We start from the raw sequence: 57,671 nt of genomic DNA, 5'->3' as shown, positions 1-57,671 counted from the left end.
AAGGAAAGCTATATATGTTATTAAAAACATCTTTCCTAGAAAATATGTTACTTAAACTCATGAACCAATTTCTTATCATTAGCGTTTTAACAATTATTTTAACAACAATTTCTGTCTTTGTTTTTTCACGCGTTATTACAGAACCACTTGTAAAAATGAAGAGAGCGACAGAAAAAATGTCAAAATTAAACAAGCCAATTCAATTAGGTATTAAACGAAATGATGAACTCGGAAGTTTAGCAAAAACAATTGAAGATTTATCGAGTGAACTTACGTATATGAAAAAAGAGCGCAATGAATTTCTCGCTAGTGTCGCTCATGAACTATTAACTCCATTGACCTATATGAAAGGTTATGCGAAGGTAGCAAAGAGAGACTCTTTAACAAAAGAGGAGCGAGAAGAATACTTACAAATTATTGAGGATGAAACGGATAGTGTAACCGATCTCGTCCAAGATTTATTTATGCTTGTACAATTAGAACAACACCAATTTGTTATAAAAAAACAAAAAGTGCTTCTTCAGCCATTTTTAGAACGAATGGTAGAAAAAACAAAAACAACATTAACAAATAAGCAAATGCAACTTCATGTATATTGCAAAGATGATTTAGAAGTTTGTATAGACGAAAGACGTATGGAACAAGTTATGTTAAATTTATTACACAACGCTTATCAACATTCGCCAGAAAACACAGCCATTACGATACGTGTACTCATGGAAACAGATTCTTTTACAATAAGTGTACAAGATGAAGGTGAAGGTATTCCTGAAGAAGATATCCCGCATATATTTGACCGTTTTTATCGTGTCGATAAATCTAGAACACGAGCTACAGGCGGAAAAGGTATCGGGCTAGCTGTTGCAAAGGAAATTGTAGAATTGCATAACGGTTCTATTCTAGTAACAAGCCAATTAGGAGCGGGAACAAACTTTATAATCGAGCTACCTTTTGAATAATATGCGTGTGAAAACACCAGTAGCAGTAAACACTACTGGTGTTATTTTGTTCATAAAAACAGCTCATATAAGCTAAGCTTTTGAAATTATTCTTATTTCAATATAAAATAAAGGTACATTTGCAAAGATTTGGAGGGTGATATAATTGGATATCCATGTATTAACAAAAGACGAAGCAGAAATTTACTTAGAACTTCGCGTAGAAGGATTAAAGCAAAACCCTGAAGCATTCAGCTCTTCTTATGAAGATATTATTAATAAAGAGTGTGCGATTGAATATAAAGCACAAAAATTAGCACAAGATGAAAACTATACGCTAGGTGCATTTAAAGATGGAAAATTAATCGGGGTTGCAACACTGGAAACGAAACCATATGTAAAACAAGAACATAAAGCTAAAATCGGTTCTGTATATGTATCTCCAAAAGCGCGCGGACTTGGAGCAGGAAAAGCACTTATTAAAGAATGTCTTGAGCTTGCTAAATCTTTAGAAGTAGAACAAGTTATGCTTGATGTTGTTGTTGGCAACGATGGAGCGAAAAAACTTTATGAATCATTAGGTTTTAAAACATTCGGTGTACAAGAACGTTCATTAAAATATAACGGACAATATTGGGACGAAGAGCATATGGTCTTATTCTTAGATGAAAATAAATAATAAAAAACATCCTCATGTTTGGAGGATGTTTTTTACTTTCTTGTAAACCATGCCGTGTGTAATAATTGAATCGCTTTCGCAATTTCTTCCTCTGATAATATCGCAAACCCAAGTAAAACTACATTTTCAGGTGCAGTATCGTCTTTATAGTACGTAGACACAGGATATATTTTGATACTATGTTTCGCAGCTTCTTGAATTAATTCTTCTTCCCGCATTCCATTATGCACTTTTAATAAAATGTGTAATCCTGAATCTTCTCCTATCACTTCAACACGATTAGAGAAATACTTCTCTATTTCAAAAACAAGTCGATCTCTCTTCTTTCGGTAGACGACACGCATTTTATGAATATGTTTTTCCCAATAGCCTTCATTTAAAAATCTTCTAATCACTTCTTGGTCCATTCTTGAAACACTTTGTGTATAAAATAAATATTGCTGTTGATACTTTTTAATTAATTTCTTCGGCAACACCATATAGCTCATCCGTAGCGATGGTAATAATGCTTTAGATAGCGTCCCCATATAAATAACTTTCCCCTCTGTATCTAACCCTTGCAGCGCCGGTATAGGCTTTCCAGAATAGCGAAATTCACTATCATAATCATCTTCAATAATATACCTGCTCTCTTTTTTCTTGGCCCATTGTAAAAGTTGCATCCTTCTCGTAATAGGCATAATCATTCCATACGGAAACTGATGGGAAGGTGTAACAAATACAACATTCGCATTGCTATTTTCTAAATCTGCAATACAAATTCCATCTCTATCTAAAGATAACATTTGGACTCTTGCTTCTCCCTGTTCAAAAACAACCATCTTTCTATGATACCCTGGGTTTTCAACTGCATAATTGCTTCCCTTTAACAATTGAAACAACAGTTTCACTAATATTTGTGTTCCCGCTCCTAATACAATTTGACTAGCTGAACAACGTACACCTCTAGATTCATACAAATAATTCGTAATCTCTTCTCTTAAGCTCGCTTCTCCTTGAGGGTGTCCTAGAAAGAGAAGTTCGTTATTATGCGGCTGCCATATTTCATTTACAATTTTCCGATACATATTGAATGGAAAAGCATTTATATCAATTCCTGTTTGTGTAAAATCAAATTTATAACTCTTCTCCTGAAACGGTACTTCTTCTATTCTATCTCCGCTATCCTCTATATGAACCATTTGCTCAATCTTGCATACAAAATAACCTTTTCTCGATATCGACTCAATATAACCTTCTGCAAGTAATTGTTCGTACGCTGCCTCTACTGTATTTTTACTTACTTGTAAATGTATCGCTAACTTTCGCTTAGCCGGTAATTTCGTAAAAGGGACAATCGATCCATCTTTAATTTCTTTTTTTATATACTCATACAATTGCACATACAATGCCTTTTTACTATTCATATTTAAATTAGGCGTTAATTCTAACATAATATCTGACCCCTTAATAAAACTAAAATCTGATACTTTTTACAGTACCAGAAGTTATATATAATTCCTTTTATCATGTCACACATAAAAAATCAAATACTGGAGAGGAGAAACATGATAATGAACAATGGTAGACGTATCGGACTCATTATGATTATTACAGGGGCTACATTATGGGGATTATCTGGTCCAATGATTCAGTGGCTATTTCAACATACTAATGTATCCTCAATTGATTTTTTAACAATTCGATTGTTGCTTGCAGGAATATTTATTTTGTCTTTCTTACTTATAAAGAAACAAAACATATTTCAAATTTGGAAACACCCTAGATATTCTATACAACTTATTATTTTCTCTATTCTCGGCATGCTCGGTGCGCAATACGCCTTTATCGAAACGGTTCATATTAGTAATGCAGTCACAGCAACGCTATTTCAATTTCTAGGTCCTGTTCTTATTACCATGTATGTTGCATTTGAACAAAGAAAATTCCCTGCTTCCATGCAACTATTCGCAATTATAGCCGCGCTAATAGGAACATACTTTATTATTACAAATGGCTCAATTGAAAATATTGTTTTATCCAAAGATGCTATTATTTTTGGACTATTAACAGCAATCGGATTTGCATTTTATACCCTTCATCCGGCTTCTCTCATTAAAGAATGCGGGACAACTGTAGTAATTGGTTGGGGGATGTTAATCGGAGGAATTGCACTACTTATTTATAATCGTTCATTCGGGTGGAATCAATTTTCACAAACCCTTACACTAAAAACTTTTTCTATGCTTATTCTTATCATTATTAGTGGTACCCTTTCTTTCCTTCTATATATCGGTAGTCTTAAATATTTAGCAGCAACAGAAACAAGCATTTTATCTAGCATTGAACCCCTTGTAGCTGCCATCGTTTCAATCATTTGGCTAAATGAATCTTTTGGAACATATCAATTATTAGGCGGCGTATGTATCGTTCTGTCCGTTATTTTTTTGACGATGCCTCAAAAAGAAACCGAACCAACCTATACAACGGAACAAATATAAAATGAAACTTTAATTAGTGGGGACTATCTCCCACTAATTATTAACCTACACCAATCGGGCTTTTACGGGATAAAAATGTCAAAAGAGGTCGTACAAAACTTACGACCTCTTTTTATACTTTAAAGGAATTGTCCCGCCTTCTAGCAAATACAATTACACTAACAATAAAAACTAGGAGTGTGGCACCATGAAAAAAATCGGAACTATGCTACTTCTCTCCTTCCTCATCACTGGATGCACACAAACGCAACCGGATTCAAAAGAACCAAAAAAAGACGTAATAGCAACGTCATCCACTCAAGTGAACGCACCTTCCTTCTTTCACCTTAGTGTTTTAAAAGATGTAAATTGGGAAGAAACACCTTCTTTCGTAGAAGGAAAAATGCCTTTAAAAGGCATCGAAGGTAAAGTCGCAATGGCTGATAGTCCTATTATCGCAAATGAACAAAATGAAATAATGTGGCACTTTCTAGATTCTGAAATACCAACTGGAAAATTGTCTATTATTGCGCTAAAACAAGGATCTGTAACTCCGACACAAGTACTCTTTCAAAAAGAAACTTCCAAACAAACTTGGACTACTTCAAATACAATCGATTCTACTACAAACGAACTCCCTCTCACTATGTCACTACCTTCATCTGGATTATGGTTATTAAATATATATGTGAATGAAAAATATTATGATCAGTTTGTAATCACTGCTGAGTAAAGTGACAAAAATAAACCACTTTCTTACAACAATGTAATTTCTACGTCATGTACTTCGATAGTTGAATTATCTCTCTTCTCTTATACTTAAAGTAAGAAATGAAACGAGGAGAGATGAGAGATGAAAAAAATGATAGAAGTGATAGTAGCAGTAACTGAGGTTTTAGTGAATGGTAAACAAGTTGCAATGGAATTAAATAAATAGTGAAGAAACATAAATAATTCTACACTTCTTCATTATTTTGATTTCTTATCTCAAAAAAGCAGTGCCTTTTAGGCACTGCTTTTCGCTATTAATAACGTGGTATTTTCGTAATTTGTGCCACGCCTGAATCAATAGCTGCTTTCGCTACTGCTTCTGCAACACTTGGAACAACTCTTTTATCTAATGGATTCGGGATTACATAATTCGCATTACGTTCTTCATCAGTAATGATGTTAGCGATCCCATATGCTGCCGCTAATTTCATCTCTTCTGTAATATCAGTTGCGCGCACATCTAACGCACCGCGGAATATTCCGGGAAACGCCAATACATTATTTACTTGATTCGCATAATCCGAGCGTCCAGTTCCTACTACAGCTGCCCCAGCCTCTAATGCATCCTCAGGGAAGATTTCTGGAATTGGATTCGCCATTGCAAACACAATTGCTTTCTCATTCATCGTCTGTACAAGTTCTTTCGTTAATACGTTAGGAGCAGATACGCCAATAAAAATATCAGCTTGGTGAATTGCTTCTTTTAACGTTCCACGCACATGTTCACGATTTGTCTTTTTTGAAACTTCAATTTGTGCTTCGTTCATCCATGTTTCACCTTCACAAACAATACCTTCTAGGCTAACTAGCGTAATGTGCTTTGCACCAGCCTTTAATAATAATTTTCCAATTGCAATTCCTGCCGAACCCGCACCGTTAATAACGATTTTCACATTATCCATTTGTTTGCTAACAACTTTTAATGCATTAATAACAGCTGCTAAAACGACAATAGCTGTTCCATGTTGATCATCATGGAATACAGGAATATTCGTTTCTTCTTTTAATCGTTTTTCAATTTCAAAACAACGCGGTGCTGCAATATCTTCTAAATTAATCCCTGCAAATGTAGGCTCTAAATTTTTTACAAGGGTAACGATTTCATCTACATCCGTTGTGCCTAAACATAATGGGAAAGCATCTACATTCGCAAACTTCTTAAACAAAATACTTTTTCCTTCCATAACAGGCATAGCGGCTTTCGGTCCAATGTTTCCTAAACCGAGTACCGCTGTTCCATCTGAAACAACTGCCACCATATTGCCACGTGCTGTATAGTCATACACTGTTTCTTCATCTGCCGCAATCGCTTTACACGACTCCGCTACACCTGGTGTATACGTCAGGCTTAAATCATCCGCTGAATTTACCTCCACTTTACTTGTAATTTCAATTTTCCCTACTAATTCTTTATGCAATAACAATGATCTTTCATTAATTTGATTTGCTAACATACTTATAATCTCCCCTTAATTTGACAAGCTAGCTATACGAATATAGCTAGCTTGTTTGATCATGAAAACATTTTTAATAATATTGTCGCCGTTACAACCATTGCCGCCCCGCCTAAACGAGTTGAAATTTGCGCGAACGGCATTAATTCCATACGATTTGAAGCCGATAAAATAGCAACATCTCCAGTTCCGCCTAAACCGCTATGACATCCAGTTACAATCGCCGATTCAACTGGATACATCTTCATCACTTTCCCTACAAGAAAACCTGATGCTACCATTGTAAGAACAACCGATGCGCACACAACAACATATCCTACTGAAAGAACTGCTGCTACGTCTTTTAACGGAATATATAGCAATCCTAATCCAACCATTAAAGGCCAAGTTAAATTCTTCGAAATAAATTTATATAAATGGAATGCTCCTTGCTCCATTTTTGCTGGCATTAATTTAAAGTATTTCACAAGTGCTGCTGAAAAAATCATAATGATTGCCCCAGGAATACCGATGAACTTAGAAGCAAATCCTCCAAAGATGAAGAACGTACACGCAATTAATAAACCTGCTCCCATTAATGAGAAGTCAATTGGCTTCTCTGTATTTTGTTCTTTTAATAATTCTGCTTGATTGTCTGTTTTCACTAATACACCGTTACCACTAAGCTCCGGTTTCTTCTCACCTAAACGCTTCATATACCCTGCACTTACAATTGCGAACATATTTCCAATAATAGCTGCTGGAATAAGCTGTGATACAAACGTCGCTGATGATTCATTTAAAATATCACTATAAGCTAGCGACAATGGTAAAATCCCTTCCCCGATACCACCACTCACAATTGGTACGATGATAAAGAAGAATGTGTGCTTCATTTCAAATCCAAATAATGAACCGACCAATAACCCTACTGCTACAGAAGCTAACGTCCCTACTACTAAAGGAATAAACATGCGAACGAAACCTTGTACTAACACTTTACGGTTCATTCCTAAAATACTTCCGACTACTAAACAAGAAATATATAAATATAAAAAGTTCGATTTTTTCATTAACATAGTCGCAGCTTCCATTGAAGCTGGATTCATCCAGTTAAAAAATACAAGTAATGATGGAATAAATAACGAAAGTATTGCTGGACCGCCGATATTTTTTAAAATTGGAATTCTCATCCCAATATCGCCTAAGAAAATCCCCATGATCATAATAACTGCAAATCCACCAATCATATCTGCTGGCAATTTATTATATACAGATGCCCCATAAATAATAGCAGCCAATACTACATATAACGGTAAAGGTATAACACCGATTTTTACATTCATAATTTTAGAAGCGAAAGATTCTCTTTGTACTTCATTTCCTTCAGAAAATGATACCGCTTCCACATTCTTTTGAATTCCCATATGGCACCCCCTCGTTTTCTTAATAACAATATTAAAACGCTTTCAATAGTAAAAATAGTTTTTGTAAGTTTTGTAATTGATTTTGTAATTAAAAAAAGTATAAGCGACTTATATTAAGTCGCTTATACGTAAAACTCTATTTTCTTTTGATCAACACATCTTAATTTACTTACAGGTCTGCCCACATGTTGGTACATCATTTCGTTTTCTAACACTCCAATGTCAGTCAAAAACATTACATATTTTCGAATAGAAACTCTTGAAATTCCAACTAATTGTGCCATTTCATCTGTTGTAAACACTCTTCCATTCAACGACTCGATCTTCTGCCAAATTAATTGCAACGTTTGCTTCGTTAACCCTTTCGGAAGCTCTTTCGTGACAGTAGGCTCCCTTTTTTCTTTTTGTAAAATTAACGAATCTAATTCCGATTGACTAATTTTTTGTTGTTCTTTCATGAAAGTAAGTTTTTCTCGATATATAGTTAATGCCTCTTTAAATCGTTCAAATGTAAATGGTTTAATTAAATAATCTACTACACCATATTGTAATGCTTTTTTAATACTTCCCATATCATGTACAGCTGAAATCATTATAATATCAATTTCTTTTTCTTGGTTCCGGATATACATTAAAAGCTCAAAACCAGTCTCTTCAGGCATAAAAATATCAAGTAATACTAAATCTACTCGTGATCTCTCTAATATTTCGATCGCCGACTTTACTGAGTTAACTGCTTGAACAAGTTCAAATCCTCCTACTTGCTCTAAATAATGCGTATTTAGCATTGCTACCATCGGGTCATCTTCTACAATTAAAACTTTAATCATATTTGCCTCTCATCCCTACCTTTAAGTATTTCAATTGTTATCGTTGTTCCCTTACCTACTAATGAATGCATATGAATTTCCCCATTTATTCGCTGTATACTTTCTTTTACAAGATACAAACCATAACCGCGGTTATCTCCCTTTGTGGAATAACCTTTCGTAAATAATTGCTCTATTTCTTTTTCTTGTATACCTTTTCCCGTATCTTGTACTGTAATAGTTAGTATATCCCCATGTTGTATCTTAACTTCAACTCGCTTCTTTTCACAATTCGTAACTGCCTCTAATGCATTATCAATTAAATTTCCGACAATCGTAATAAGTTCATGAGTAATACTTTCATCATCTATTTCCGGCATATAAGAATCTTCACTTATAATTAATTTTATATTTTTCTCTCTAGCATAGCTGAGCTTACCTAGTAAAAAACCAGCAAATACTGGACTTTTTATTCTTTTCATAACTCCACCAATTTCATATTGATGCTCTGATACCATGCCGCTTATATACTTCTGTAATTCTTCATACTGCTTCATATGTGTAAGCCCTAATACGACATGCATCTTATTCATAAACTCATGAGATTGTGCCCGTAATGCTTCTGCATATAGTCTAATACCAGTTAGTTCCTCTGCTAGTTTTCTAATCTCTGTTTTATCACGAAATGTTGCAATTGCACCAACTATTTCTCCTTTTACATATAAAGGAACTCGATTCGTCACAATCGTAATTCCATAAATATTTTGTTCTTCGTTTAATTGTACTTCTCCCGTTTGCAATACTTCTTTTATACGTGAATTTGGCATATACAACTCAACATCTTTACCGATAAAATCTTCTTCAAGTCCGCTTTTTTTAAATAGACGTTTCGCTTCATTATTAATTAATGTTACTCTAGCCTCTTTATCTACAGCAATAATACCTTCCTTTACAGATTGTAGCATCGTATTTCTTTCTTCAAGAATTTTTGCTATCCTGTGCGGCTCAAGACCGAATAAACTTTTCTTTATATGTCTAGCTAGCAATATTGCTCCTATAATTCCGACTAATACACCAACTCCGACACCAATATAAATGATATGTCTACTTTCCTTAACTCTCTCTTTTACATTATCTGCTGAAATACCAACAGCCACAGCTCCAAGTTGTTCACCTGTTTCAGAAAATATTGGTACAAACACTCGCATGGAAATACCTAAAGTTCCTTCTGCTAACGATACATGTTCTTTTCCTTTCAATGCAGGCCCTTCATCTCCCCCAATAAAATGATGCCCTATTTTTTGAGGATTTGGATGTGACTTTCTTATTCCATTCATGTCCATAACTACAATAAACTGAACACCTGTGTTTTGTAATATTCTATTTGTATACGTTTGGATTGCAGAGGTATCTGCTTTCCCAACCAAACCATCGATTACAATCGAATCATTCGCCACAATGTGTGCAATTGTTTTTGCCTTCTCTGCTTGGCTATCCTCCGTCGTCCGTTCTACATTATGACTAATTAATATATCTGTCACAAGTAAAGAAAAAATTACAACTGTACAAACCAACAATGTAATCGTTTTCCATAAATTCCATAGTCTTCTTCTTTTTTTCATCCCGTTAATGACTCCCCTAATTGCTGAATAGAAAAATAAGTAAGGTGATATTATTTTCACCTTACTTATCTGCTGTTATTATACTTTAAATTTACTAGTCATCGCTTGTAGTTCTTCTGCCATCTCAGCTAAGTTTTGCGAAGCTGAACTAATTTCCTCCATGGAATTAACCTGTTCTTCTGTTGAAGCTGCAACACTTTGCATACTAGCTGTATTTTCTTCTGCAGCAGCTGCAATTTCATCAATAGCATTTGTCACTTCATTTGCATCTCCAGCAATTCTCTTCGTTGTTTCTACCATTTGATTAACTTGAGAAACAATATGTGTAGTAGAACTTAAAATTTCCGTAAAACTTACTTTCGTTTTTGTTACAACATCAAGGCCTTGTTGAACTTCTCCATTCACATTATCCATTGCCTTAACAGTATGTTCAATATCCGCCTTAATTTCTGCAATTAAATTTGCAATCTCTCCAGATGACTCTCCTGATTGCTCTGCTAATTTTCTAACCTCATCTGCTACAATAGCAAATCCTCGTCCCTGTTCACCTGCTCTTGCTGCTTCAATAGCCGCATTTAAAGCTAATAAGTTTGTTTGAGTTGCGATGTTTTGAATTGCTTCAGAAATAGCTCCTACTTGCTTTGATTTCTCATCAAGAAGTTTAATAATAGCATCTGACTCGGATACCGACCTAGAAATAGACTGCATTTGTTTTGCAGTTTGTTCAACTAAATCTTCTCCCTCTTCAGCTCTTTCTCGCGCATGTAATGAAGAAATAGAAATTGACTCTGCGCTTCCAGTTACATCTTGAATTGCTGTATTTACTTGTTGCAATGTAGCCGCACCTTCTTCAACACCTCGACTTTGTGATTCAGCCCCACCTGATACTTGTTCCATTGCAATTGTAATTTGATCTGTCGCATCATTTGCTTGCTGTACGCTCGCTGTTAACTCTTCTGCCGATGCTGCAACATGTTCTGCTGAAAAGCTAATTTGGGTAATAACATCTTGTAAAGACGTAGACATTTCATTAAATGAATTCCCTAATTTCCCTATGTCATCCTTGGAATGGATTGTAATTTTCTCTGTTAAATCTCCCTTACTAATTTTATATGCCGATTCGGCTATTTTTCGTAATGGCCTTGTAATAGACTTTGTAATGAAATAAATTAATACACTACCAAATGCAATAGCGATAGCAATAACAATAAAAGTCTTGTAAAACACTGGACTGGCAGCTTGGGTAATTTCTTCATCAAACATAACTCCAACTACTTTCCAGCCCGTTTTCTCATTTGTTGCAAAGATTAAATTCTTTTTATCATCTTGTTCTGTATAAGACACATTTCCTTGTTTATCTTCATAAATTGGTTTAATCCAAGGATCAGTAACTTTTGCACCTGGTTTTCTAGATGGATGACTAACAATTTGCTTATTTTGATCTAAAATAACTGCATAACCTTTTTCACCAATGTTAATCATTTTGGAAATTTTTAAGATGTTATCTAAATTTAAATTAATTCCTATAACACCTTTACCATCTTTTACTTCTTTCGCAATCGTCACTACCATATTTTTTGTAGATGCTGACTGATATGGCGCAGTAACAATTACTTTCCCTTTATTTTCATGTGCTTCTTTATACCAAGATCTATCTGTTGGATTATACCCATCAGCCATTTGAATAAATGGTTCTCTTATAAACTTTCCCGTCTCTGTTCCAATATAAATACCTTCTACTTCTGGATGAAGCTTTATATATTGTGCTAACTTCGTTCTTACTATTTCTTCTTGTCCATTTAGATATGTATCCTCTGTTAAGATGTCTGCAAAGTACGTCGCATCAACAAATTTCTCTTCTATATTTTGAGAAATAACAGTATTTAAAATCGAAATATTCTCCTTTGCTTTATCTGTCATTTGATGCTCAAAATTTGTTTTGGCAGTTTGATATGAAACACCACCGATAATAATTCCTGGTATAGTTAAAATAATAAAAAATGAAATGATTAATTTTTTATTGATACTCATACATTTAACCCAGTTAAATATTTTTTGCATAATAAGCCTCCTTTATGTAATGTGGATACTTGTGTCATTTTATACAATTAACATATATAAAACAATATATAATGATAACATGTAATTTTTTCGTCAATTATGCATTTTTGCATATTCACTCCTTATACGTATTTTAATCATAAAAATAAGAGAACTTTAGCATTATATATACTAAAGTTCTCTCATTTCTTAACAGCTTCTACTCTACAAAACTTCTCTTATAATCCTCAAATCTTTACCCTTCGCCTTATAGTCATATTACTAAAACTCTTCGTCCTAATTTATTTGGCGCTCTTTACATAACTAATTGCCTGACTTCCCATTTGTACCCATGCCTGTTCAAAGGTTTCTCTCGGTACTTTTACATCTAAGCTATCCTCAAGTGGATCTCGAATATATACAGATTCCTGATCATATCCAATAAGTACAACACAATGTTCATTATACGTAATAGAAACATCTCCACTATTTGTTTCCCATGTAGTAAATTCATCTGCATCTAATGGTGCAAATGTTGCATTTGTGATCATGACTACAGGTTGCCCTGCTTTTATACTCTTATAAATTTCTTCTATATTCTTCCCTGTTAAGTCTACAGCTTTATTAGGTAAATATTTTTCCGCTAACTGAAAAAGTGGCCCATGATATACACCATATCCCGATTCAGAAAATGTATAAATATTACCTACAAATCCTTCATTCGGATTCCCGCGCACACCATCGTCTATAAAATCAACTTTTTTTATTTCATTTGCTAATGTCATCTTATCCACTGAAACACCAGCGTATTGTAACATCATCGCTAAGCTCGTCACTTCACAGCCTCTATCCAATTCTGGTAACTGCTGAATTAAGGGAACATTTGATAAGATGACTTTTTCATCGTTATTACTAAACTCCATTTCTTTTCCTCTTTGTATATTTGAGAATGTTAACTTCTCTACATACTTTGGAATTCCATTTGTATATACACTCCATATTGCTGCACCTAGTAAAGCTGTACATATATACCACTTCAATTTTCTTATCGCTTTCACACCCTTATTAATTCGTTAAATAAGAATAAAATGCGTCAGCATCCGTTCGTACCATCGGTACAAAATTTAGTTCTTTTCCTTTTTCAGGCTGATCTTTTTTTATCTTTTCCGCTAAATCTTGAATATTCATATTCATTTTATCCATATTAAGCTCATCTGCCATTTGTAGCACCTTTTGTTCATTAATTTCTCTTAATATTTGATATATATCTTTACCATACAAATCAATATGATGTTTTTTTGCTTCTTCTTGTACTTTTTGTTCGTACACTTCTTGTGCTAACTCTTCAATTTCTTTTCCTTTTTGAGAAATATCTAACTTTCCTGCTTCTTCTCTTACTTTCTTTCCGTAGATTTCTTCCGCGATGTCTTCGATTTCTTTTCCATCTGTCGAAATACCTAATTTATCTGCTTCATCTTTAATTTTAATCGCATTAATTTGAGTAATTAAATCTACAATTGATATATTCTCTATAGATATACCTAGCTTTAACGCTTCTTGCTTTACTTTTGTTTCATAGATTTCTTCTGACAGCATCCCAACATCTTTTCCTTCAATCGATATGCCTAACTGCTCTGCTTCCCTTCCTACTTCTGTTTCATGAATTTCTTTTTCTAGTGTAATTTGTTCTTTTCCTTCCGTTTCAATACCTAGTTTCTCTGCTTTTTCTTCTGTATGCACTGCATGTATCTTACCATTGTTCAATTGTTCTTTACTGCGCTGCGTGTAATCTGTCTTTCCTTTTTGTGTTTCAGAAGGAGAGGCACCCCCTAATATACTTAAACTCATTACTCCAATAGTGAATACCGTCATCATTTTCTTTTTCAAAATTAATTCCTCCCTCTTATACTTTCTTTCCCATCATTCCCCTAGTTTTTTTAATACTATACATACATCTCATCGCTGCTTGAGATAACATTATGATTGATAAACCCCACTCACATACACCTAATCTCTTCTTCATGTAACGAACTTTCTTTATGCCATACATAATATAAATAGTTTCTTAACTTTCCCTTAAAAAAAGACGACCTTGTAAAAACAAGGTCGTCTTCTTACTTATATTTTTTGATTTTTAGGGAAAATCACTTCAAAACAAGTGCCATCTCCCCATTTGCTCTCTACTGATATTTTTCCGTAATGCTTTTCTACAATCCAATTTGCGATTGAAAGACCTAATCCAGCTCCTTCTGACGTACTTCTTGCTTTATCCCCTTGATAAAAACGATCAAATAATTTCGGAATATCTTCTCCTTTCACTCCTATCCCGTCATCTTTCACCTGTATGCGAATTGAACTACTCGTTTGCGTGCAATCAATTTGAATATGCCCACCTTCGTTTGTATACTTCATCGCATTATCTAACAGTATGACCATCATTTGATGAATCCGCTCTCTATCCCCCATAAAAGATACACCACGTTCTACTTTTAGCATCATTTCTTTTTCTTGATAAGAAGCAATCTCTTTATATGGAGCTACTATTTCTTCTAACAATTTATCAAGTTCAAATGTTTTCTTATCCATCTCAATTTGATTAGAATCAGAACGTGCTAGCAATAATAAATTACTAACGAGTTTCGATAACCGCCTACATTCTTTTGAAATTGTAGAAATATCCATCGCTTTTTCTTCTATCGTAGCGGATGGTGACTGGAATAAAACATCCGTTTTTGATTGAATAACTGCAAGTGGTGTCCTGAGTTCATGTGATGCATCAGAAACGAATTGTTGCTGTTTCTCCCATGAACTTTGAATAGGTACAAGTGCTCTACCAGCTAGGAAAAAGCCAATACCTATCGCACAGAGGCTTCCTATGCTACAACCTATAACGAGAATTAAAAATAAAGTATTTAACATTCCTTCTTCCGCTGTTATATCTCGCACGATTTGAACTATTTCTCCATCTTTTTGAAGCGAAAATGCTCTAAAATATCGTCCTTGTACTTCAATATCTTGTAACTCCTCTAATTTTTCGGGAGAAAAACTTTCCAAATTCTCTTCAAAAATAGAACGGAATTTACGGTTATCGCCCTCTATTTTCACTATTTTCCCATTCCAAGTTATTCTAGTTACTCGCGGATCTCCAATTTGGATATTCTCCATGCGTTTTCTTGGTGGTACTTTAACATCTAATTTTTCTCTATACTGAGCTATCATTTTTATAGATTGATCTACTTCACTATAAATACGCTTGTATGTGTACGAATAAGTAATACTGCCTAATACGCCTATCAAAATGATAAATACTAACGAATTTATTATAGTCAATCGAATGCGCGTCTTCTGAAACATGCTTCCCTTTTTCATTGTTCTTTTAATATGTATCCAATACCTCGAACGGTTTGAATATCTTTCTGATAACCGAATGGCTCTAATTTTTTACGTAAATGATGTACATACACTTCTACAATCGCTACTGTCGTATCTGAATCAAATCCCCAGACGCGATCAAAAATTTGTTCACGCATTAAAATCTTTCCGCTATTTTGAACAAGGTACTCTAGAAGCTCATATTGTTTTAATGATAACTTCATACCTTTTCCATCTACTTGAACATCTTTATCTTTTCCGAACAATTCAATGCCTTTATAGCGAATCGTTTGCTGCGTTGTTAAACTACCACTTCTGCGTAGTAAAGCACGAATTCTCGCTTTTAATTCAGGGGCCTGAAATGGCTTAACAATATAGTCATCTCCACCAAAGTCCAATCCCTTCACCCGATCTTCTAAAGAATCTCTCGCTGTCAAAAACAGGACTGGTGTTTCAATCTTTTCATCTCGTATTTTTTGAATCACTTCAAATCCGTCCATCCCTGGCATCATCACATCCAGCAAAATTGCATCATATATATTTTGAAGAGCTAAAAACAATCCATCTTCTCCATTTATTGCCGTATCTACTTCAAATTCATCACGTAAAATTTGTAAGATAGACTCTAATAACGAAGCATTATCTTCTACTACAAGTAAACGCATGCTCTCACCTTCCATCAAATAGTTCAATTCTATTTATTATTACATTTCTTCTCTTCATAACAAAAGAATGTAGTTACATTACGTAATTTCATTTTTAACTATTTCCTTCTAAAATTTTGAAGTTTTATTATAAAAACTTTGTCTTAAATTTAGCTTAATAAAAAATTGAAAGAAATAAGCTTCCTCTTATCTCTTTCAATTTTTTATTACATATACCTTTTTACTCGGCAACTCTAAACAATTTAGCTGACCGCCATACACAGCCCCGCCATCAATCCCAATAATACGATTACTACCAAAATACACTCCGCAATCCTCACTACCATGAAGCGTTTTTGTTTCCGTATGCCCAAATACAACAACCTTTTCACCGCTATATCCATTATGAAATTCATTACGGATCCACATTAATGTATATGGTTCAGATTCAGAAACTCGTTTCATCGGTTCAACCCCAGCATGTACAAATATATACTCTTCTGTTTCAATGTAATGATCTAATTCTTGAATAAACTTTATATGTTCCTCTAATACACGAGAGTGTAAAATCGGTTTTTTGAAGTCTTTCTCATTAACCGCAATATCTTCTTCTACAAATCCATAGCTATATAATGTCTTATCTCCACCATTTCTTTTTACCCAATGGTTCCATGAACGTTCCTCATTTGTCGTTAACGCCTTAATCATCATATCTTCATGATTTCCTTTTAAAATGAGTGCTCCCTCTTTTTTCAATTCTCTTACCTTTTCAATTACAGCACGCGCATTTGGACCACGATCTACATAATCTCCCAGTAAGATTAATTGATCCTGTTTCGCATCATATTGAGCTTCTTCCAATAACTGTTCGAACTTTTCTATCTCTCCATGAATATCACTAATAACAAGAATTCTTTTCATATTATCCCCCCTCTTTCTAATTATAGTTCAAAACGACAGAAAGTTCAGAATTGAAATCCCGCATTAACGGGCAGTAAGCCCCCCCACTGATTACGGTTTCACTTTATTACAAACTAAACTATTATCCTTACAACAATGTAAGTCTCTTGTCATCCAATTCGATAGTTGTAATTACTGTATTTCCTTATACTGAGAGTAAGAAATGAAACAAAAAATAAGGAGAGATGAGAGATGAAAAAAGTAATGGAAGTTGTAGTAGCGGTAGTAGAGGTTTTCGTAAATGGTAAACAAGTCGCAATGGAGTTAAATAAATAATGAAAAGGACAACATTCACTCTAGACCCTTTACTCATATAAAAGAGATAAGACTTCATCATTTCTTTGATCCCTTATCTCCCTATAAAGAAAGCCGTATCCCTTTTAAGGATACGGCTTTCTCTTATTTTTGACTCGTACGAGCTGAAATGCTAATTGCTCTATCTGTTGCTTTGGCAGCTTCATCTAACGCTTCTTTACTATTCTTCCCATCATACATCGCTTCTAATGCTTTTACAACTGCATCTCGTGATTCTGGGAATACACTAATTAAAGCCCCTTGTGTTGCTGGAGATTGCTTCGTCGCTTGCAATTGATCTACTGTTACTTTCAACTGTGGATATTTTTCATATTGCTCTTTTACTAATGGCTCATTATATGCATCTGGATTAATTGAGAAATAACCTGTTGCAGTATGCCATTTTGCTTGTACGTCTGGCTTCGTTAAATATTTCATAAAGTCCCAAGCACCTTGTTGCGTTTCTTCTGAAACCATATTCGTCATCCATAATGATGCTCCACCAATAACAACACCATTTTGTTTCGAATCCTCTGGATACGGAATATATGAAACACCTACATTAAACTTAGATGCATCAATTAAATCACGAACACCTGCTGAAGAATCTAAATACATAGCAACTTGTCCAGACTGGAACGCGGCACGAATATCATCCCAACTTGCTCCATACTTTCCAAGTGCGCCAGCTTTATTTAAATCATCTAACATTCCAAATACTTTCTGTCCTTCTTTACCGTTAAATACCGCCTTCTTTGCAGCATCCTTACGACCGTTTTCGTTATCTACATATAAAGCACCTTGTGTCGCTAACAATTCTTCAAAGAACCAACCGTAGTTAAGCATGGAGAATCCATATTGTTTTACATTTCCGCCTTCTTTAATCGTTAACTTTTTCGCTGCTTCTTGTAATTCCGCATATGTTTTTGGAGCTTTCTCTGGATCTAAGCCCGCCTTTGCGAAAGCATCTTTATTATAAATTAATACTGATGTAGATGAATTAAATGGCATAGAATACATTTTTCCATCAACTGAATAATAATTTGTAATTGCTTTTTCTAATTTTGACGTATCGTACTTATCTTTTTTTATCCAGCTATCAATTGGTGTGATTTTTTTACTATCAATCATATATTTCGTTGTAATTTCACTCGATTGAACAAGAGCTGGCGCTTCTTTCGTTGCAGACATTGTTCTAAATTTCGTTAAAGACTCTTCATATGTCCCTTGGAACTCTGCCTTTATCTCATATTTATTTTGCGACTTATTATAGTCTGCAACAAGACCATCTAATACTCCTTGTGTTTTTCCACCCATCGCATGCCAGAAGCGAATTACAGTTTTATCACCATTTTTTTCAACTGGTGCTACTTTTGCCTGTGCTTCAGGTTTTCCCTCTGTTTTACTATTTGAACAAGCTGCACTAGATAATGCCATTGTTGCTACCATTAATAGAGCAGCACCTTTTTTAACTAGACTCATTTAAATCTCACCTTCTCTTAGTTATTTAATTGCACCTTTTGTTAATCCTTGTTGTAATTGCTTTTGCCCTAAAAATAGTAAAATCAATGTTGGAATAACGATAACCGTAACACCGGCCATTACGCTTCCCCAATCAGTTGCAACTTCTTGAGACTGAAGCTGCTTTACACCGATTTGCACTGTTCTTACTTTTTCATCAGTGGTCACTAAAAGTGGCCATAAATACATATTCCATGTTGTTAAAAAGCTATATACTCCAAGCGTAATAAAACTCGTTTTACAATACGGTATTACAACGCTGAATAAAAATCTTATATTTCCAATCCCTTCAATAAAAGCAGCTTCTTTCAGTTCATTCGGGAGTGTCATAAAATGTTGACGTAACAAGAAAATACCGAAAGCTGTTGCAAAAAACGGCACTGTCATCCCGGCGAAACTATTGATCCAGCCAAAGTTTTGAATCGTTAAAAAGTTAGGCACCATCGTTGCTTCCCACGGAATAAGCATCGTTGAAATAAACAGGAAGAAAATTAAGTTTCTCCCTTTAAACTGAAGAAAAACAAAAGCATAAGCTGCTAAACTTGATACGATAAGTTGTCCAATCATAACGACTGTCGATACAATTAAACTGTTATATAAGTATGTAAAAAGCGGTACTTTTTGAAAAATATTAATGAAATTATCAAAAGTAAACTGGGTCGGAAATAACCTTCTCATTTGAATATCGTCTGGTGTCATAAAGCTTATTAAAAATGCATACAGTACAGGAAAAAATACCATCACTGCACTAATAATGAGTAGCATGTATAATAGGAAATTTTGTTTCCACTGTTTAACAATCATTTATAATGCACCTTTCTCTCAGCAAACTTAAATTGAAGTAATGTAGCAACGAAAATGAAAACAAATAATACCATCGCTTGTGCACTTGCTGTTCCAAATTGATGATTCACAAACGCCTCTTTGTAAATCGAGTACACAATTAAATTCGTTGCATCATTTGGTCCACCGTGCGTTAAAATATCAATTTGTCCAAAGCTTTGGAACGCACTAATTAATGTTACTGTTACAATAAAGAATAAAGTTGGTGATAGCATCGGTAATGTAACACGGCGAAGCTTATATAAATAACTAGCGCCATCTATAGATGCACTCTCATATAAAGACGTATCAATATTTTGTAAACCACCTAATATAACTAAAAATGCAAAACCTGTATTCACCCAAACTGTTGTAACTGATACAGAGAATAGTGCCCAGTCCGGACTCGTTAACCATGCGATTGCAGGAAGGTTCATAGAGGCTAATATATTATTAAATAATCCTACACTTGGATGAAATAAAAATAGCCAAATCACTGCACTAGCAGCTACTGATATTCCCATCGTCGAAGAAAACAGAACTCGGAATAATCCAATACCTCTTACCTTTCCATTTGCAATCAATGCAAGAAACAAAGCAAATATAATACTCGTAGGAACTGTATATAAAACAAATAATAAAGTTGATTTTATACTTTTGTAGAAGGCTGGATCAGAGAATAAATATTGATAATTTTCTAAGCCAACGAAAAGATTAGCTTCTCCATGTATATCGGTTAAATAAAAACTATAATAAATCGTCCTAAACAATGGATAGAACAGAAAAATCGAAAATAGCAAAATAGATGGCGCCAAAAACAATAATCCTATTCTTAAATCTTTCGTTCTCTCCCATAATTTTTTCTTTTTTGACACCTTTGTTTGAACTGGTAACTTACTTACTTCGATCATTATTTCGCCACCACTTTCAACTCTTCTTCAGCTACCACTTTTAAGCGTTCATTCGTGTTTTCGTTAAAGAAGCATAACTTTTCTTGCGAGAATAATAATTTTACTTTGTCACCTTTGTTCAGGAGTAACTGTCCTATAACTTTCGCACTCCAAGTTGTTCCATTTACCGCAAAGTTCAATATAGATTCATTCCCTAATACTTCTACAGATTGCAACGTCACTTCTTGTCCCTCCTCAGACAGTGCAATATGCTCAGGGCGCATGCCTATGCGAATTGTTCCTTCTGGTAATTGCTTTAACTGTCTAATAGATAATGGAATTTGCAATTGTCCTATATGTAATACACCTTTTTCTTTATTTACTTCCCCATCATTTATATTCATAGAAGGAGAACCTATAAAGCTTGCAACAAATTCGTTTGCTGGTTCGTTATATATGTTAAGTGGTGTTCCAACTTGCTGTATACTTCCTTTATTTAAAACCATGATACGATCACCCATAGTCATCGCTTCTATTTGATCGTGGGTAACGTAAATCATCGTAATTCCTAATCGCTGCTGAATTTCTCTAATTTCAATTCTCATTTGCGCACGTAATTTCGCATCCAAATTCGAAAGTGGTTCATCCATTAAACAGATTGGCGCTTGACTCACAATTGCCCTGGCAAGTGCAACACGCTGTCTTTGTCCGCCTGATAATTGGCCTGGTTTCATTTTCACATACTCTTTCAGTCCTACCATTTCAATAGCTTCCATTAATCGCTTTTGTCGCTCTTCTTTTTGTACTTTTCTTACCTTAAGTCCAAATAAAATATTTTCTTCTACAGATAAGTGTGGATATAATGCATAATTTTGAAATACCATTGATAGATTACGGTCTTTCGGCTCTAGATCATTTGCAACACGTTCATTAATAATTAAATCTCCTGAAGAAATCTCTTCTAAGCCAGCGATCATTCGTAATAATGTGCTTTTCCCGCATCCCGAAGGTCCAACTAAAACAAAAAATTCACCCTTCTTAATATGAACCGATACGCCTTTAACCGCTGTCTCTTCTGCATTTTTATATACCTTTGAAACATTTTTCAATTCAATCACAAGGTTGCACTCCTTTTTTCTTCTTGTATCCATACTTCATAATGACTTGTTGAAATCGCACTTGCTCCTGCACGAATTGCAATTTCCGCATCTTCTCGCGTTTGAATCAGCCCTCCTGCAATAATAGGAAACTCTATTTCCTCTACTAGCTGCTTAATAATAGAAGGCATAATCCCCGGCATAATCTCTACTGCATTTGGTTTAGTCGTTTTACAATTTTCAATTGATTTAGTAAGAGATAAAGTATCTACAATAAAAATACGTTGAATTGTTTTCAATCCAATTTTATTAGCATTTCGAATTGTTGAACCCTTTGTTGAAATAATACCTTGTGCCCCGATAACATCTTGAATATACAAAAGCGCTTCCTCTGTATTCGTATTTAAGCCTTGTATAAAATCACAATGAAGAAATACATCATGTCCATGTTTCTGCAATTCATATACACTCTCTGGTAATTCCAGCATTGAACCAGTCATAAGAAAAACTGTTTTCGGCAATTTTTTGTATGCTTTGTATCCTTTCCAATCCTTTATCATCGCAATATAAGGTTCTTTAAACATTTATTCCACCTAACTGTTCTATTTTTATCCAAACTAAAAACACCTACTTACATAGAACGCCTTTCTCCTTATTTGAACTCTAGGGAATAGAGCACACCTAAGAAAGTGGCACATTATATGTAAGTGGGTGTTCTCAAATGTTCTCTACCCTAGTTATTTTGTTACCTTTACTATATTACGCATTTATTAAGTCAGTTTTGATAGATTGTTAATTAGGTGTTAATCGAATGTTAATATTCACCATATCATTATTTACATTAATCTAGATATTAAAATATAAATAAATAGAACGAAACAATACTTAAAATTCAATCAATATGTAAATTCATTCCATAGTTAATGATTTTTAGTTTGCTTGCCACTGCTTGCAAACTAAAGTTATCCCAAGCAGTACTATAAAGTGGAATGCGCCTTTTCTCTTGTATTGATATGGCCCAGGCTGTAACAACATCAGTACCATATCCGTTCCCTTGAAACTCCGCTAAAGTTTCCACACTTGCCTCAGCAGCTACGGGCGTACTTCTGGCACTGCAACAAACAGAAACTACTTTTTCATTTTTTACAATTGCCAAATAAGGTTGCCTCCTTATTTACTCCATTTACCATCCATTCATAATCTATTTTTCATGTTCAAAATAAAAATCCCATTCAAATACACATTACTGAATCCATCATACTAACTGATTTCTTCATTCTGTCTATCTAAATGGGATTATTTTTCGTTTTTTACTCTACTGGTTGTTGTGGCTGTACTACTTCATTCGCTCCAGCTACCCTCAACATATTTACAATATCTTTAAAACCTCTTTTTTCAGCGTATTGCAGTGGCGTCAGATGTTCCTTGTTAGCCATGTTTACATCTGCACCGTGATCAATAAGTAATTGAATTACTTTCTTATGATTTTCACTACCATTTCCTAATACAATTGCTTCTAATAACGCTGTTCCACCACGTTCATTTTTATAATTCACATCAATATCTGTATGCTCTAATAATTCTTTAACAACCTCTACATGGCCACGCTCAGATGCAGAAATAAGTGCTGTCCCACCTGACCTAGTCGTTTCTTTCGTATTAACTCCTGCATTAATTAATACTTTTACAATATCCGTATATCCTTCTCTACTTGCATAAAGAAGTGGATTACTTTTTTTCTCATCTTTAATTTCAATATTAGCACCTGCACCAATTAATGCTTTAACTGTCTCTACATGATTTTGGTACGTCGCTGCAAGGACAGGCGTTTCTCCGTTGTCACCTTCTACGTTTATATTCGCTCCATCCTGAATCAACTTCATAGCTGTCTCTGTGTCTCCAAGAGTAGCTGAAAGTAACAACTGTTTGTCCATTAAATTTATACTTTTCTCTTCTTTGGATTCTTCCTGTTCTTTATGCTTCTCTTTTTTCTTCTCATTTTTCACATGAACCGGTTTCGATTCTGGTTCTTCTTGCTTATCGCAAGCCACTACCGTCATTAAAAGTCCTAATAAAATACATAATAAAATTTTTTGTTTTCTCACAACTACAGCTCCTATGAAAGATAATGTTTTCTTAACCATTCCTCCATCACATACAATAACTCTTCTTGAGTACATTTATCCATAAGCCCTTTAGATTCCTTCTTTAATCGGATTATCTTAAGCTTATACTATGTTTCTCAACCTATTGAAATGATACGCCTGATGGCCCCATCATTAACATTATGAAGCAATTAGTTTAGCACGTTTTTACCGCATTTGTATACATTTCTAAAAAGTACATAAATGATTGCTTTAGGTTACTATATTCCATTGTAACCGTTCTGCTAAAAATTTTACACCTTTTCTATATTTGCACCTGAGTAATAATAGAAAAAGACAACTACATAGTTGTCTTTTTCTATTAATGATGTCCACCATGATTTCCTGCTTTCGGTTTCCCCATCATCTCTTTATTCATTTCCCATTTATGCTCTGCTAGCTCTTTATACGAAAGAACTTTCCCCTTATAGTTAGATACAAAGCTCTCTGCATCTTTTTTATTTTTAAATGAAATGACATTATAAGCCATCGGTGTCGTTATTGTTTTATCATATACGTAAGTAGCGTCTTCTAACGAAATCCAATCTTTCGAATCATAATCTCGGACAAATTTCTCTTTCGTCTTTTCATCTGAGTTGATCTCCATCCATTTATACATACAACCGATATCATCAAACTTTAACGCTTTTCCATTTTCTAAAATAATTTCTGTTGCAAATTGATTATCTGTTACCCCAATTTGGCAAATATCACATTTATCATGTTTCTCATCAATGGCAACAGCTGCTGTTTCCTTTTTCCCACACCCGACTACCGTAAATACGAAACATAAACATATAGCAAGTACGACATATTTTACTTTCATCAATATTCCTCCCTAGAAACCGTATACTCCACGAAAAGAATACCAAAAGGTTGTGTGAGATTTGTGAAAAAACAATGTGCTTTTTGTAATATAGGAAACAAAAAAAGATGTGTAGTTATTTCTACACATCTCTCATCACTCGCAACCTGTAATTAACAAATCATCTTCTAATTTAACTAATAATGTATCCGCACTAATTTCCTGTCCAACTTCTACATTTACCAATCTTATATTTCCACTAATCCCGACTGCAATTTTTTTAAGCTCACCGTCATTTTTTCGGATCATCAGTAATTTTTCCCATTCATATACGTAAGAAGATTCATTAATAAAAATCTCCTCTACTTTTCCTTCATAAGAGCTATAAATCTCTTCAATTCTCGTTTTCATATAACATCTACTCCCTATTTCACACTTCACTATTTTCATCTTATTCTACCATTCTTACGAGAAGCAGCTTACTTTTTAAAAATTCAAATTAACTACCGTGAACAAAATGAACAAAATAAAAATTATGCTTCTAATGATGTTATTTTTCAAATTATTTACCATTTGAATAGATGCTTTTATTATAAATAAAAAACCTTTTTCTGAATTTTTATTCTATTTTGAAAGCGCAATCATTCTTTTGAGGGGGAAATTACATGTTAGCACTACTTGGATTTGCGATGGTATTTGTCTTTATGTTTTTAATTATGACGAAACGTATGTCAGCGCTAGTAGCATTAATATTAATTCCGAGTGTTTTTGCATTAATTGGCGGATTCTATGCCGATATGGGGCCTATGATGTTAGAGGGGATCCAAAAATTAGCACCTACTGGTATTATGCTTATGTTCGCTATTTTATATTTTGGGATTATGATTGATAGCGGTTTATTCGATCCTGTCATTAGTAAGATTTTAAAATTTGTAAAAGGAGATCCTTTAAAAATCGTTGTCGGAACGGCTATATTAACTATTATCGTTTCTCTAGATGGTGATGGTACAACAACATACATGATTACAGTTTCCGCAATGTATCCACTATATAAGCGCCTTGGAATGAACCCCCTCATATTAGCTGGAGTTGTTATGTTAGGGGCAGGGGTAACAAATCTTACACCTTGGGGTGGACCCACAGCTCGTGTTATGAGCGCACTTGGGCTTGAGGCTTCCGAATTATTTACACCTCTTATTCCAGGAATGATTGCTGGTGCAATTTGGGTTGTTTTCGTTGCCTACTATCTTGGAAAAAAAGAAAGAAAACGTTTAGGAATTATGGATGTACAGTATTTACAACAAATGCAAACAATGGATGAGCAAGCTGCAACTGTCGAAGCAGCAGTGCATAAACGCCCTAAACTTCTATGGATTAACTTTTTATTAACCGCCACATTACTTGTCTGTCTCATACTAGAAGTTATGCCATTACCTGTTTTATTTACAGTCGCTTTTGCTATCGCTGTTATGATTAACTATCCAAACTTAGAGCAACAGAAAGAACGTATTGCTTCTCATGCTGGGAATGTATTAGCAGTTGTTTCTCTCGTATTTGCTGCCGGTATTTTCACTGGTATTTTATCTGGAACAAAAATGGTAGATGCAATGGCTAACAGTGTAGTAACTCTTATACCAGATGCACTTGGACCACAATTGCCAATTATTACAGCACTTCTCAGTATGCCATTCACATTTTTCATGTCTAATGATGCATTTTACTTCGGGGTATTACCTATTTTGACGAAAGCTGCTGCTACTTACGGAATTAGTGCAGCTGAAATGGGACGTGCTTCCTTACTTGGGCAACCCGTTCACTTATTAAGTCCTCTTGTCGCTTCCACTTATTTATTGGTCGGAATGGCAAAAGTTGATTTCGGTGAACATCAACGCTTCACTTTATTGTGGGCCGTTGGAACGACAATGGTTATGTTAATTACCGGAATTGTAATTGGGATTATTCCAATATAAGATGCAAAAAAAACAGTAGAAGGAATAAAAATCCTCTACTGTTTTTTATTATGAAGAAACAAGAAAATAACGTCTCTCGGGTCTCCCAACACTTCCATATATTAGCTCTGCGTGGACTTTCTTCCCAGATATCAAATACTCTAAATAACGCCTTGCCGTTGATCGGCTTACGCCTACCATTGAACTTAGCACCTCTGCTGTAATCCCTTCTTCATTAACTGTTAACATATGCTTTTTTATTTTCGCTAAAGTTAAAGGATCTATCCCTTTCGGGGCATATTCTATTTGATCTCCCTTCACCCCTCTTTGAGACCATAAATATTCAATTTGCTCCGTAGATAATTGATTATTTTTCTTTAACTGTATAATCTTTTTTTGATAGCCTTCCAGACTTGCTTTAAATCGGTCAAACATTAGTGGCTTTACGATATAATCTGTTACTCCGCCCCGCAGGGCGTGCCTCACTACATCTGTTTCCGATGCCGCTGTAATCATAATAATATCTGTATCGTGCAAATGATGCCTAATATATGTGACAAGTTCCGTTCCTTGCATATCAGGTAAGTACACATCTAATAAAACAAGCTGTGGCTTCACAAGCTCTAGCCATTCTTTCGCTTGTTCTCCAGTCGTTGCCGTTCCAATTACTTTAAATCCCTCAATTTTCTCAGTAAAACGACGATGAATGTCAGCAATCCGAATATCATCTTCTACAATTAATACTTCAATCTCCTCACCCATTACTATTCGCCTCTCTCTTTCGGTAGTGCAATAATAAATAACGCACCACCTAAATCCCCTTTTTCAATTGCAATACTTCCATTTAAATCTTCTACTAACTCTTTCACTTTTGCTAATCCATATCCTCGCTCTCCTCCTTCTTTCGTCGAAAAGCCTTTATAGAATATGCTAGTAATTATTTCATCATGAATCCCTTGCCCTGAATCTTCCACTTCAATTAATATTTCTTCTCCAATATCAGTTACAAACATCCTTACTTTCTTATCATTCTCTTCATTTTTTTCAATTGCTTCAAATGCATTCGTAATTAAATTTCCTAAAATAGAAACGACATAATTACTCTCAATATGTGGACTTAATTTTTCTAAACCACTTTCTCTATCTAGCATAAAATCAATCTTCAACTCTCGTGCTCTATTATAAAATCCAATTAAAATTCCACCTAGCCATGGATTTTGAATCCGCTTCATAATAAATTGAACAAAATCTTGATATACCGCTGTTTCCTTATGAATAAGCTCTAAAGCATCTTCGTATGATTCTAATTGAATAAGACCTGAAAGCGTATACAATAAATTGTTATATTCGTGCGCTTGCGCTCGTAATGCCTCTGTATATTGCTTCGTCTGAGATAATTCTGCTGTTAACTGATCCATTTCAGATTTCAAACGTAAGCTCGATACAACGCCAGTTACTTTATTCTTTACTTTAATAGGTAGACGGTTCGCAATAACAGCCTGTCCTTTTATATTTAATTGGCGATCAAACTGTTCTTCACCAGTTTGAATTACATCTAGTATCGTTGAATTAGGAATTACATTTAAAATAAATTCCCCAATAATATTTTGTTGTTTATCTAGCGAAAGAATATCATAAGCTGCTTGATTGACTAAACTAATCATGCCATTTTTATCGATTACAATAATCCCTTCACGTACAGATTGAATCACTGTACTATGCTCTTCATATAAAGATGAAATTTCTTCTGGTTCCATCCCGAACATCATTCTTTTTATACTTGCCGCTAAATATATAGAGCCGATTACTCCAATTAATAGCCCTATTATTGTAATCCAAAATACACGCTTTCCATACACTTCTACCGCTCCATGAATATCAGCCATTGAAAATCCAACAGACACCACACCAATGATTTCATTTTCCTGATTACGGATTGGAACTTTTCCGCGTAATGAAGGGCCTAATGATCCAGTTGCTTTCGAAACATATGATTTTCCTTCTAATAAAACGCCTTTATTATCTCCGCCAACCATTTTTTCTCCTATTTTATCTCGCTCAGGATGCGCATAACGAATCCCCTCTTTGTTTCCAACTACAATGAAGTCAGCCTCTGTATCCATTCGAATTTTTTCTGCGATTGGCTGAATAATAGAAGCTGGATTTTCTTTTTGAAAAGCTTCCTGAATTTCTGGTATCGCGGCAACTGTTTTCGCAACATGCAAAGCCCGTTTCCCAATTTGCTCTTCTACCGTTTCAGATAATATGTAATAAAATAAATAACTCGTTAGCAGAAGTACCACTAAAATAAGTGTACTAATAGTTAATGTAATTCTCGGTTGGAGTTTTAATTTTTTAAATTTCAAAACCATTCCCCTAACATGATTAAAGATAGAATTTAAAGAATATACAGTCTCTTTAATTATACTTAATCATAACACGGTTACTCTATATTTCTTTCTTTTTCTCTTCATAAAAAAAGAAACGAAGTAAAATTATTACCTCGTTTCTTAATATTTGTTATTACACTTTAAACTTACTAATCATCTCTTGTAATTCTTCTGCCATTTGTGATAAATGGACTGCTGCTGCATTTATTTCATCTACTGAAGCTAATTGTTCTTCTGAAGAACCAGCAATATTTTGAACGCTTGCTGCATTTTCTTCAATTGTAGCTGCAATTTCATTAATAGATGCACTTACTTGTTTTGCATCTACCGTCATTTGTTTTGCTACATCTACCATGCTATCAATTTGTACAACTGTATCATTTGTAGACTTCAATATTTCGGCAAAGCTTTGCTTCGTTTCATTTGCAACTACAAGTCCTGATTGTACTTCTGCTCCAACTTGATTCATAGAGCTTACTGTTTCTTTTATATCAAATTGAATCTCTTTCACTAGTTTCCCAATTTCCGTAGAAGACTGTCCTGATTGTTCTGCTAGCTTTCGCACTTCATCTGCTACAATTGCAAATCCTCTTCCTTGCTCTCCAGCTCTCGCAGCCTCAATTGCCGCATTTAACGCTAATAAATTTGTCTGTTCTGCAATATGTTGAATCACTTCAAGGATTGCTCCAATTTGTTTCGACTTATCGTCTAACAAACCAATGATTTTGTCTGACTGTGAAACAGACTCATGAATTAATTGCATTTGATTCACAGTTTGTTCAACTAACTTCCCACCATTTTCAGCTTTTTTCTTCGTATACATAGAGGCTGTAGATACTAATGAAGAACTATCTGCAACACGCTGAATTCCTTCTGTAACTTCTTCTAACAATGTTGCTCCTTCTTCAACTTCTTTCGTTTGTATTTCTGCACCACTTGATACTTGCTCTATCGCCTGTGTAATTTGTTCCGTTGCTTCGCTTGTCTGCTTCATACTAGCTGTTAATTCTTCTGAAGATGCCGCTACATGACTTGCTGAAGTGTTTATATTGGAAATGACACTTTGTAACGATGCAGCCATCTCGTTAAAACTTTCTCCTAGCTGTCCAATTTCATCTTTAGAATGAACTGTAATTGATTCTGTTAAATCACCTTCACTAATCTTCTTCGATGATATGACAAGTTGTTTTAACGGTTTAATAATAGACGCAATTATGAAGTAAATTACAATCCCACCGATTATTAGTGAAATTCCAAGAACAGTTACTGTTTTATAGAAAATAGGTTCAGCCGCTTCGATAATTTCTTTGGAAGGCATAATTCCTGCTATTTTCCACCCAGTTTTCTTATTCGTTTTAAAAGTGATATTGCGATCTTCACCATCTAATGAATAATGAAAATCCCCAGCTTCCTGTTTATACAATTCTTTACTAAGTTTCTCTTCTAATTTCTCTCCTGGCTTCATTTTCGGGTGCGCTACTACATTTTTATCTTGATCAAATATCGCTACATATCCTTCCTTACCAATATTAACCATCTTGGAAGTAGTAACAATATTATTAATGATTAAGTCAATCCCAAGAACTCCACTTTTATCCTCGTTTTGTTTTGCTAGTGTAATAACAATATTTCCTGTCGTTTTTGACTTATATGGAGCAGTTACAATTACTTCTCCACTTTTCTTCACGGCCTCTTTATACCAATCTCTTTCTGTAGGATTATATCCATCTGGCATCTGAATAGCTGGTGATTGAATGAACTGTCCATTACTAGATCCTGTATAGATTGCTTCCATTTCTGGATGCAGTTTATTGTATTCTTCTAGTTTATTTTGTATGTTTTGAATTTGATCTGCTTGGTAACTTGATTGTGTGAATAATTTCGTAAAATAAGTTGCATCTACTTTTTTACTATCCAATTCTTTATTAATTACATTATCCAAAATTTTTATATTATCTTTCGCCGAGTTTAAAATCGTTTCATTAAAATTCGTCTTCGCCTGTTGATAAGACGTCCAACCAATTACAATACTTGGAAGAATTAAAATAATAATAAATGATACAAGTAACTTTGTTTTTAAACTACTACTCCTTAATTTCCCTTGAAACATACTTCTACCCCTCCATACCGTTTTAAATGTAATTATTTAACATTTAATCTTTCTATAAAAATAATACGATTTAAATGTATCAATGAGACTCTCTATCTTTTTATACATCTAAAGAATTGATACATATCTTTTTCATTCTATATAAATTAAATAATTAAAACAATGTATAAAAATGTATATTATTCGAAATATTATAATTCATAGGAGAACCTCTAGTATTTCACTTACTAGAGGTTCTTTCCACCTTATTATTCTTTATCTTTTTCTACTTCTTTTTTCTTATCTTCTACTACAGATACAACAGGTTTATCACTTGATAATTGTTGCACTGCTCCTTTTCCTGCAAATCCTTCTAATAGCTCTTTTAAGTCAATTCCAGAAGAAGCCTTTAACGTTTCTTGCATCGTTGCCATTAAATCAGTCGCATAGCCCGCAACTTTTCCGGCCCCGCTATTTTTACCACCGCCGCCTGTATCGACAACTGTGATTCTATCAATATTACTAAGCGGACTTGCAACTTCCTTCGCATAACTTGGAAGCATTTTAAGAACCATATCCATAATTGCCGCTTGACCATATAATTCAAATGCTTCAGCAATTTTTTGTTTCGCTTCTGCTTCTGCTAAACCTTTTAATCTAATAACATCTGCTTCTGCTGTACCTTGCGCTTTTTGTACTTCCGCTTTCGCTTGACCTTGCGCTTTTTCGATTTCCGCCTTCGCTAAACCTTCCACACGTACTTCTTCCGCACGAGCTCTCGCTTCAGCTTCAATCTTATATTGATCCGCATCTGCCTTTTTAATTTGTTTTACTTTTTCTGCTTCTGCTGATTGCTCAACAGCATAACGATCTGCATCTGCTTTTTTCTTAACTTCTGCATCGTATTGCTTTTCACGACGCGCAATCTCTTTTTCTTCTAACTCGATTTGCTTTTCACGCTCAATGATTTTAACGCGCATTTGCTCTTCTGTAACACCTTGTTGTGCTTTCGCTTGTTGTAATTCGTAAGAAAGATCCGCATCTGCACGTGCTTGCTCTTGTTCTCTCTTATAGGACTGTACTTTTAATTCTTTATGTTTTTCAGCTTCAGCGATTTGTGCATCACGTTGATATTCTGCTTCTTTTGCCTCTTTTTCAGCACGTGCTTTTTCAATACGTGCTTCTTTTTCACGCTCTGCATTTGCAATTGTTGCATCACGCTTAACTGTCGCAATTTGCGGCTGACCAAGCGCATCTAAGTATCCGTTTTTATCCATTATTTCTTTAATTGTGAAAGAAACAATGCGAAGTCCCATCTTCTTTAAATCTGTAGAAGCTACTTCATGTACCTTTTGAGCAAATTGCTCTCTATTACTATACGCATCCTCTACTGTCATAGAAGATAAGATTGCACGTAAGTGACCTTCTAAAACCTCTTTTGCTTCTACTTTTAACTCTTCTGTTTCTTTTCCTAAATATTGCTCAGCTGCAGTAGATACTTCTTCAATTGTAGAACCTACTTTAATAATAGAAACACCATTTACTGTAACTGGAACACCTTGCTTCGTATACGTATCACGTGTACCAACTTCTAATTTGTAGTTTAATAGGCTTAAAGGCTCTGCTCTTTGCATAATTGGAACTACGAAAGTACCGCCCCCGCGGATAATCTTAATCTTCTTTCCATCATCAGTGGTAACAACATTCTTTCCTCCACCAAGCCAGTTCCCTGTAACAATTAACGCTTCATCTGGACCAACCGTACGATACTTCGTAATGAATACTAAAATGAGTAGAATTAAAATTGCCAGTAAAACTCCACCGATAATTAATGGAATCGTCATGTAAATTCCCCCTTATAATTTTGGTTTTTTTAAAGAATAAGCGATGTTTTGTACAAGTAAAACACCATCTTGGACTCCCTCGATAATAACCTCTGTTCCTTGCGAAATATCTTTTTTTCCAACAGTTTTAGCTGGGATTGCATTACTTCCAAATTGGGATAAAATTAATACTTCACCAAATCCTTCTGTAGGAATTGTCGTAATGACTTCTCCTTTGCAACCGATAAATTCATCCATACGTTGTACGGTATTTTGTTCTGCTTCTGCAATCGGTTTTAAAATTAGTATTTTCATGATGAAAACACCGATAAAAGATATAGCAAATGCAGCCCCGAAAATAGTAATACTATTAAAGGAAAATAAGTACTCTCCTATATAACTAAGCCCACATAACATGGCGAAGAAACTAAGTAATAAAGTAACAACGGATACAGATCCGCCCCCAAAACTAAATATCGATTCAAATATATCTCCAAAGAAGATATAAATAACAGTGAGTATAGTAGCAATAATAAATCCATATAAATAAATTGTTTCAAGTGGATAACCAAACAAGACCATTTCTTATCCCCCTTTCTTAAACAATCCCTTTTTTGTTATGTGTATGCCCCACCTCTTTCAAAGATTATTGTTCTTAATTTTCAGTTATTTATCTTTTAAATAAAAGCCTGTAAGACAGGCCTCTAAAAAAGAACAGGAGAAACCTATTGTGACAGGCTCCTCCTAGAAAATAACCGATATATTATATATCTATATAATATACTATTTTCCACAAAAAGTAAAGTTAAACATACATTGGAAAAGCACTTATTTTACTGACAATTCGTATGTTCCATCGCCATTATCATATTTATATACATACAAGTAATACTTACCTGGTTTTGCATTAAATTTTGCTTCTATATGATTCCCATTAGCTTGACCGTAAGCCGCATAATTTTGCATATCTGATTCATGGTGAAGTACCCATGTCATCCCAATTCCATACTCATTTAAAACAGAAATGTCGATATCTTTCGCTGATGCTACATTAAATGTATAAACATCAGTGTGGTCCCCGCCAATAAGACTACCTTTTATAGTACTATTTAGCCCGATACGATTTGCTTCCTCTGAACGATTATTTGGTTCTGATTCTGTTAAACTTCCATCTTTAATCGTAACAGTTGTTTCGCTTCTGCTCTCTTTTCCCTTATCATCTTTTACTCTTAACGATACTTTATAAGAACCTTCTCTTTCATATACATGTACTGGATTCACTTCTGCACTTGTGCTTCCATCTCCAAATTCCCATAAATAAGAAGCAATTTTTCCATCTTCATCGTTTGAGCCATCACTTTTAAATTGAATTCCCTCTTTTACAAGACCGCTATAAGGGCCATTTATATTAACCGTTGGAGCTTTATTTTCTCCATCATCTTTTGCGATTCCATGGAAGACTACATCATATTCAAATTCATTTGAGCTATTCACACGATAATTGACGAAGTATGCTGTAACAGTTTTGTAGCCACTCCATTCTTTTTGCGCCAATTGTTCTAAAGATTCATTTACTCTTTTACTCATTTCTTTCCAATCTTCTGATTCACCTTTTGTGACACTACCTGTATACGTACCTTCTAATGTAAATGTATTAAAGAATTGAGAATTATGTTTTGTCATTTTTGTATCTTTCATAGGCAACGTATCACTAATTTCTTTCTTCACCGCTGCTAATGACTTCGTTTCATGTTCAGCTAAATAATCATCAGCTACTTCTGGTACAGTGTATGTATCTTGATTATCAATTAACTGCTGCATATACTCTTGATACTCTTTATTTAACTTAGGATCTTTACTTAGATTTTCACGATATGCATCATAATTTTTCACGTCATTCGCACGAATCAAATCTTGAATTTTATCAAATGTTTCAAACTGATGCGTATATAAGTAAGACTGCAATGCGAACGAGTAATTATAGAAATCCCAAGAACCGTATTTAGCAAATAGTGTACGCTCTGCTGTATAACGGCTTGCAGGATCAGATGATAATCCGCTAATTATACTCTTTCTTGGTACAACGTTATTCGTACGAGTAGATCCTGCGAAAAACTCTGCATTTCCTTCTTGGAACCAAGTTAACCTTTCATTTTGATACATATCTCCTCTTCCAAATAGACCTGGTACTTCATATCTACCTTGCAGGTAATGAGTAAATTCATGACGGAATAACTCTTCTAAACTATAAATACTTTGCTCTGGTGTACGCTCATATGTAAAGAATGTACCTGTCTCTTCAATATAAATTCCACCGTTGTTTGTTTCATATCCATACAATTGTCTATTTAACTGATATTCATCTGGACTATTATAAATTACGATCGTTAATACATCATCCGCATTTCCTGGCTCTAACGCTTTGTCATTTCCAATTACACGGTGATACTGTGCCTTTACTTCCTTCGCAGCCCAATATAGTCTCTTAATTTTTTCTTCTGATACTTTATCTCCTGTTTTGAACACAATTGATCCATCGTCGAATGTATACGTTTTTGGTAAGTATTGCTCTTTTCCTTCTTTACGTATTTTCTCTAAATCTACTGTATTCCCGCTATAATCTTTACCATTATAATTTGTTGTAATTTGTTCTACCGCAACAAAATACGGTTCACTTAAGCGCGGGTACATATGCATCGCTTGTGTAACAACCTCTAATCCTTTATTTGGATTGCTATGAAACTTCCCTAAACGGCTAGCAAAATAAATGCCATTATTAACGAGCCATTTATTTTCTGGCGTTACTTCATTTAGAAGAGCAATACGATTTATTTCATTAATAAACCCATCTACTTTTCCATACCACATCGTTTCATTCGCTTCTTTACGAGCCTCAGTTAAGTACGACTGCATATCATAGTCAATACCTTGCATAATATCGTATATTGCTTGTCCCTTCATTCGATCATTTACATAAGTAGTATAATTATCATTGTATTGCTTTAAAATATTCGATGCATATTGAACCGTTTCAACATCGCTTGAAGCATTACTAATTAATTTACCGTACGCAGATACGACTGTATCTTGTTCAACTGTACCAAGCTTAAAGTTTGGATTTTTTGCGATTGCTTTTAAAGCAGGTAAACATTTATCCTGGAAGCTTCTTTCATTTAAGTCGCTTAATTCACTATTATAAAATGCAAGATAAAAAGCTGAACGCAGCACTTCAGTAAACGTTTGAATTCCTTTTGAATCATCTTTCGTAAATGTACTACCTCTATGAGCTAATTCATCTATAATGACTTGCATTTTTCCTTTATCTTTATAAAAAGCCTTTGCATCTTCATTAAACTGGAATAAGTCTGTAATTTGGTGCCATTTAATACTGCCTAACGTTTCAACTAATTCTTGGTCATTCATTTTGTTTAAATCAGCCATTGAATAGCTTTCTTTAACCTGCTTTACTGCAGTTTTCTTCGTAATAGATGCTGGTCGCTGTGAAAAATCTCCTACTTTTAAACGTTCTTGAAATGATAAAGTTTCATCAACTTTTGAAATATGTCCAACTTCATCTACCGACTTTTCAATTCCAACCGGTTTCGTTTTTAACACGTTATACGGTACTTTTTCTTCCGCTGCTGCATGAGTTTGAAGTGCGCCTAACGATAAAGCCATTGTACTAATGCTAAGCATCACTTTATTGATCTTTGATTTCTTGTTCATATCCTGACCCCCTATTTTAATATTCCATTCAAGAATTTAACATAAAATCTGGATGTAACAATATAAAATGCAATATTTCATATTATTTCTTCCTATAATTTGTACATATCGTGAACGCATTGCTCTTTACCTCCCTAAAACAAATTGCATCCTTTCACATTATAAAAAGGGAATTTTTTGACAATTAAAAACTTAATTGTTATGATTATTATAATTGTTAACTTTATTAAATAAGGGTGGGATTCTATGATAAAAAAAGAAAACAGTGTATTTTATATCTCCTTCTTGCTAACAACATTATTCATTATATGGGGAATTACCCCAGCAAGTTGGATACAAGGCTACGATTTACAAAGTGTTACATCTTCTTTAAACTCATTTATCCTCAATAAATTTGGATGGTTTTACTCTCTACTTATGACTACAATGATTATTTTGGCTGCTTATTTAGCATTTTCCAAGTACGGTTCTATTCGTCTCGGTAAAGATGGAGAAAAGCCAAAATATAATTATCCATCTTGGCTATCCATGTTGTTTGGGGCAGGAATGGGAATTGGACTCCTCTTTTATGGAATCGCTGAACCGATTTCACATTTTACAGATCCGTTAACAGGAAAAGCAGGTACAGAAGAAAGCGCCAAACTCGCTATGCAATATTCATTTTTCCACTGGGGACTCTTTCCGTGGTCACTATACGCAATGGTCGCTTTAACAATTGCATATTTCACATTCCGCAAACAAAAAGGTAGCACTATCGGGGCTACAGTTACTCCATTATTTAATCGATCGAAAAATTCCCGTATTGGAAAAACAGTTGATATTTTAGCTGTTTTAGCCACAGTGTTTGGCATTGTACCATCTGTTGGGATTGGTGCTCAACAAATTGCTGGAGGATTAAGCTATTTATTCCCTTCCATTCATAACACTTTACTTACTCAGCTCGTACTTATAGCTATCTTCGCTGTTTTATATTTAACAAGTGCACAAACTGGCTTAGATCGTGGGATTAAATATTTGAGTAACTTGAATTTCTCTCTTGCAAGTATTTTACTCATCTCTTTCTTACTTTTAGGACCAACTGTATTTATTATGAAATATTTCACATCTACACTCGGTTCTTATATCGGCGCTTTACCTAGTATGGGATTAAATTTAGGAGCATTTAGTGAAAAATCTTCTTCTTGGATTGAAAACTGGACTATTTTCTATTGGGGATGGTGGATCTCTTGGTCTCCATTCGTCGGCACATTTATCGCACGTATTTCTAAAGGACGCACAATAAAAGAATTTATTTTTGGAGTTGTATTAGTCCCAACTCTTATCTGTACATTTTGGTTTGCAGTATTTGGTGGTACCGCAATTCATATGGAAATGTTCCAATCGCTTGGAATAGCTGATGAAATTGCAAAAAATGGTACAGAGATTGGATTATTTGCTGTTATTTCACATCTACCATTTTCTACCTTTTTAACGATTATCGGGTTAATTTTAGTAGCCACATTTTTCGTTACTTCTGCCGATTCAGCAACATTTGTTGTTTCAATGCAAACGAGTAACGGAAGCTTATCACCGAAAAATAGTTTAAAACTTATATGGGGATTAACAATCGCGATAATTGCCGCTATTTTATTACAAGCTGGAGGATTAAATGCACTACAAATCGCAGCTATCATCGCAGCACTACCATTTTCTATCGTAGTCGTTCTTATGGTCATTTCGCTCTTTAAGGAGCTGCGAAAAGAAGATGTTAATTTGCAAACAAAAGAAGTATCTCAAAAAATAAAAAAGGTTATGTAACGATTAGCACCTCAAATTACTTCTGAATCCGTAACAACTGAGGGAAAAGTAGATTAATAAAACCCATTCGTATGAAATATAATTTTCATACGAATGGGTTTTCACTCTATTATATAGTGTTGTAAACATGCCTTCTCCTCAAATCCTACTTTCTTGTATAATTTCATCGCACGATCATTATTCGTATTCAAACATAATTCTATCTCCTTCATTCCTTGGAAGGAAATAATATACTGAATTGCCTTTTGTAATAACCGCTCTCCGACACCTTTTCTTCTACTATTTTCAGCGGTTGCAATAAATTCGATATTCGCTTCTTGAAACTCTGGATTTACTTCCACATATACATAACCTTCTAACTTATCATTCTTCATACTTACAAATAATTTATTCGTATTACTTAAACGTTCAATAATTTCGTTTCCGTCATAATACGTATTAGAAAACACATGATTGTGTAAAGCGATAAACTGCTCAAACACTTGTGGTAAAGCCTCTTCTACATTACATATAATACGGTGCTCCACAATATTATTTAAAACGAGAATACTATGTCGACCTTGTTCTTTTGCATGTAAATTCCTCATTAAACGGGCACAATTATTATTTTCCACATGATAAAAACCATAAAATCTCTCAATATGAAAAGGCACCTTTTCTATAAGTTCCTTCCACATATGTAAAGCAACTTCTTCCCAATTCTCTGCGATAATAAACGGCCCCCATATCTCTGCACATTTCTTTACTTCATCCACATCAAATCCTAATAAACCTATTAAATTATTATTCTCATAAGTAGCAACAAAAGATTGTTCCCAGCCTATATCTGAAAAATCATGAATAATTGTCTGTAACAACTCCTCTTTCTCATCTCCACAATAGCCAACATGATGAGTAGCATCTTTATTCATATTCGCAATAAATGCTGCCACCTCTTCAATTTTCAAAATAGAACTGACATACATAACCTCTCCTCCTTCACTAATATACTCACACCTTTTCCATTTATATCCTTCTAAAAAAGACATCACCATAAGCATATTTCAAAATGAAATCGCCATGATAATGTCTTCTCAAAAACTCATATAATCATCTTACGTTATAATAAGATAAAACGTTTTTTATTTCTTAAATAATCTCTTTCTAAATACAAACATACTCAGTGCTGAAAGAACTAACGCTATGCCTGAAAGTAATGTTGATGTATTCTCTTGTCCACCTGTTGCTCCTAATGATTTCTTACTTTCTTCTTGCTTATTAACAGCTGGTTTATTTTCTTTCACAACTTGATTATTCACGTTTTGTTCTTGGACTACTGCTGATTGATTTACCGCGTCTTTTGAACCTTCAATTTCTTTTCCTGTTTCTTTTACCTCCGCTTTCGATCCTTCAACTCCTGTTGTTGGCTCGTCCACTTCCTCTTTCGCTTCTTCAACTTCTTTCGTTGACTCTTTTACTTCCTCTTTTACTTCTTTTACCGGTTCTTTCACTTCTTCTTTTGTACCTTCAACTTCTTTTATCGGTTCTTTCACTTCTTCTTTTGTACCTTCAACTTCTTTTATCGGTTCTTTCACTTCTTCTTTTGTTTCTTCAACTTCTTTTACCGGTTCTTTTACTTCTTCTTTCGTTTCTTCAACTTCTTTTACCGGTTCTTTTACTTCTTCTTTCGTTTCTTCAACTTCTTTTACCGGTTCTTTTACTTCTTCTTTCGTTTCTTCAACTTCTTTTGTTGGCTCTTTTACTTCTTCTTTCGCTTCTTCAACTTCTTTTGTTGGTTCTGTCACTTCTTCTTTTTCAACTATATTTTGGATTACCGTTCCGTTAAACCTTATGCTAATTTCATCAGAATCTAAATCAAATTTATACACCTTTTCACCTGGGGTACTCCATTTTATTACTCCGTTATTAAACGTCCCTCCCTCACTTACCAATTGAATATTTTCAATACTTTCTCCTTCTAAATCATATACAGGAACTTGAATTTCTTCGTTTATTTTTGCATCATTTAAAATGATATTTTGTCTTCCAACATCAATTGTAAACCACTGACCTAATTGTATTAACGGCCTTACATCACGAATCTCATTTCCAGCTAAATTTAAGCTAAATAAGTTTAGCATGGAACCAATAACCGTTACATCTTTAATATGATTGTCCGCAAGATTTAACCACTGTAAATTTTCCAATGAAGATAGTGGTGTTATATCTTCAATTTGATTATGAGATACATTCACATTATTCAATTGTTTCAAGTTTGAGATAAACTCAATATTTTTCAGGCCTACTCCTTCTAAAGTGAGTTTTTCTAAGTTCGTCATGTATTCTAAACCTGTTATATCTTTTATCTCATTTCCTTTTTCTTTAAGTATCTCTAATTTTTTAATCTGTAATAAATCTTCTTTTGTGATAGGAGCGTTTACATTCTCTCTACCTAAATTCTCTTTATTAATATGTTGTTGTAAAGTTTTATCGAGAATTACATTTTCCTTTTGTTCATTATTCTCTTTTATTGTTTCCTTGATTTCGTCTAATCTTTCAACAACATTTTGAATTACTGTTCCATTAAACTTAATACGATTCTCTTCTGGATTTATATCCAACATAAATTCATATGTTTTTTCACCGGTAGTCCCCCATTTAACAGAACCATTATTAACGATCCCATCTTCACTCTTCAATTGAATAGTATCAAGTGCCTCTCCTTGTAAATTATAAATAGGTATTTTAACTTCCTTATCTTTTTCTACATCATCTAAAAAAATTTTTTGTCTTTGAATATCGATATACATTCTTTTTCCTAATTCTTGAACTGGTCTAACATCACGAATTTCATTTGAACCTAGTTTTAAATCATATAAACCTGTTAATTGACTAAGTGGCGTTATATCTGAAATATAGTTTTCTTCTAGATTTAATTTCTGTAACCCTGACAATTTTGATAATGGCGTAAGATCTACTAATTCATTTTTGGAAAGCCCTAATTCAATTAATTTATTCATCCCATTAATATGTTCAACATTACTCAATCCATTATTGCTTATTTCAAATGTCTTTAAATTCTTTAATTGGTGAACTCCTTCAAGACCTGCATTACTAATTTGATTATTTGCTACCGTCAAAGTCCTTAAAGATTTCACTGTAAATAATGGTTTAATATCTTTTATATAATTACTATTTAAATCTAGCATTTTAATCTTCTTCATTTGGCTTAATGGGCTTAAATCTGAGATTTTATTGTTTCTCAAAGTTAAAAACTCAATATGCTCTAACGTAGCCAAAGGTCCAATATCTTCAAGTTCACCATAGGTTATACTTAATGATTTCAATTGTCTCAAGTCCGAGATAAATTTTATATTTTTTAACTTAACTTCTTCCAACGTTAAGTTTTCTAAGTTCGTCATATATTCTAGACCACTTACGTCTTTTATTCCTTTACTTTTAGCTTCAACGACTATTAAGGATTTAACTTTTAATAAATCTTCCTTAGTTATTGGATTATCTAGATTCTCTCTATTCAAGTTATATTTATTAATATGCCTTTGTAATTGCTTATCTACTATTACATTTGCATCTTGTTGATCCACTTTATCCTCTTTATTTTCCTTTTGTGCTTCTGGAACATCTTTATCTAAATTCAATGTATTTACTTCAAACTGTACTTGGTACTTATTGTCATAGGCCATTGTTGGAATATAAATATGCATTCGCATATTATACCTTTTTCCTAATTCCCCTACTTCAAACTGAATCACTTTCGTTCCATTTTTCTTTTTGTCTTCTGATATTACTTTCACATCATGAAACACACCTGGAGTGTGAATATCCTCTGTCTTCAAGTATTGAAAGAAATCACTATCACTTAACGTTGCTGTTACAATTTTCTTTCCATTCTCAATTGTTAATTTCGGATCCTTTATATAAACAGCTGCCATAGACTCTTCATTCGTTTTATCTTTATACGCTTTAATAACAGCGTCATATGTACCATCTTCTAAACCTTGTCCAGTTTTATTCGCCTCAATTGCTACTGCCGCTAAAGCAGGTGTTGAATACACAGCAAACGGAAGTGATAACGCCGCCGCTATAATCATTGCATTTATACGTTTTCTTTTATTTTGTTTCAACTTTACATCTCCTCCGAAATATATAATTCAAAATGTAATCATTTCTCGAATAAATGATAATGATTTTCATTATCATTGTCAACTGAAAAAATAAAAAGTTTACAAAAAAAGAACCTCTTTAAAAGAGGTTATGCCATTTTCTCACCTGATTCTTCTCTAAAAAAGCTTTTCATCGCATGAAATACGTCTGCTTTTTGCTTTAAAATATAGTATCTAAAGTTTTCATCTTTAATATTTTTATAGGCTGACATGAGTGTACTGTGGCGGTTGTACTGATTCACTTCCCCATACCCAAACATATTACACTTCTTCATTAGCTCTTCAACAAGTTTTACACATCTAGCATTATCTGATGTTAAATTATCACCATCTGAAAAATGGAATGGATAAATATTATAGCGGTCAGGTGAATATTTATTATCGATAAGTTCTAATGCTTTTTTATATACGGAAGAACATATTGTTCCGCCACTTTCTCCTTTTGAGAAAAATTCTTCTTCTGTAACGACTTTCGCTTCTGTATGATGAGCAATAAATTCAATATCAACTGTTTCATACTTTGTGCGTAAAAATCTTGTCATCCAGAAAAAGAAGCTACGTGCCATATATTTCTCCCATATTCCCATCGATCCACTCGTATCCATCATCGCTAATACAACAGCTTTTGAATCTGGCTTTAATACTTCATTCCAAGTGCGGAACTTTAAGTCTTCTTGATGAATTGGATGAAAAGATGCTTTACCACCCATCGCATTTCGTTTATATGCGGATATCATTGTTCGTTTCTTATCGATATTTCCCCATAATCCTGTTTTTCTAATGTCATTAAATTCAACATGTTCAATCCGGTTTTCATCCATTTCTTTTCTCTTTAAATTAGGCAGTTCTAACTCTCTGAAAAACGCTTGCTCTAATTCTAAAATAGAGACTTCAGCTTCATAGTAATCTTCCCCAGCTGCATCTCCTGCTCCTTGCCCTTTTCCTGGCCCTTTTTGTTTTTGACCACCTGATCCATCTCTCGCAACGACATCACCAACTTTGCTGTCACCGTTTCCTTGCCCAACATGTTTATTTTTATCATAATTGTATCTAATCTTATATTCATCTAGAGAACGAATTGGTATTTTTACAACATCCTTGCCATTAGACATAACTATACTTTCTTCTGTTACAAGATCGGGTAAATTATTCTTAATTGCCTCTTGTACTTTTTCTTGATGGCGCTGTTGGTCGTCATATCCTTTGCGATGGAGGGACCAGTTTTCCTGTGAAATCGTATAATTTGGTTGATTTTCTTCGCCCATTCCTTTCCCTCCTTACTGTAATTGTCTTCCTGTATGAACAGCAATCTATAAATTTTGTTCTGTAATATGCAAGCTAGAATATTTGAAAGGTAACTGCCCACAGAAAATCATCCCATAAACATTTATAACGTTTTTCATACAATACCCCGAGCATCCTAAACAAAATTTTGCCACTCACATAAATAGAAAGAAATATTCAGCCACTGATAAGAAAGAAACACAATGCATTGTTGCACACATTTTTACTTTGCAACATATTGTATTGTGTTGGCTTTTTTCGTATGAATGGTTGGTTACTCTATCATATGCATATTGTAAAAATAATTGACAATAAATTCATAAAATTGCATCTTAATTTATTACATTTGGACAAGGTATGACACTTTATACACATATGAACGGATAATAAAACGCTGTCCCGCAAAATACAAGAGACAGCGTTTTGTTATCAAACTATCTGTTTAACAAGCTACCTACATAGCGTAGTAATTCGTTTGCTGAAGAAGAATTATAACCATGCTCATCAATTAAACGCGCAACAACATCATTGATTTTCTTAAGCTGATTTTCGTCCGGCGTTTTCGTTGATGTTGTAATTTTCACTATATCTTTTAAATCAGCAAATAGTTTTTTCTGAATCGCTTCACGAAGACGTTCATGTGAATTATAATCAAAGCGTTTTCCTTTACGGGCATAAGCAGAAATGCGAATTAAAATCTCTTCACGGAACGCTTTCTTAGCATTTTCTGAAATTCCAATTTGCTCTTCAATTGAGCGCATTAATTTTTCATCTGGACTCATTTCTTCTCCTGTTAACGGATCACGTAATTTCGATTTATTGCAGTACGCCTCAACGTTATCTAAGTAATTATCCATAAGCGTCTTAGCTGATTCTTCATATGAATAAACAAACGCTTTTTGTACTTCTTTCTTCGCGATTTCATCGTATTCTTTTCTCGCTAATGAGATGAAGTTCATGTAACGTTCACGGTCTTCATTACTAATGGATGGATGCTGATCTAGCCCATCTTTTAAAGATCTAAGTACATCTAACGCGTTAATAGATGGTACCTCTTTTCGAATGATTGTAGACGAAATTCGGTTAATGACATAACGAGGATCAATACCCTTCATACCTTCATCTTGATATTCGCGTTGTAATTCTTCTACATCAATCGCATTATAACCTTCTACCGTTTCTCCATCATACAAACGCATCTTTTTAATTAAATCAATATCCGGACGCTTCGGATCTTTTAAACGAGTTAAAATAGTGAACATTGCTGCAACGCGAAGTGTGTGTGGTGCAATGTGAACATTCGATACATCACTTTCACGAATCATTTTTTCATAAATATGTTCTTCTTCACTTACTCGTAAATTATAAGGAACTGGCATTACAATAATTCTTGAGTGCAATGCTTCATTTTTCTTATTTGCTATAAATGAGCGATACTCTGTTTCATTCGTATGCGCTACAATTAATTCATCTGCTGAAATAAGCGCAAATCTTCCCGCTTTGAAATTCCCTTCTTGCGTAAGCGATAATAAGTGCCATAAAAACTTCTCATCGCATTTTAACATCTCTTGGAACTCCATCATTCCTCGGTTTGCCTTATTTAATTCTCCATCAAATCGATACGCACGCGGATCTGATTCTGAACCATATTCTGCAATCGTAGAAAAGTCCAGACTACCTGTTAAATCTGCAATATCCTGTGATTTTGGATCAGACGGGCTAAATGTACCAATCCCTGTACGGCGATCTTCAGAGAAGAAAATACGCTCTACAACTACATCCTCAATTCTTGATCCGTATTCTTGCTCTAAACGCATGACATTTAGTGGTGATAAATTCCCTTCAATTCTAACCCCATACTCATCAAAGAAATCATCTCGTAAATGATGTGGAATTAAATGCAGTGGATCCTCGTGCATTGGGCATCCTTTAATTGCAAAAATTGCTCCGCGATCTGTTCTTGAATATGTTTCTAATCCTCGTTTCAACATTGTAACTAACGTTGATTTCCCTCCACTAACAGGACCCATTAATAATAAAATTCTTTTTCTAACATCTAATCGTTTTGCAGATGGATGAAAATATTCCTCTACAAGACGTTCTAGAGCATCCTCTAATCCAAAGAGCTGATTACTAAAGAAGTTATACTTTCTTCTACCATCAACTTCTTCAATTCCAGCGTCTTTTATCATATTGTAAATGCGAGAGTGTGCTGTTTGAGCCACCCATGGTCTTTCTTTCACAAGCTCCAAATACTCCGCAAACGTACCTTCCCATTGTAAACGTTCTTCTGCTGCTCGATGCTGTTCAATCTTTTTTAGAATATCCATTATAGCTCCTCCCCCATCTCCTTGTTCAATCGGATTATTATAAAAGGTATGCTAGGATGTCCTTAAACATTCTTTAAATCAAAACGAAATATATAATAGCACGCTAAAATTCCCTCCAAAATTCAAAGAAAATTCTGTATAATATAGGTATTAACATTTTTACACTGCTATTCATTATAAATAAATTCTTTTCTTCTAAGAACCTTACATACATTTTGGATAATAAATAAAACTCATAAACCGAAAACAGTAAGGAGGATATTAGTATGAAATTATTATTAATTTTAGGTGTATCACTCACATTTCTTACAGCTATTTTTACATCCGGTTACAATGACAAACCAGGTACACATAAAAAATGATGTGCTTTTAGCACATCATTTTTTTATTTATAATACATATTTTCCATATCATATTTGGATAGTGGTCGGCTATAATAATAACCTTGTACAAGCTTCACATTCTTTTCTTTCAAAAACTGTATTTGCTCCTTTTTTTCTACTCCTTCTGCAATTATATTCAATTCTAAAGTATGAGCTAAATGAATAATTGCAGCTGTAATATTCGTATCACGTTCATCTATATGTATACCTTCCATAAAAGAACGATCAATTTTTAAAGTATCAATTGGATATGTTTTTAAATAACTTAAAGATGAATAGCCTGTTCCAAAATCATCTAAATGAATCTTTAAATTTTGTTCTTTTAATTGTAGTAACACTCTCTTTGATATATCTTTATGTATAAGAGCTCCTTCTGTAACCTCTATCGCTAATAAATGAGCTGATACATTGTACTTATTTAAAGCCCGTGTAATCATCTCTATTAATGTAATAGAACGAAAGTGTCTAGCTGAAATATTAACCGCAATTGGGACCACTTCATATCCTTTATTTAACCATTCGCGCAGTTGCTGACACACTTGATTTACTACCCATTCATCGAGCTTAATAATAAATCCTGTTCTTTCTGCCAACGGAATAAATTGGTTTGGAGAAACAAATCCTAATTCCTTATTCTCCCACCTTATTAAAGCTTCCATACTAGCTATTTTTTTCGTTTCAATATTTATTTGTGGCTGATAATATAAGAAAAATTCATTTTTTTCTATAGCACGATGTAACTGGTTTTCTATTATAAACCTTTGTTCACGCTCACAGTCTAATCCACTACAATAAAAATGATAATGTCCTTTTCCTTTTTCTTTTGCTTTTTCTAAAGCAGCATCGACCCTCTGAAATAGTATTTTTTCATCTTCTCCATCTGCTGGAGCCATTACAATTCCAATTGATGCACTTAAATATACATCTTCTTCTTCGATTACAAAATATTCACTAATATTTTTCAGTATGCTTTTTGCAACTTCCTCTACATATTCTTTCTTTATATTTTCTATCAACATAACAAATTGATCATCGTGTTCTCTAAATAAGTGCATACCTTCTATTTTTAGATTGCTTAAACATTCTGTAACTTTTTGTAATACTTTATCTCCCTCTTTATGACCAAATGTATCATTAATACGATGAAACTCATCTAAATCTATAAATACAAGCGCAAAATTTACACTCTCATTTAAAAAAGTATTTAACTTATTTGTACATGAAATTCTATTCATTAATCCCGTTAACTGGTCATAGTAAGCTAAATATTCTGTTCGCATTTCGTTTAATACTTGCCTTGTAACATCCCTCGTAACAATATAAATCCCAACAATTTCACCGTTCACAATAATCGGGATAGTTCTCAAAGAAATATATAGCTCGTACCCTTCTTTATGAACATATTTCTTTGAAACAATTTGTTTTGCTTTTCCTTGCATCGATCCCTTAAATATAATTTGAAAATCTTTTTCATATTCTTTATTAATGAATTCAAAAATAAATTTATTATTTAATTCCTCATACCGGTATCCAAATATTTCATACGTTGCCGGATTTGCATATGTAACTCTCCCTATAGAATCTATAGATATAATTGAGTCATTATTATATTCCAGTAACGACTTAAATAACATTTGTTTTTCCTCTATCTTTGTCTTCTCCTCAATTTGAGCTGTAATATCTCTTGTAATGCAAATAACAAATTGACATATTCCTTCTTCGTCGCAGACAGGATTAAGTGAAGATTCATAATGTATCTCACCTTTTGGTAAATTGACTACATCACAAAAGGTGTGTGCTTTCGCTTCTCTCACTACTTTTGCATATTGCCTTTGCAATATCCCCGCTATATCTTTTGGTAATACTTCTGCAAAAGTTTTTCCATAGCACTCTTCGCTTAACCTAGCATAATCCATTCCTATTTTATTCACATACATATATTGAAACGTTTCATTATCAATAACTTTCAATATGAATACTAAATCTTGAATAGCATGTAATAATCCTTGTCTAATTAAATCCATATCTATCATACTTAAAAAGGTATTTTGATTACTATATTCTTCCTTCATATTTATCTCAACCCGTCTTATCTATTTTTAATCATATATCCCATTCTATATGATTATGTCCTCTCTTTTAAATGTATGATTATATATTATTTTTATTTTATAAAAAAAAGTCGCCATATGGCGACTTTTAATAAACGATTTCTAAATCTAATCCAGGGTAATTTTGTTGACGGAACGCTTCATAAATTAAAATTGCTGCTGTATTAGATAAATTTAATGAACGTACTTTATCTGTCATTGGAATACGTAAACAATGATCAAAGTTTTCTTCGATTACATTAGCTGGTAAGCCGTTTGTTTCTCTTCCAAATACAAAATAGTAATCCTTCTCACGCTTGCTATAGTCAAACGCTGTATGAGCTTTCTCGCCATACTTTGTTAAATAGAAGAATTCACCGTCTTTATTTTTTTCATAAAATTCTTCAATTGAATCATAATACGTAATTTTTACGTGCTGCCAATAATCTAATCCTGCACGCTTTAACATTTTATCATCCGTTGAAAATCCAAGCGGTCTAATCAAATGTAATTCTGTTCCAGTTGCTGCACAAGTACGAGCAATATTCCCTGTATTTGCTGGAATTTCTGGCTGATATAAAACAACATGTACTCCCACGCGATATTCACCTCTGTTTTTTGTCTACTACGTATTATACCACTTGAGCGAAAAATCTCTACCCATTAATAATATGAAAGAATTTATATTTCATTTGTGGTGTATATTTACTAGAGTCTTCATAGTTCCAATAACGTCGACGGCTATTCGCTGAATGTGCATTTACAAGCGGCATACCATCTGCATCTTTTGCTACTACAATCGTCGTATGATTCCATCTTCCGTCATCCTCGAAATCATAAGCAATGACATCTCCAAGAATAAGTTCTTCTGGCCTCTCTACCGCCTCTGCTCGAAGTCCTGTTGTAGCACCTGACAAATACCAATAAAAAGAATGTGCAACAGCCCAGCTCCAACTCCACTGATTCTCCCTTTGCCACCATCCTTTACGAATATTAGGATACCCGTTCATAGGTACTTCTCCAGTATGAAGACATTGAGAAATGAAATTCGTACAATTATCAGGGAAATTACGATACATAGGATTCCGGTCATCCCACCAACGCTCTGCATATTTCACTGCCTCTAAACGATTATACTGATAAGAACCGTACTTCTCTTTCGTAATATCCCTTTCTAATGTCTCACCCATTCTAATTTCTTCTGACACTTCAATAGCAGAATCGCCTATAATTCGACTATTATTTAAACAAACTCTTCGTTTTAATTGTTCCTCTTCAATATAAAATAATTCTTTATGCTTAATTAAATATTTAAAATGTATTTGATAATCAATTTCTTGATGGTCATTACTATTTAATTGTCTAATGAAAGAAACATCCGCAGTTGCTTTCACTATATGTGCACTACGCCTTTGAAACAATTGTTTCTTTCTCAGTGCCATTTGTAGTAAATCCTCAGCAATACCATCCACATTCGTTCTTTTCTCCGTTATATATGCTAAAAATTGTTGTACTTGGTTTTCAATCTTCGTTTTTACAACCATTCTGTCTCCCTCCCATATTACAATATGAAAAAGGGAAATATTATCTACTCTTTTTTCTGTGCTAACAATTCAAGCCCGCGATTCATTTCATGAAGCACTTCTTCATCTTTCTCACGTTCCATCGCTTTCTCAATCGCTTCGCCTACTCCATCTCCGCCAATTTTCCCAAGTGCCCATGCTGCCGTTCCACGTAGTACCGGTCTTGGGTCATCTTTCATAACACCAATTAAATCTGGAATTGCCGATGCTTCTTTAAAATGTGCTAATGCTAAAATCGCATTTCTTTGCAGTGGTTTTTTCCCTCTCCATGACCCTGACATAATCCCATATTTCTCTTTAAAATCACGATTACTAATTGTTAAAAGTGGCGTTAATAATGGTTTAACTAGCTCAGGATCCGGCTCCATCTCAGGATGATTATGAAAATCCATTCCTTTGTTTTTCGGACAAACAGTCTGACACGTATCACATCCATATATGCGATTTCCTATTTTATCGCGATATTCTTCAGGTAGGAATCCTTTCGTTTGTGTTAAAAACGCAATGCACTTCTTTGAATCTAACTGTCCCCCCTGTATTAAAGCACCGGTAGGGCAAATATCGATACATTTCGTACAGCCTCCGCATTGATCTTCTATCGGCTTATCTGGCGGGAATGGAACATTTGTAATCATTTCCCCTAAGTATACGTACGAACCAAATTCAGGTGTAATAATAGAGCAGTTTTTACCGCTCCATCCAATACCAGCACGCTCTGATACAGCTCGATCACTTAATTCACCTGTATCAACCATGGACTTCACTTCTATATCGGGAAGTTTTTCAATTAAATATGCCTCTAATTTTTGCAAACGATCTCGTAAAACAAGATGATAATCTTGTCCCCAAGAAGCACGACAAAAAATCCCACGGCGTTCTCCACGCTTACTTAATGGTGCATTTTTTAATTTTGAAGGATATGCTAAAGCAATCGCAATAATTGATTTAGCACCCGGTAATAACAGTTGCGGATTCGTTCTCTTCTCTATATCAGGCTCTTCAAATCCAGATTGATAATTTAATTGTTGTTGCTGGATTAAGCGCTGCTTTAATTCCTCAAAAGGAGAAGCGCTCGCAAAGCCTATTTTATCTATGCCAATTGTTTTACTATACGCAATTACATCTTGCTTTAATTGTTCAAAATCCACTCTTAATCGCCTCCTCAGATGAATCCACCCCTTATGTAACCACTCTATTGGTTAGTAATTCACGTTTGGAATACTATCATTTACTTCTATTTTCGCATGTAATTATATTTTTCAAACATTAAAAAACGCAATGCCTCGTTTATCTCGGAAACGAAACACTGCGTTGATCACAATTTATAGAAAAACTTTTAATAAAATTTGGAGCGGGTGAAGAGAATCGAACTCTCGACCAGAGCTTGGAAGGCTCTTGTTTTACCACTAAACTACACCCGCAAATATGAATTACATATAAGATATTAGAATAACTTATGTAAAATAGTATAGCATGTAAAAAAAGTAGAGGCAAGAATTTTATCGAAAAAAGTCGAAAAAGTGATGAGAGACCTCATCACTTTTTCAATTCTTTATCAATTGCCTTCTTCATACTATCAAAATCAGGATTTGCAAGATTTCCGTTTACATATACAGAAGGAGCACCTTGAACTTTTAATTTTTGAGCACGATCTGAATCTTTACTTACTTTTTCTTTAATGTCTTTACTGTGTAAATCTTTCTTAAATTGCTCTACATCAACTTTTGGAAGTTTCTCTTTCACAATGCTAAGAAGCAAATCTTCTGTAATCCATTCTTCCGTATCTTTCTTTTGATTTTGATAAATCTCATCATAGAAAATCCAGAATGAATCTTTATCTTGTTTATAAATTGCTTCACCAGCTGCTGCACCTAAATCTGAGTCTTTTCCGATAAATGGGAAGTTAATAAAGTATAACTGCACTTTGCCTTTATCAATATACTCTTCTTTTAATCGAGGTAATACTGTTACATCCCAAGTACGACAAGCAGGACATTTAAAGTCTCCAAATTCAACTACCTTAACTGGAGCATCATCTTTCCCTAAAGATTGTTGCGTAGAATAAGCAAACATCTCATTCCCTTTATCTTTTTTGTCATTTATGATGCTATACGCAATTGTTCCAATGACAATCAATACTGCGATAGAAAAAACTATACCAAGAGCCATGAGTTTATTTGATTTCATATACATTCCTCTTTAAATTCATATTCTGTATACAGCATTGTACACAATACACATAATATCAACACTTATATACGTCACGCAATGAACACGCTCACATAAATTACAAAAACACAATAATTGTGACGATATTGTGTCACAATTTGTCACAATTTATTCAAAAAAAGAAGCTCCTCTGTAGGAACTTCTCTTAACTTACTGCTTTTTTACGCGCGCTATTTAACATCGACTGCTCTATTTTTATATCATGACGAATTACCAATTTCTCACTAACTGCTTGAACATACTCATCATGGCTTATATAGCCTTCTTTCTCCATTAGTCTCAAAACGACATTACGTCTCTCTACTGCTTTATCATAATTTTGGGCAGGTGAGTAATAAGCAGGTGCTTTTACTACAGCAGCCATCATTGCACTTTCAGCCAACGTTAATTGGTTCACCTTTTTACCGAAGTAAAGGTTTGCTGCTTTTTCAATTCCCCATGCTCCTTCTCCATAATAAATATTACTTACATATAATTTTAATATTTCATCCTTCGTAAATGTGCGTTCAATTTTTTTCGTATAAAAAATCTCTTTCCACTTCCGAGAAAATGTACGTTCATTCGTTAAAAAGGCATTTTTAGATAGCTGCTGTGTAATTGTGCTTCCTCCTTGCACGACACCACCAGCCTTTATATTCTCAACAGAGGCCCTAATAATTGCTATATAATCTAAACCGTTATGATGATAAAATCTTTTATCTTCTGTCGCAATAAATGCATGTGTTAATGATTCTGGCACCTCTAACTTAGCCGGTACATGTAATTTACTAATATCACTTTTCTCAATCATTACATTTCCAATGAATAATAACGTACAACTTAACAATAATAATAATATAATGGCTTTATAAAAAAGTTTAGTCATTGGATTTAATGCAACTTTTTGATGATAGTTCACCCTAGATAATACTCGTTCTTTCATCTTGAACACCTCTTTTCCACACAGCATATAACTCTTACTTTAAGAATACATTGTTGTAAAAAAATATCCCATCGATTTCTCTTACACGTACCTTACATCATTGTAAGGTATAAAGTGAAACTTTAATCGGCCCTCATTAATCAAGCTTACTGCCCAGCAAATAGTTGGATAAAAAAGTATTGTATCACAGTCTTTTTTTATCTACTATTCATCTGAAATATTGAATATAGGTTATGTTAAAGTACGAATAACCAATAAAAGAGAAACCCTTAAGACTATTATATTTTCACTTTACACTTTAATTATATCATCTACAAATATATATACTTTTGACTATCTAGTAATCTAAATGTATATAACATATAGATTTATTATACAGAACAAACGTTCCTAAAATCAATACTAGTGCTATTATTATTTTGACCTTTTTCTTAAACAGTATACAAAAAAAGAGTAGTGATTCGAATGTATCTCAAATCGGCTACTCTTTTCTTTACAATCTTCCTATTAAATTATACGGCTGTACTTCCCACGTTTCATACGGAATAAAATGTGTTGCTCTCATTGCATCAAGCGTTCTAGATTTCATATGAGGACGCGTTATATACTCATCTATGTTCTCTTCATTTAAATCAACAAATTTAGCCTCTTGTATTTCTTCAGGTTGAATTTTTATTTCACCACTTATATATGCTACTTTAAAAACAACAGCTAGAATATGCATAGAAGTATTATAATAAACGCCTGTAATTCCGATAGGCTTCACCGTTAACCCTGTTTCCTCTTTTATTTCCCTACAGACAGCTTGATCGAGCGCTTCGCCTTCTTCTACCTGTCCTCCTGGCAACTCCCACGTATCAGCTCGCCAGTGCACTTTTGTTAATAACACTTCATTTTTTTCATTTGTTAAATAACCTGCTACAGCAACGATATGCTTTGGTGTCTTATGTTCCATATTAAGCCTCCTAGAGATAATGAATATTTTATATATCCCTATAATCATATTCCCTACCTACAACAAAATACCTTTAATACTTCATCACCTTAATTAACTTCATAAAAAAGACCCTATCCGCTAAGCGAAAAGGGTCATCTATCGTATTACTCTCCTAAGTCTACGTTGTGATAAACTTGTTGAACATCTTCTAAATCTTCTAATGCATCAACCATTTTCTCAAATTGTGCTTGAGCATCTTCAGGAAGTGTTACATCACTTTGTGCAAGCATTGTTAATTCTGCAACTGTAAACTCCTCAACGCCAGCACCTTTAAGTGCAGATTGTACTGCATGAAATTGATCTGGTTCAGCATACACGATAACAGAATCTTCTTCTTCTAGAATGTCACGTGCATCTACATCTGCTTCCATTAAAATTTCAAGAACTTCATCTGATGTTTTACCTTCAAGGCCGATAACAGCTGTCGCATCAAACATGTAAGCTACAGAACCGTTCACACCCATATTACCACTGTTTTTGCTAAATGCAGCTCGTACATCTGCTGCAGTACGGTTTACGTTATTTGTAAGTGTATCTACAATAACCATAGCTCCATTTGGTCCGAATCCTTCATAACGAAGCTCGTCATAATTTTCTTCTGAACCGCCTTTTGCTTTTTCAACTGCACGATCAATAATTGTTCTTGGAACATTGTATGTTTTCGCACGCTCTAATACAACTCTTAGTGCTTGGTTTGATTCTGGATCTGGCTCGCCTTGTTTTGCTGCCACATAAATTTCACGCCCAAATTTCGCGTATATACGGCTTGTATTTGCATCTTTTGATGCTTTTTTGTCTTTAATATTGTTCCATTTACGGCCCATACTTTCCACTCTCTTTCCCGTTTTAAATCTACATAAAAATATTAATATGAAATATAATGTGTGTTCAACACATTTTTAAAAGAAATATAAAAAGTTCATTTTTGATTCATATTACAGACATAATATAAATCACTATCATTTTGTTCTTTCGACAAGTTATATTATACATGAATTCCTACGTTTATTACGAATTTTAGAAGCACATAGTATAATTTAACAAGAAGACTCTAACATTTCTGTTACAGTCTTTTTATATTGCCAATAAAGATTTCCATATTATTCCCATAATTGTTTTCTATTGTTGTATAATAAAAATAGGAAAAAATTTGAAGAAAAGATGGAGGGTGAATTATGACACATTCCAAAGACAAAAAATCACATGCTTTTAAAGGAATAGGAGAAAAATTAAACCCAACTATCTATCAAGTGAGATTCATGAAATTAGATGAACCAATTCGATTTGAGTCGTTTCCTGAATTAAAGGAATTAGGAGACTGGTTGAGTACTTCAACGCACATGTGGTCATGCCACTCAACTATGTACAAATACAACAGAGAAGAGTTTGAAAAGAAGTTCTTAGAAATTACGAAATTAACAGCTGATCATGTACTAATATCTACTGGTGGCGTCGGATTTAACTTCATGTCACCAGGTTGGAGAAATTCTCTATAAAATAATGAAATTATATAAAGGGATAAAAATTTATCCCTTTATTGTTTTGTAGCTTTCCCCAACTGTATTGCATGTACTAAATGAATAAGTTTACCTTAATCATTTATAACCATTTCATCAACACACCATTTTGCTTATTTTATAGTGTGATGAAAATATAAAAAGACTCTACACATTTGGTGTAGAGTCTTTTATTACGCCGTTCATGATACCGATGGTCGGGGTCGAACCGACACTCCCGAAGGAACACGATTTTGAGTCGTGCGCGTCTGCCAATTCCGCCACATCGGCACAAAAGAAAAGGCGGCAACCGGATTTGAACCGGTGATAAAGGTTTTGCAGACCTCTGCCTTACCACTTGGCTATGCCGCCATATAAAATTTTATTGGAGCGGAAGACGGGATTCGAACCCGCGACCCCAACCTTGGCAAGGTTGTATTCTACCACTGAACTACTTCCGCAAAAATGGCTGGGCTAGCTGGATTCGAACCAGCGCATGACGGAGTCAAAGTCCGTTGCCTTACCGCTTGGCTATAGCCCATCGAATTCTTACTTAATTATATGTAAGTATCCATTAGATTATTTGTAATTTTTAAAATAAAAATGGGGCGACTGATGGGAATCGAACCCACGAATGCCGGAGCCACAATCCGGTGCGTTAACCACTTCGCCACAACCGCCATGTTGTGTAAATATATTTGGCAGGGGCAGTAGGAATCGAACCCACACTGGAGGTTTTGGAGACCTCAGTTCTACCTTTAAACTATGCCCCTATGTAAATGGTGGAGGGGGGCAGATTCGAACTGCCGAACCCGAAGGAGCGGATTTACAGTCCGCCGCGTTTAGCCACTTCGCTACCCCTCCGAAACTTACATGGTGCCGGCTAGAGGACTTGAACCCCCAACCTACTGATTACAAGTCAGTTGCTCTACCAATTGAGCTAAGCCGGCGTATTTTATTAAAATAAATGGTGGCTCGGGACGGAATCGAACCGCCGACACGAGGATTTTCAGTCCTCTGCTCTACCGACTGAGCTACCGAGCCTTATTAAAATGGCGGTCCCGACCGGGGTCGAACCGGCGATCTCCTGCGTGACAGGCAGGCATGTTAACCACTACACCACGGGACCATTTGGTTGCGGGGACAGGATTTGAACCTGCGACCTTCGGGTTATGAGCCCGACGAGCTACCGTGCTGCTCCACCCCGCGATAATACTATTCATATAAAATTTATATGGTGGAGGATGACGGGATCGAACCGCCGACCCCCTGCTTGTAAGGCAGGTGCTCTCCCAGCTGAGCTAATCCTCCAAAGTGGTGACCCGTACGGGATTCGAACCCGTGTTACCGCCGTGAAAGGGCGGTGTCTTAACCACTTGACCAACGGGCCAAATATTATAAATCCTATGGCGGAGAGCAAGGGATTCGAACCCTTGATACGCTTGTGACGTATACACGATTTCCAATCGTGCTCCTTCGGCCAACTCGGACAGCTCTCCAATGGCTCCGCAGGTAGGAATCGAACCTACGACCGATCGGTTAACAGCCGATAGCTCTACCGCTGAGCTACTGCGGAATAATATTGCCTGGCAACGTCCTACTCTCACAGGGACAAGGTCCCAACTACCATCGGCGCTAGAGAGCTTAACTTCCGTGTTCGGTATGGGAACGGGTGTGACCTCTCTGCCATCAT

The 57,671-nt window shown here is 34.5% G+C and carries 44 protein-coding genes, 16 tRNA genes, 1 rRNA gene and 3 pseudogenes (1 of these 64 running past the window's edge); 7 read left to right on the top strand and 57 right to left on the bottom strand.

Translation table 11 applies throughout. The features are described from left to right. Together ACTFRM_RS26645 and ACTFRM_RS26640 are read left to right on the top strand one after the other, a co-directional pair. A protein-coding gene (locus ACTFRM_RS26645; protein ID WP_000041022.1) for a HAMP domain-containing sensor histidine kinase crosses the window boundary here: on the top strand, window positions 1-959 show its 3' portion. The gene continues 496 nt to the left of window position 1, outside the view; only the last 959 of its 1,455 coding nucleotides appear in the window; the start codon falls outside the window, past its left edge; the stop codon is at window positions 957-959. Between the two features lie 145 nt (window positions 960-1,104). Continuing rightward, window positions 1,105-1,617 (top strand): GNAT family N-acetyltransferase, encoded by a 513-nt coding sequence (locus ACTFRM_RS26640; RefSeq protein ID WP_000351212.1) that lies wholly within the window; start codon window positions 1,105-1,107, stop codon window positions 1,615-1,617. A gap of 32 nt (window positions 1,618-1,649) precedes the next feature. Here the strand turns inward: ACTFRM_RS26640 and pdxR are convergent, their stop codons facing one another. Next, on the bottom strand, window positions 1,650-3,050 hold the full coding sequence (gene pdxR, locus ACTFRM_RS26635; RefSeq protein ID WP_426866629.1) for a MocR-like pyridoxine biosynthesis transcription factor PdxR: 1,401 nt from the start codon (window positions 3,048-3,050) through the stop codon (window positions 1,650-1,652). Between the two features lie 120 nt (window positions 3,051-3,170). On the opposite strand from pdxR, the gene ACTFRM_RS26630 reads away from it, so the two are divergent. After that, a complete protein-coding gene (locus ACTFRM_RS26630; RefSeq protein WP_322373093.1) occupies window positions 3,171-4,097 on the top strand; it encodes a DMT family transporter in 927 nt (308 codons plus the stop codon). A gap of 187 nt (window positions 4,098-4,284) precedes the next feature. Next, entirely contained in the window at window positions 4,285-4,809 is a 525-nt protein-coding gene (locus ACTFRM_RS26625; RefSeq protein ID WP_322373092.1) for a DUF4871 domain-containing protein, read from the top strand. Window positions 4,810-5,101: 292 nt separating this feature from the next. Here ACTFRM_RS26625 and ACTFRM_RS26620 read toward each other — a convergent pair whose 3' ends face one another. The 20 genes and pseudogenes from ACTFRM_RS26620 to ACTFRM_RS26525 form a co-directional block, all read right to left on the bottom strand. Next, the gene (locus ACTFRM_RS26620) at window positions 5,102-6,301 is read right to left on the bottom strand and encodes an NAD(P)-dependent malic enzyme (protein ID WP_000880780.1); all 1,200 of its coding nucleotides are present in this window, start codon (window positions 6,299-6,301) and stop codon (window positions 5,102-5,104) included. A gap of 59 nt (window positions 6,302-6,360) precedes the next feature. Further along, window positions 6,361-7,707, bottom strand: coding sequence for a 2-hydroxycarboxylate transporter family protein (locus tag ACTFRM_RS26615; protein ID WP_000512722.1), 1,347 nt, complete (start codon window positions 7,705-7,707; stop codon window positions 6,361-6,363). Window positions 7,708-7,829: 122 nt separating this feature from the next. Continuing rightward, window positions 7,830-8,537: a response regulator gene (locus ACTFRM_RS26610; protein ID WP_440043779.1), complete on the bottom strand. Its 708-nt coding sequence runs from the start codon at window positions 8,535-8,537 to the stop codon at window positions 7,830-7,832. After that, a complete protein-coding gene (locus tag ACTFRM_RS26605; protein WP_000747346.1) occupies window positions 8,534-10,138 on the bottom strand; it encodes a sensor histidine kinase in 1,605 nt (534 codons plus the stop codon). The genes ACTFRM_RS26610 and ACTFRM_RS26605 overlap by 4 nt, the downstream gene beginning before the upstream one ends. A 78-nt stretch (window positions 10,139-10,216) precedes the next feature. Then, on the bottom strand, window positions 10,217-11,035 hold the full coding sequence (locus ACTFRM_RS26600) for a methyl-accepting chemotaxis protein (RefSeq protein WP_440043788.1): 819 nt from the start codon (window positions 11,033-11,035) through the stop codon (window positions 10,217-10,219). Window positions 11,036-11,155: 120 nt separating this feature from the next. After that, window positions 11,156-12,058, bottom strand: a pseudogene (locus tag ACTFRM_RS26595) (cache domain-containing protein); the annotation flags it as partial. A 422-nt stretch (window positions 12,059-12,480) separates the two neighbouring features. Beyond that, the gene (locus ACTFRM_RS26590; RefSeq protein WP_440043777.1) at window positions 12,481-13,236 is read right to left on the bottom strand and encodes a C39 family peptidase; all 756 of its coding nucleotides are present in this window, start codon (window positions 13,234-13,236) and stop codon (window positions 12,481-12,483) included. 7 nt (window positions 13,237-13,243) lie between these two features. Continuing rightward, window positions 13,244-14,065, bottom strand: a complete 822-nt coding sequence (locus ACTFRM_RS26585) for a transporter (RefSeq protein WP_440043776.1) — start codon at window positions 14,063-14,065, stop codon at window positions 13,244-13,246. A 231-nt stretch (window positions 14,066-14,296) separates the two neighbouring features. Beyond that, on the bottom strand, window positions 14,297-15,547 hold the full coding sequence (locus ACTFRM_RS26580; protein WP_440043775.1) for a sensor histidine kinase: 1,251 nt from the start codon (window positions 15,545-15,547) through the stop codon (window positions 14,297-14,299). Then, window positions 15,544-16,215 carry a response regulator transcription factor gene (locus ACTFRM_RS26575; protein ID WP_001238607.1) on the bottom strand — a complete coding sequence of 224 codons (672 nt, stop codon included), beginning with the start codon at window positions 16,213-16,215 and terminating at the stop codon, window positions 15,544-15,546. The genes ACTFRM_RS26580 and ACTFRM_RS26575 overlap by 4 nt, the downstream gene beginning before the upstream one ends. A 195-nt stretch (window positions 16,216-16,410) precedes the next feature. Further along, window positions 16,411-17,115 (bottom strand): metallophosphoesterase family protein, encoded by a 705-nt coding sequence (locus tag ACTFRM_RS26570; protein ID WP_000821974.1) that lies wholly within the window; start codon window positions 17,113-17,115, stop codon window positions 16,411-16,413. Between the two features lie 438 nt (window positions 17,116-17,553). Next, a complete protein-coding gene (locus ACTFRM_RS26565) occupies window positions 17,554-18,930 on the bottom strand; it encodes an ABC transporter substrate-binding protein (RefSeq protein WP_440043774.1) in 1,377 nt (458 codons plus the stop codon). Between the two features lie 21 nt (window positions 18,931-18,951). Continuing rightward, complete coding sequence (locus ACTFRM_RS26560) at window positions 18,952-19,773, bottom strand: carbohydrate ABC transporter permease (RefSeq protein ID WP_000635946.1); 822 nt, start codon at window positions 19,771-19,773, stop codon at window positions 18,952-18,954. Further along, the gene (locus ACTFRM_RS26555) at window positions 19,770-20,702 is read right to left on the bottom strand and encodes a carbohydrate ABC transporter permease (protein WP_000573797.1); all 933 of its coding nucleotides are present in this window, start codon (window positions 20,700-20,702) and stop codon (window positions 19,770-19,772) included. The genes ACTFRM_RS26560 and ACTFRM_RS26555 overlap by 4 nt, the downstream gene beginning before the upstream one ends. Continuing rightward, window positions 20,702-21,799, bottom strand: a complete 1,098-nt coding sequence (locus tag ACTFRM_RS26550) for an ABC transporter ATP-binding protein (protein ID WP_000571390.1) — start codon at window positions 21,797-21,799, stop codon at window positions 20,702-20,704. The genes ACTFRM_RS26555 and ACTFRM_RS26550 overlap by 1 nt, the downstream gene beginning before the upstream one ends. Beyond that, window positions 21,796-22,362: a glycerol-3-phosphate responsive antiterminator gene (locus ACTFRM_RS26545; RefSeq protein WP_440043773.1), complete on the bottom strand. Its 567-nt coding sequence runs from the start codon at window positions 22,360-22,362 to the stop codon at window positions 21,796-21,798. The genes ACTFRM_RS26550 and ACTFRM_RS26545 overlap by 4 nt, the downstream gene beginning before the upstream one ends. A 308-nt stretch (window positions 22,363-22,670) precedes the next feature. Then, window positions 22,671-22,946, bottom strand: a pseudogene (locus ACTFRM_RS26540) (GNAT family N-acetyltransferase); the annotation flags it as partial. Window positions 22,947-23,088: 142 nt separating this feature from the next. Beyond that, window positions 23,089-23,958, bottom strand: coding sequence for an ankyrin repeat domain-containing protein (locus ACTFRM_RS26535; RefSeq protein ID WP_000287336.1), 870 nt, complete (start codon window positions 23,956-23,958; stop codon window positions 23,089-23,091). A gap of 286 nt (window positions 23,959-24,244) precedes the next feature. Beyond that, complete coding sequence (locus ACTFRM_RS26530; RefSeq protein ID WP_000865665.1) at window positions 24,245-24,748, bottom strand: nitrous oxide reductase accessory protein NosL; 504 nt, start codon at window positions 24,746-24,748, stop codon at window positions 24,245-24,247. Window positions 24,749-24,883: 135 nt separating this feature from the next. Continuing rightward, window positions 24,884-25,138 carry a hypothetical protein gene (locus ACTFRM_RS26525; RefSeq protein ID WP_000857376.1) on the bottom strand — a complete coding sequence of 85 codons (255 nt, stop codon included), beginning with the start codon at window positions 25,136-25,138 and terminating at the stop codon, window positions 24,884-24,886. A 254-nt stretch (window positions 25,139-25,392) separates the two neighbouring features. Here ACTFRM_RS26525 and ACTFRM_RS26520 point away from each other — a divergent pair, with 254 nt between their 5' ends. Continuing rightward, complete coding sequence (locus tag ACTFRM_RS26520) at window positions 25,393-26,697, top strand: CitMHS family transporter (protein WP_242245713.1); 1,305 nt, start codon at window positions 25,393-25,395, stop codon at window positions 26,695-26,697. A 48-nt stretch (window positions 26,698-26,745) separates the two neighbouring features. Here ACTFRM_RS26520 and ACTFRM_RS26515 read toward each other — a convergent pair whose 3' ends face one another. The 7 genes and pseudogenes from ACTFRM_RS26515 to colA all read right to left on the bottom strand — a co-directional run bounded on the left by ACTFRM_RS26515 (window position 26,746) and on the right by colA (window position 36,704). Then, on the bottom strand, window positions 26,746-27,438 hold the full coding sequence (locus tag ACTFRM_RS26515; protein WP_000503461.1) for a response regulator: 693 nt from the start codon (window positions 27,436-27,438) through the stop codon (window positions 26,746-26,748). Window positions 27,439-27,440: 2 nt separating this feature from the next. Then, window positions 27,441-29,048 (bottom strand): ATP-binding protein, encoded by a 1,608-nt coding sequence (locus tag ACTFRM_RS26510; protein WP_426866644.1) that lies wholly within the window; start codon window positions 29,046-29,048, stop codon window positions 27,441-27,443. A 151-nt stretch (window positions 29,049-29,199) separates the two neighbouring features. Next, entirely contained in the window at window positions 29,200-30,060 is an 861-nt protein-coding gene (locus ACTFRM_RS26505; protein ID WP_370622813.1) for a methyl-accepting chemotaxis protein, read from the bottom strand. Between the two features lie 81 nt (window positions 30,061-30,141). Further along, a pseudogene (locus tag ACTFRM_RS26500) lies at window positions 30,142-31,176 on the bottom strand (HAMP domain-containing protein); the annotation flags it as partial. A 248-nt stretch (window positions 31,177-31,424) separates the two neighbouring features. Continuing rightward, complete coding sequence (locus tag ACTFRM_RS26495) at window positions 31,425-32,999, bottom strand: flotillin family protein (protein ID WP_440043771.1); 1,575 nt, start codon at window positions 32,997-32,999, stop codon at window positions 31,425-31,427. A 12-nt stretch (window positions 33,000-33,011) separates the two neighbouring features. Then, the gene (locus ACTFRM_RS26490; RefSeq protein ID WP_000242445.1) at window positions 33,012-33,560 is read right to left on the bottom strand and encodes an NfeD family protein; all 549 of its coding nucleotides are present in this window, start codon (window positions 33,558-33,560) and stop codon (window positions 33,012-33,014) included. A 246-nt stretch (window positions 33,561-33,806) separates the two neighbouring features. Beyond that, window positions 33,807-36,704: a collagenase ColA gene (gene colA / locus ACTFRM_RS26485; RefSeq protein ID WP_440043770.1), complete on the bottom strand. Its 2,898-nt coding sequence runs from the start codon at window positions 36,702-36,704 to the stop codon at window positions 33,807-33,809. Window positions 36,705-36,950: 246 nt separating this feature from the next. Between colA and opuD the strand changes: the two genes are divergently transcribed. Then, complete coding sequence (gene opuD, locus ACTFRM_RS26480) at window positions 36,951-38,501, top strand: glycine betaine transporter OpuD (protein WP_259592604.1); 1,551 nt, start codon at window positions 36,951-36,953, stop codon at window positions 38,499-38,501. A 101-nt stretch (window positions 38,502-38,602) separates the two neighbouring features. On the opposite strand, the gene ACTFRM_RS26475 is transcribed toward opuD, so the two are convergent. The 13 genes from ACTFRM_RS26475 to ACTFRM_RS26415 all read right to left on the bottom strand — a co-directional run bounded on the left by ACTFRM_RS26475 (window position 38,603) and on the right by ACTFRM_RS26415 (window position 55,306). Beyond that, the gene (locus tag ACTFRM_RS26475; protein ID WP_000289531.1) at window positions 38,603-39,466 is read right to left on the bottom strand and encodes a GNAT family N-acetyltransferase; all 864 of its coding nucleotides are present in this window, start codon (window positions 39,464-39,466) and stop codon (window positions 38,603-38,605) included. 156 nt (window positions 39,467-39,622) lie between these two features. Beyond that, complete coding sequence (locus ACTFRM_RS26470; protein WP_440043769.1) at window positions 39,623-42,625, bottom strand: leucine-rich repeat domain-containing protein; 3,003 nt, start codon at window positions 42,623-42,625, stop codon at window positions 39,623-39,625. A 128-nt stretch (window positions 42,626-42,753) separates the two neighbouring features. Further along, window positions 42,754-43,929, bottom strand: a complete 1,176-nt coding sequence (yhbH, locus tag ACTFRM_RS26465; RefSeq protein WP_000503517.1) for a sporulation protein YhbH — start codon at window positions 43,927-43,929, stop codon at window positions 42,754-42,756. A 453-nt stretch (window positions 43,930-44,382) separates the two neighbouring features. Next, entirely contained in the window at window positions 44,383-46,278 is a 1,896-nt protein-coding gene (locus ACTFRM_RS26460; protein ID WP_000353273.1) for a PrkA family serine protein kinase, read from the bottom strand. A 385-nt stretch (window positions 46,279-46,663) separates the two neighbouring features. Then, a complete protein-coding gene (locus tag ACTFRM_RS26455) occupies window positions 46,664-48,733 on the bottom strand; it encodes a sensor domain-containing protein (RefSeq protein ID WP_000657172.1) in 2,070 nt (689 codons plus the stop codon). A 127-nt stretch (window positions 48,734-48,860) separates the two neighbouring features. Then, window positions 48,861-49,349, bottom strand: coding sequence for a tRNA (uridine(34)/cytosine(34)/5-carboxymethylaminomethyluridine(34)-2'-O)-methyltransferase TrmL (trmL, locus tag ACTFRM_RS26450; RefSeq protein WP_000538147.1), 489 nt, complete (start codon window positions 49,347-49,349; stop codon window positions 48,861-48,863). Window positions 49,350-49,407: 58 nt separating this feature from the next. After that, window positions 49,408-50,295: an amidase domain-containing protein gene (locus ACTFRM_RS26445; RefSeq protein ID WP_000260591.1), complete on the bottom strand. Its 888-nt coding sequence runs from the start codon at window positions 50,293-50,295 to the stop codon at window positions 49,408-49,410. A 44-nt stretch (window positions 50,296-50,339) separates the two neighbouring features. Beyond that, a complete protein-coding gene (gene queG / locus ACTFRM_RS26440; protein ID WP_000345215.1) occupies window positions 50,340-51,482 on the bottom strand; it encodes a tRNA epoxyqueuosine(34) reductase QueG in 1,143 nt (380 codons plus the stop codon). Between the two features lie 199 nt (window positions 51,483-51,681). Then, a tRNA-Gly gene (locus ACTFRM_RS26435) sits at window positions 51,682-51,755 on the bottom strand. 115 nt (window positions 51,756-51,870) lie between these two features. Next, window positions 51,871-52,521 (bottom strand): DsbA family protein, encoded by a 651-nt coding sequence (locus ACTFRM_RS26430; protein ID WP_000841307.1) that lies wholly within the window; start codon window positions 52,519-52,521, stop codon window positions 51,871-51,873. Between the two features lie 187 nt (window positions 52,522-52,708). After that, window positions 52,709-53,485 (bottom strand): transglycosylase domain-containing protein, encoded by a 777-nt coding sequence (locus ACTFRM_RS26425; protein ID WP_000664715.1) that lies wholly within the window; start codon window positions 53,483-53,485, stop codon window positions 52,709-52,711. 493 nt (window positions 53,486-53,978) lie between these two features. Then, on the bottom strand, window positions 53,979-54,440 hold the full coding sequence (locus tag ACTFRM_RS26420) for an NUDIX hydrolase (protein ID WP_000400455.1): 462 nt from the start codon (window positions 54,438-54,440) through the stop codon (window positions 53,979-53,981). Window positions 54,441-54,586: 146 nt separating this feature from the next. Then, entirely contained in the window at window positions 54,587-55,306 is a 720-nt protein-coding gene (locus tag ACTFRM_RS26415; RefSeq protein ID WP_000532952.1) for a YebC/PmpR family DNA-binding transcriptional regulator, read from the bottom strand. Between the two features lie 351 nt (window positions 55,307-55,657). Here ACTFRM_RS26415 and ACTFRM_RS26410 point away from each other — a divergent pair, with 351 nt between their 5' ends. Then, window positions 55,658-55,978, top strand: coding sequence for a DUF3884 family protein (locus tag ACTFRM_RS26410; protein WP_000149743.1), 321 nt, complete (start codon window positions 55,658-55,660; stop codon window positions 55,976-55,978). Between the two features lie 209 nt (window positions 55,979-56,187). Here ACTFRM_RS26410 and ACTFRM_RS26405 read toward each other — a convergent pair. The 16 genes from ACTFRM_RS26405 to rrf form a co-directional block, all read right to left on the bottom strand. Beyond that, a tRNA-Leu gene (locus ACTFRM_RS26405) sits at window positions 56,188-56,269 on the bottom strand. Between the two features lie 10 nt (window positions 56,270-56,279). Continuing rightward, window positions 56,280-56,350: transfer RNA gene (locus ACTFRM_RS26400), tRNA-Cys, on the bottom strand. Window positions 56,351-56,364: 14 nt separating this feature from the next. Next, window positions 56,365-56,439, bottom strand: a tRNA-Gly gene (locus ACTFRM_RS26395). Window positions 56,440-56,444: 5 nt separating this feature from the next. Next, window positions 56,445-56,519 (bottom strand) — tRNA-Gln (locus ACTFRM_RS26390). 63 nt (window positions 56,520-56,582) lie between these two features. Beyond that, window positions 56,583-56,658, bottom strand: a tRNA-His gene (locus ACTFRM_RS26385). Between the two features lie 19 nt (window positions 56,659-56,677). Then, window positions 56,678-56,751: transfer RNA gene (locus tag ACTFRM_RS26380), tRNA-Trp, on the bottom strand. A 7-nt stretch (window positions 56,752-56,758) separates the two neighbouring features. After that, window positions 56,759-56,842: transfer RNA gene (locus ACTFRM_RS26375), tRNA-Tyr, on the bottom strand. A 10-nt stretch (window positions 56,843-56,852) separates the two neighbouring features. Next, window positions 56,853-56,928, bottom strand: a tRNA-Thr gene (locus ACTFRM_RS26370). 18 nt (window positions 56,929-56,946) lie between these two features. Then, a tRNA-Phe gene (locus ACTFRM_RS26365) sits at window positions 56,947-57,022 on the bottom strand. Between the two features lie 9 nt (window positions 57,023-57,031). Then, window positions 57,032-57,107, bottom strand: a tRNA-Asp gene (locus ACTFRM_RS26360). A 3-nt stretch (window positions 57,108-57,110) separates the two neighbouring features. Further along, window positions 57,111-57,187: transfer RNA gene (locus ACTFRM_RS26355), tRNA-Met, on the bottom strand. A gap of 26 nt (window positions 57,188-57,213) precedes the next feature. Continuing rightward, a tRNA-Val gene (locus tag ACTFRM_RS26350) sits at window positions 57,214-57,289 on the bottom strand. Window positions 57,290-57,293: 4 nt separating this feature from the next. Then, a tRNA-Glu gene (locus tag ACTFRM_RS26345) sits at window positions 57,294-57,368 on the bottom strand. Window positions 57,369-57,385: 17 nt separating this feature from the next. Further along, window positions 57,386-57,477: transfer RNA gene (locus ACTFRM_RS26340), tRNA-Ser, on the bottom strand. A gap of 2 nt (window positions 57,478-57,479) precedes the next feature. Continuing rightward, window positions 57,480-57,554, bottom strand: a tRNA-Asn gene (locus tag ACTFRM_RS26335). 8 nt (window positions 57,555-57,562) lie between these two features. Beyond that, window positions 57,563-57,671: ribosomal RNA gene (gene rrf / locus ACTFRM_RS26330) — 5S ribosomal RNA — on the bottom strand; the annotation flags it as partial.

The organism is Bacillus cereus group sp. MYBK227-1, assembly GCF_051916325.1.
GTDB lineage: Bacteria > Bacillota > Bacilli > Bacillales > Bacillaceae_G > Bacillus_A > Bacillus_A cereus.
Note: the sequence above shows the minus strand (reverse complement) of the source record. Positions and strands in the feature narration are given on the sequence as shown.

What these genes read in the sequence shown, in the direction of transcription:
- ACTFRM_RS26525 (WP_000857376.1), bottom strand. Translation starts at nt 25,138, where the DNA reads ATGAAAACGAGAATTGAAGAGATTTATAGCTCTTATGAAGGAAAAGTA.
- ACTFRM_RS26545 (WP_440043773.1), bottom strand. Translation starts at nt 22,362, where the DNA reads ATGTTTAAAGAACCTTATATTGCGATGATAAAGGATTGGAAAGGATAC.
- ACTFRM_RS26575 (WP_001238607.1), bottom strand. Translation starts at nt 16,215, where the DNA reads ATGCGTTTACTTGTAGTAGAAGATAATGCTTCGTTATTAGAGTCTATC.
- ACTFRM_RS26455 (WP_000657172.1), bottom strand. Translation starts at nt 48,733, where the DNA reads ATGAAGGAAGAATATAGTAATCAAAATACCTTTTTAAGTATGATAGAT.
- ACTFRM_RS26605 (WP_000747346.1), bottom strand. Translation starts at nt 10,138, where the DNA reads ATGAAAAAAAGAAGAAGACTATGGAATTTATGGAAAACGATTACATTG.
- ACTFRM_RS26410 (WP_000149743.1), top strand. Translation starts at nt 55,658, where the DNA reads ATGACACATTCCAAAGACAAAAAATCACATGCTTTTAAAGGAATAGGA.
- ACTFRM_RS26425 (WP_000664715.1), bottom strand. Translation starts at nt 53,485, where the DNA reads ATGAAAGAACGAGTATTATCTAGGGTGAACTATCATCAAAAAGTTGCA.
- ACTFRM_RS26615 (WP_000512722.1), bottom strand. Translation starts at nt 7,707, where the DNA reads ATGGGAATTCAAAAGAATGTGGAAGCGGTATCATTTTCTGAAGGAAAT.
- ACTFRM_RS26505 (WP_370622813.1), bottom strand. Translation starts at nt 30,060, where the DNA reads ATGAAGCAGACAAGCGAAGCAACGGAACAAATTACACAGGCGATAGAG.
- opuD (WP_259592604.1), top strand. Translation starts at nt 36,951, where the DNA reads ATGATAAAAAAAGAAAACAGTGTATTTTATATCTCCTTCTTGCTAACA.
- ACTFRM_RS26420 (WP_000400455.1), bottom strand. Translation starts at nt 54,440, where the DNA reads ATGGAACATAAGACACCAAAGCATATCGTTGCTGTAGCAGGTTATTTA.
- ACTFRM_RS26580 (WP_440043775.1), bottom strand. Translation starts at nt 15,547, where the DNA reads ATGAAAAAGGGAAGCATGTTTCAGAAGACGCGCATTCGATTGACTATA.
- ACTFRM_RS26570 (WP_000821974.1), bottom strand. Translation starts at nt 17,115, where the DNA reads ATGAAAAGAATTCTTGTTATTAGTGATATTCATGGAGAGATAGAAAAG.
- ACTFRM_RS26510 (WP_426866644.1), bottom strand. Translation starts at nt 29,048, where the DNA reads ATGGTTTTGAAATTTAAAAAATTAAAACTCCAACCGAGAATTACATTA.
- ACTFRM_RS26415 (WP_000532952.1), bottom strand. Translation starts at nt 55,306, where the DNA reads ATGGGCCGTAAATGGAACAATATTAAAGACAAAAAAGCATCAAAAGAT.
- ACTFRM_RS26565 (WP_440043774.1), bottom strand. Translation starts at nt 18,930, where the DNA reads ATGAGTCTAGTTAAAAAAGGTGCTGCTCTATTAATGGTAGCAACAATG.
- yhbH (WP_000503517.1), bottom strand. Translation starts at nt 43,929, where the DNA reads ATGGGCGAAGAAAATCAACCAAATTATACGATTTCACAGGAAAACTGG.
- ACTFRM_RS26495 (WP_440043771.1), bottom strand. Translation starts at nt 32,999, where the DNA reads ATGACGATTCCATTAATTATCGGTGGAGTTTTACTGGCAATTTTAATT.
- colA (WP_440043770.1), bottom strand. Translation starts at nt 36,704, where the DNA reads ATGAACAAGAAATCAAAGATCAATAAAGTGATGCTTAGCATTAGTACA.
- ACTFRM_RS26555 (WP_000573797.1), bottom strand. Translation starts at nt 20,702, where the DNA reads ATGATCGAAGTAAGTAAGTTACCAGTTCAAACAAAGGTGTCAAAAAAG.
- ACTFRM_RS26490 (WP_000242445.1), bottom strand. Translation starts at nt 33,560, where the DNA reads ATGGTCTTGTTTGGTTATCCACTTGAAACAATTTATTTATATGGATTT.
- ACTFRM_RS26560 (WP_000635946.1), bottom strand. Translation starts at nt 19,773, where the DNA reads ATGATTGTTAAACAGTGGAAACAAAATTTCCTATTATACATGCTACTC.
- ACTFRM_RS26620 (WP_000880780.1), bottom strand. Translation starts at nt 6,301, where the DNA reads ATGTTAGCAAATCAAATTAATGAAAGATCATTGTTATTGCATAAAGAA.
- ACTFRM_RS26535 (WP_000287336.1), bottom strand. Translation starts at nt 23,958, where the DNA reads ATGTACTCAAGAAGAGTTATTGTATGTGATGGAGGAATGGTTAAGAAA.
- ACTFRM_RS26610 (WP_440043779.1), bottom strand. Translation starts at nt 8,537, where the DNA reads ATGATTAAAGTTTTAATTGTAGAAGATGACCCGATGGTAGCAATGCTA.
- ACTFRM_RS26530 (WP_000865665.1), bottom strand. Translation starts at nt 24,748, where the DNA reads ATGAAAGTAAAATATGTCGTACTTGCTATATGTTTATGTTTCGTATTT.
- ACTFRM_RS26445 (WP_000260591.1), bottom strand. Translation starts at nt 50,295, where the DNA reads ATGGTTGTAAAAACGAAGATTGAAAACCAAGTACAACAATTTTTAGCA.
- ACTFRM_RS26630 (WP_322373093.1), top strand. Translation starts at nt 3,171, where the DNA reads ATGAACAATGGTAGACGTATCGGACTCATTATGATTATTACAGGGGCT.
- ACTFRM_RS26520 (WP_242245713.1), top strand. Translation starts at nt 25,393, where the DNA reads ATGTTAGCACTACTTGGATTTGCGATGGTATTTGTCTTTATGTTTTTA.
- ACTFRM_RS26475 (WP_000289531.1), bottom strand. Translation starts at nt 39,466, where the DNA reads ATGTATGTCAGTTCTATTTTGAAAATTGAAGAGGTGGCAGCATTTATT.
- ACTFRM_RS26460 (WP_000353273.1), bottom strand. Translation starts at nt 46,278, where the DNA reads ATGGATATTCTAAAAAAGATTGAACAGCATCGAGCAGCAGAAGAACGT.
- ACTFRM_RS26515 (WP_000503461.1), bottom strand. Translation starts at nt 27,438, where the DNA reads ATGGGTGAGGAGATTGAAGTATTAATTGTAGAAGATGATATTCGGATT.
- ACTFRM_RS26600 (WP_440043788.1), bottom strand. Translation starts at nt 11,035, where the DNA reads ATGGAACAAGTATCAGGTGGGGCTGAATCACAAAGTCGAGGTGTTGAA.
- pdxR (WP_426866629.1), bottom strand. Translation starts at nt 3,050, where the DNA reads ATGTTAGAATTAACGCCTAATTTAAATATGAATAGTAAAAAGGCATTG.
- ACTFRM_RS26430 (WP_000841307.1), bottom strand. Translation starts at nt 52,521, where the DNA reads ATGAAATCAAATAAACTCATGGCTCTTGGTATAGTTTTTTCTATCGCA.
- ACTFRM_RS26625 (WP_322373092.1), top strand. Translation starts at nt 4,285, where the DNA reads ATGAAAAAAATCGGAACTATGCTACTTCTCTCCTTCCTCATCACTGGA.